The organism is Halobacillus sp. A1 (assembly GCF_024189295.1).
In the GTDB taxonomy this organism is placed as follows: domain Bacteria; phylum Bacillota; class Bacilli; order Bacillales; family Halobacillaceae; genus Halobacillus_A.
The window spans coordinates 1-57,671 of record NZ_JAIZEN010000015.1 but is presented as its reverse complement, the minus strand read 5'-3'; the positions used below and the strand labels follow the sequence as shown (position 1 = coordinate 57,671).

Here is a 57,671-nt window from a genome sequence, read left to right as displayed (position 1 = left end):
GAATTTCCAGAGATACTAAGATATCAGAAGCAGATAGCACTAAAGATCCTGAAAAAATTAAGTTAAATAAAGAACGTTTCGGGGACGATTTTCTTAAAGCGATGGGACAAGTGTCTAACAATATTGGATCAAATCTTTTAGATTTATTTGATCTTGGAAATCATAGTACATTGACTGAAGTATTGTTTATGGAAAGATGTTTAAAATTACTTAAGCCTGGTGGCAGAATGGGCATTGTTTTACCTGAGGGTGTATTAAACATATCCCAACTTCAAGTTGTTAGGGAATATTTTGAAGGAAAAGCTCGCATTTTATTGATTACTTCTATCCCACAAGATGTGTTTATTGCTGCTGGAGCGAACGTAAAACCAAGCATAGTATTTCTTAAAAAATTTACTGAAAAAGAAGCAGATGAGTATAATACACTAAAAGAAAAATCTAGACAGGAAGTAAGAGAAAGATATGAGAAGGAAATAGAAGAAATTCTAGATCCTGTAAATAAAATGGAAGCAGAAATAAAGGATACAACCGATAAAAGAAAAAAAAGTCAGTTACGTATTCAATTAAGAGAGTTAAGGAAAATAGTAAAGAAGGATCTAATTAAAATTGAAAATTTAATTAGTGAAGAATCAAAAAAATTATTAAAAGAATACTTTGATTATGATGTTCCTGTTGTACAAGTTGAAAAAGCTGGAATTACTAGTACAGGAGCGGTAACTGATAATGAACTTGAAGACGTATCCTCCGAATACAATGACTATCGAATTGAAAATCAATTATGGGAAACTAAAAAGAATAAAACAACAAACTTTATTGAAGAAACAGGTATAGTACAAAATGGATTAGGAAAGAGCATGAAAATTTATGAATAAGACCTCTCATAAACAAATACCTAAAACATATAAATTTATAAATACTGTGAAATACAAGGATGTAAACAATTGGAGTACGTACTCCCTTCTTGGTAACCAATTGAAGTTTTCAAATAAGTATCCTCTAGTTAAATTGGGTGACATTCTTACACGTAATAAGACTGCAATAAGGATTGAAGATAAAAAAATCTATAAAAGACCAACAATTAGCTTAAACAACAAAGGTATTAAGCTGCGAAATGAGGTAGAAGGTAAAAAAATCGGTACTAAAATGCAATTTTTAATAAAAGCCGGGCAATTTCTACTTTCTAAAATCGATGCTCGCAATGGTGCTTTTGGGGTAGTTCCAACAGAGTGTGATAATGGGATTATCACTGGAAACTTTTGGGCTTTTGATGTGAATTATAAGGCTATTGATCCGTATTTTTTAAATTTACTCACATCTTCAAAGGAATTCCACCTATATTGCCAAAGTGCGAGCGTAGGAACGACAGGACGACATTATCTACAAGAAAAGTTTTTTCTGGATATTGAAATTCCACTCCCTCCTTTGCCAATACAAAAATCAATAGTTCGAAAGTATAATCGAAAAATGGAAAAAACGCAGGTTCTTCAAAATAATATCACTACGATACAACAAGATGTGGAACAGTTTATACTTAAGATCTTGGGTATTAAAACTCCAGAAAGTAAGATAAAAAAAGGGTTACAATTTATTAATTACAAAGATATGAATTTATGGTCATTAGAATACTTATTAGGGGGCAAGCATTCAGGATCTGTATTTAGTTCAATTTATCCAACCCAATCTCTTGGAGAGCTATGTATTGGAAGGAGCGGAGGGACCCCATCCAAAAAAAGTCCTGACTATTGGAACGGAAATATTCCATGGGTATCACCTAAAGATATGAAAACTGATTTAGTCTCTGATTCAATTGATAAAGTTACTAATAAGGCAATTGATGAAAAAGCAGCAAAAATAATACCAGAGAATTCAATCTTAGCAGTTGTAAGAAGTGGAATTCTACAACATACTGTTCCAATAGCAGTGAACACGGTTCCAGTTACAATAAATCAAGATCTAAGGGCTTTTGAACTTAAAAGTACAGTAGGCATTCTTAAAGAGTACCTACATTATTTTTTGAAATACGCTCAAAAGTTACTGTTAAAGTTGGTAAAAAGTAGTACCACAGTTCAAAGCATTGATTCTAAAAAATTAAATAATTTCCCTATTCCGAAACCACCTTTAGAAATTCAAAGGGAAATAATTAAATATGTCGAAGTACACCATAAAAAAATTGAAAAGAGCGAACAATTAATTGATAAGCTAAAACAAAAAGCCCTCAATCAATTTGAGCAAGAAGTATTTGAAATTAATACGGCTGCACATAATTAGTCTAAATCTATATCAATTAAGTTATATATTAGACCCTTGATTAAAAAGCCTTCAATTTTAAATAAGGTTGATTTATCAAGGGCCTATAATATTGGCTCTAAAATATATGTTGGGTTTTAGAGAATTCGGCATAAAAAATACATGCAAACTCTCCTATTACCTTTAAACTTGAATTGTCGAGAAACAAGCAGTAAAGGAGTTGCGTGTACATATAGTTTAACAGACTTTGCCCGGATTAGAAGAAGTGAATATCACGAAATCTGAGGAAGATGAAGATTCTCTTCTCCCTCATATTAAAGTTCCAAAGAGGACCCAACGATGTCCTGTTTGTGGTGAACGTACCCGTCGCGTATTGATACCGGTGGTCGGGGTCGAACCGACACTCCGTGAAGAACACGATTTTGAGTCGTGAATTCCACCATTTATTTTTCATTTTGTTGCACACCCAACCTTTCTACGACTAACCTCTTTTGATTCTTAATCTCTATATTCCAGTCTTTATTGATAGGTAAATCAACTTTAGATAGTTCTTCACTCATTAGTCGGTTATACTTATTTGCAAACTCCCTCCCAGCCTTATCATTATCCGTACAAAACGTTATTTGATTCACTTTATGACCTTCCTTCCCCATCCGTTTTATTTCATCAATCATAGTCTGCCTCTTAAGCCCGGACATAGAAACTAAGCGAGTATTTTGTAACTTCCCTTTCTTAATACTCCAGTAAGACAGTGCATCAATCGGGCTTTCAAATAGGTAAATGGATTTAGGATTACCTATATCAACTGAGAATCCAGCCGATCCATGGCTGTTTCTATCAATGCCTTTAAACATTCGACCATCCTTCATTGGAGATGTTCCTTGGCGATCAGCTCCTACCACCGCTCCTTGTTGCTTCCACTTAAACACCACATTCCCTAGCTTATCCTGAGCAATTAAACCTTTATTTTCAAGCCAATGAACAATCTTGGGATGAATTTTCCGTTCATTCGTAAGGTAATTCTTAGCCTTTGTCCTATCGTTCACTTCATAAAGGGAAGGATATTGATAAGGCTCCTTAGGCTTTTGCTCTTGGAGATTGTCTCTCACTTTATAACCTTGTTCATTTAAATCCAGAACAGCTTCCGGAAAGCTCATACCGTAAAACATTTTCGCAAAGTTAATGACTCCAGCTCCTTTTTCGTCTCTAGAGTTCCAGGCATACATTTGATCTTTAATCACCAAGCTGTCGTGCACTTGGTGTCGGTAATATCTTCCCTCTTTCTTCAATGGCTCCCCTTTACGCTCCAGATAGTCTATGAGATCCACGTTACGAGCAACCTCCACTTGGTCCGCGCTCACATGTTTAGCCATGCAGCACTTCCTCCTCTCTAAATTTAGATATAAAAAAAGACAGGGAGATAACTCCCTGTCTAGCGTTCAACCTCTACTTTTTCTTTTTGTTTTTCTTTCTGCTGAAAATCCTCCTTGTTCCCCATCCCATGCCTCATTTTCGAAGTGGTGCTTTCTTTTTCTTTCTCTTCATGGAACTCTCGGTCCAACTTACTTTCAATTTGAGATAGTCGCTGCTCTCCACGATCAGTTAATGGTAGCTCTTTTAATTCTTGAAGAGATTCCTTTTTGAGTTGGTACACCTCTTTTTTACTGTGAGCCTCTTGAAAAGCACGCATCTGATTTAAACGTTCTTGTCGGTCATTATTTTCTTCTTTATCTAATTCTTTTCCGACGGTTGGTTCAATAAAGTTCATAAGCTCCTTCTTATAAGCATCTTTGAATTCTTGATGTGAATATTCTGCTTCGGCCTTTTCTTCCTTGCCAAAAGGTCCGCTATCCTTCTCAGCCTTGCTCACTTGGCTTTTGTACATATCTCTAAATTTTTCTGAAGGTAACATCTCCCCTTCTTGTTTCTCTTCTTCCATTTCACGTTTTGGTGGTTTAACACTCATAATTTTCTCCCCTTCCTTTTCGTAGCTCTTGGTTTCTTCAATGGTTGTAATAAATTCTTTAGCTGTTGACTGAACCTCTTGTAATAAGCTTTCATGGTCTTTAAATTCATGATCCTTGGTCCAGTGATGCAGATAATCTAATGAGTAGTCACTGGTATCAATATTGAAATAAGAAGCAACGGTATAAGCTGTCATTTCCGCTTGAAATTCTTTCTCTGGTTTGGTGTAATCATTTATGTTTTCCTTGGTGTGAAGTTTGGCATGAGTCAGTTCATGCAACAGTGTCTTTGTATCTTGTCGCTCCGAGTTGCGTGGATTAAGAGCCACTTCCCCTCTTCCTGTGTAACTTACGCCTTTGGCTGATCCTAACTCTTCATAAGGCTCCACAATTTGAATATTATTATTATCGGCTATAGCCTCCATACCAAGTCGAAGCTGACTGTAGTTTCCAACCTCCCCATCGATCCATTTGTTAGGAAAAATTTGAGGCAGATCTTTTTGAGTCGTAGACGTTTGAGCTATATCAAACACACTCCCGGTAGAATAAACAAGACGGCCATCTCGTTTATCGAGTTGGCCGTCTTTGACTTGTTGCTTTTCGGTTTTCGTTGCATATTTCAAAGGTTTCCATTCGCCCTCTTGATCTTGAAACTGCTGGCCTAATCGGTTAGGTACAAGAACCTTTAGACTTTTTTCTCCTTTGTTTACAGTGAACCCTTTGTCTTTCCAGAAGGCATAAGACCCTACAGCTTCAGCACCTGGAAACTGTGAGTCAATCAGTGCCGTATTACGTGGAGAATACCTATGGAACTTTCCCATAAAGTCTAGGTACTCTTTCATTTGCTCAGGAGAATGAAAGTGTTTAGAAATACTTTCTTCCATCCCCTCTGTCAGTCGATTGATCTCCTCTTTAACCTTTTCCGGTGATTTCTGTTTATAGGATCGTTTAGTCTTCGCCATAATCCTCAGCTCCCTCACTAATGTTCATGAGCTCTTCCATTTCTTCCTCATCGTAATTGGGTTCAGTATTTAATATCAGTTCCTTTGTTTTCTTGTTAAATAGAATGAGTAGGTTCTCTTGATTCACTAAATGCTGCTCCAGATCATCCATTTCCTCATCACTTAACGTTAAGGTATATTCCTCTTGTCCCACGTCGATTACGAGCTCACTATTTTCACTTAATCGCTTAAACACACCTACTTCGTAATTGCTATTAAACAAAAGCATACCTTCCACTCCTTTGTTGGATACTTCCTCATTCATACCATTAACTTGAAGCTGGTTGAGTCTCTCCGGCACTGATTCTCTTCTGACGCTGATGACTAATTCTTTCTTCCACCGCTTCTCTTGCATCCTTCATCGCTGGGCTCTCAAAGATCGGTGTGGTCACACAGCTTTCTAAGTTCTGATCCATCGCAAAACCGTTCATTAATTCCAGAAGGACTTGTGTATTTTTATCGCTTCGATTGGCTGCTAACCGCAACCGTTTCACTTCTTCCGAAAACAGGTCTTGGAAACGTTGTGCCATTAAACTCATGAGATATTCTTGCGAATGGTCCTTTGCCTTCTGCGCTTCCCATTCCTCAATTATACGGTCTAAAGCTTCACCAGGATAACGAATATGATGCTGTTCCTGATACTCTTTAATTAACGCTATCGTCTCTTCATGGAGTGTTACATTTTGTCGTCGTCTCATCCTTGTACCCCTACCCTTCTCTTTCGATTTTTCGTTCCAACTTCTGATGATCCAAGTCATTGATAAACTGATCATAGGTTTGTCCCATCGAACGTTGAATACTTCTCAAGGAACGTTGTAACTGAATCCCTGAGTGCTTGGATTTATAAGAAGCATTGGTGTGTGTTGTTTGTCTTGAATACTGCTGGTGGTAGTACCGTTTCATTTCTTGTAAGAACGCATTGCCCATTCGTTTATAGAGATCATCCAACTTATTTTGTTTGTAATGTTGATAGCGCTTCTTATCCTTCGGTCCATCTCCATAAGCCTGTTTTAGTTCGGTCACTTCTTGGTCCAATCTATCATGCAGCTGCTTCATATCTTTGCCATGATACTTATCTAAATACCTTGTCGTTAGTTCATCTATCTTCGGTCGAACAGGATTCAGCGTTTGATAGCCATAGTGCCACTGTCGCTTATCTTTAGGCAAGTGATTATACACGTCGAGGAACAAAGGTTTCATTTCTCTATTGCTCCATTTCATGCTGTTATTCTCTTTCTTTTCATTCACCATATGGTCACGAATCAACGAGTTTATTTGATTCCGTTCTTGCGTTCGATCTAACAATCCATTCACAACTTCACTTTTCATCGCGTCTAGAGTTTTCGGCTTTCGCTTTCCACGGTCACGAGTTGGATTTGGTTCGACTGTGGCCACATGAATATGAATGTTATCAGTATTATAGTGAATGGCTGCCGACCAAACAGCACTCTCTTGTAATCCCTCTTTTTTCATCATCGACTGCATGGATTTTCTTGTCACTTGCTTCAAAGCATCTTCATCTAAGCTGTGTGTCTTTGAATCATAAACACCTCGATTTTTAAGCCAATCATTATCAAATGTAATGACGTCTTGCCACATGATACTGTTATTCGTTTGAGCTTGTTCAAACAAAGATTTAATACCCTGTTTTCCTTCTACAGATAAGTGATCTGACTGTTGAGTAAACAAAGCCGATGTTTTATCCGGATCGTCCATATAGTGATTATATAAACTAAACATGGACCGATGAGCTTTCCCTTTTCCTTTCGCTTCTTCACGGTCCACATACTGTATATAATCTTGGAACCCTTTGTTATTCGCTGTTACGAATTTTGTTTTTAAAACCACCCCAGGCGTTATAGTTTCACTCATGCTTCTTCACCTGGTTCTTCTATCTGTAAGAGATCGTTCATTTCTCGAATGGCTGTATAACAATGAGCCATCGTTTGAATGTTTCGATCAACTAATTGCTGAAGTCTTTGTTCACGATTGTTCTCCTCACGAAAGACAGCCAACTGTTGCAGCTGAGCATGTAAAAACTCCTGCCTGCTTAACCCTTTTTCTTCCGCAAGTTCGTCAATTCGTTGAACAGTTTTTGGATCCATATAACGAATTCTTACTTCCATTACCATCACTCCTTTTGATGAAGTCCCTAAAACTAGTGAATAAAGAGAAGAGCATAAGGGGTTTTTGTTCCCACTTGGCGTGTGAATCCCGGCAGAGCCGGGCAAAACGAGGGAACAAGAAAATCTCCAGATGTGCGGTCGCTGTGTGGCTAAAATAGGAACAATCATTCGTGTTTTCACCGTGATGTGTGGTCCCTGCACAGGAGATGTGTGGCCCTTGTGTTGATGCTTTCTCTTTTTATTACTGACTTTAACTTTCCATCATCTCTCGTTTTTCTTTCAGCATCTTAATCTTTTCTTGTAACGTTTGTATCGTCGTTTCGTGCTCTGTGGTTTCTCTCTGAAGGCGATCAACTTCATTTTCTAATTGATCAATACGCGCCGTTGTTTGCTCCTTCTCTTCTTCTGTTTCATACATTTGTTGAGACTCTAGCTCGACCATTTCCTGATCCATTTCTTTTAATTGCTCATCGTTTTTTTGAATTTGATTTTCCTTATCGACAACCTCTTGCTCCGCTTGTTTAATGTCTTGAGATATAGCATCTACTTCATATTCTTGCTCCGTTTGTAGACTCAATGTTTGGTCATGTTGTACCTCTCGTTGATCAGTATAGATCCGTGCTAACTCCTCTTTTTCCTCACCTCCTTTCAGTGAAGCTTGTCCTTCTGTCTCCAGAGCAAAGTGTTCGTTTTTTTCCTTCGTAATATCTAATGCCATGACATCAAAGGAAGGACTTACCTGTTGAATACTAACCACATACCGTTGTTCATCGTGATACTCGACTTGGGTTGGAAGTTCACGATTTGGATGTTCTTTTTCTTGAGCCCCAAAGCTCAACGTATCGTTTAAGATGGACGTCGATTTGTTCACATTCAATATAACGATCATAAGATTCTTCTCAGAATTATAGGTCCATTCCTCAACCACTAAGTCTCCTGCACCTCGTAAATGCAGTGGCTCATCCAGAGGCGTTTGTTGGATTTCAGATTGACCTTCATCTCCAAATAAAAATCCGGAAAATAAGAAAAAAAGAAGCGCCACAGCCATGGCGCTTAATCCAATTAAATATTTTTTTGTGGATCCTTCTGCTAAGACATTGGTTGTTTTTTTCATTCATTTCTCTCCTCCCTGACGTCTTTAAAGTCTGTTATGATCCAATGATCTTTCTGCCGTTGAACGTTCACTTCTATAAAGACAGGAGACACTTGGTTTTGATCATTTTTTAAAGAGTGGAGGGTGTGCTCCAGCCTTACAATGACTTGGGCATGATTACTGGCAAGGTTGCCGGTTTTAATAAATACTTCGACGTCATCTACACTCGTTTCCGTTTCCCCTTTATACACATCGGTAGGAAAGAAAGTGTTTACTAACTCGTCACTCATAATATTTTCAGCTTTCTTTTTTCGGTCCTGATACGTGTCTTTGTTTTGCACAAAAGCTGTTTCTATAAAAGCAGAAACTTGCTCTTCTAAAGCTTTATGGTGCTTCTGAATCTCAGCTGGATCTTCTTCCTTTAGCGTGTGTTTTAATTCATTTTTCTCTTCCAAAGCTTGTTGTTTTTCTACTTCAAGACTTCTTATTTCAGCCTGCATGTCTTCCTTGGAAGAAGCACCTGCAACGTACACATTAAATACGGTCGTTGCTACCAAAGAGAACAAAAGCAAACCGAAAAGGAACCGATTATTCATTGAGCATCCCCCTTCTTATAGATCTAGATAAGGTGCTGGATCTACGTCCGTTCCGTATTGGTTTTTCGTCCTTACTTCAAAGTGTAAGTGGGGACCTGTGGAATCTCCCGTTGATCCACATTTACCGATTTCTGCTCCTTTTTGAAGAACGTCCCCGTCCTGTACACTTATCGCATACAAATGAGCGTAGTGACTAAAAACTCCCTCTTCATGTTTCACGAGAACGTTATTTCCGTACCCTGAGTTTTTTCTTTCCACCTCTACCACTTGGCCATGATCCACGCTTTGAATGGGAGTAACTGCGTTGGTACAAGCAAAATCTATGCCTCGATGCATAGTGGACGTTCCATCGAATGGATCCGAGCGCATCCCGTAATCTGATGTCTGGGTAAGAGCTTCTGAAATAGGCATAACCCACTCTCCCGTTGGCTCAATATCCGATTCAACGACACCGCCTTTAAGGTAACCCAAAACAGCTTCTACATAACCAATATCTCCATAGCAAGCCCCCGTTTCTGCGGACTCCGGTCGGATACATGAGTACATGCCCGTATGCTTCAATTCCTGATACTTCGTCTGTGAAAATTCAATCGCTAACTTTTTGCTGTATTCTCCATCATTGTGATTGTCGGCATAGTCAATAAACCCTCCTCCAAAGTTGTACGCTTGAAGGGTAAGCTTCACATCTCCTCCAGCTTTCTCTAACATGTCTGCAAAATAGCGAATACCTACCTTAATACTTCGTTCGGGATCTTCAATAGTATTCGGTGGTAGACCGAGAGATTCACTGGCCTGCATGACGTCGTCAAGACGTCCCCCTGATTCCTGCATGGTTTTGGCTAACAAGAGTTCAACATAATCGGAAACGCCGTACTCGGCTGCATACTCTTCAAATAGAGGGCGATAATTTTCAAGTTGAGCAGAGACTTGAGCTGTTCCATTTACGGCATCAATCGATTGAACATCTTCACTAGAATCGCTCTTCTCAAATCCAATTAAGGTCGTAATGGCTGAAGCAAACAAGACCATTTGAAGCACAAAAAGCACACCAACTATCCCTATTAACCACAGCCACACTTTCCGAGGTACTAGCCCTAGGAGAAGGGACCAAGGCATCCTTATGCACCTCCTCCAAACAAAGCTAATTCCTCATCAGAAACTTCCACCTTAAAACGAATGTTCTCCACCGCACGGATACTTAGCATGGTCTCCCCTGTTTGAAGATACGGGATATCCTGAAGCTCACTTTGGCTTAACTGCCCCGTAAATATCTGCTGCATCATCTCTAGATTGTTGCTATCCTGCTGCATGATGATTTTGTACTGCGTCAATTCAAATAGCTTCTTAATTTCTTCCACCATACTTTGGTCCGAACCTTCCGGCACAAAGTCGCGAATGGTATGACTTGCGTAAAGCAATGCCCCAAAATATTTCCGTGCCTCTCGACTAAATTTGGTTAAGAAGTCTAACGCACTTTCGCTTTTCTTTTTTGTGTTGATGATGTGATGAGCTTCGTCCATTAAGATGAGATAGCGAACCGCCTCTTCAAACGCGAGCTCGCCTCGATCATACGCATCGAACTGTGGAGCTCCATTTGTCAGCATCGAATCCCAAAGGAGATTCAGTACGTTAAACAGTTGGGCTTGAAAAACCTCCGCACGCATTTGGGATAGCCCTCGCAACGTAAAGGTAACTACTTGTTGAGCATCAAAGTGTTCAATCGTTGAAGCTCCATTGAACAAGTGAGCATAAGTTTCCACAATGTTACGAATGTTCAATTCAATACTTTCCAACCGCCGTTTTCTCTCCTGGCTCACCTTCTCCCATTGCTTTCCTTCCTCGATATTTTCATAGAGGTGATCTTCAATGAACGCCAGGAAATCTGTAAATATAGGATAATCATTCACCGAGCGTTTCGTAATGTTCGAGTCTTCCTCATCTCTCCAAAGCCCTGTCTTTTCATAAAGCTTCCTTAATAGATTCTCGTACTCTTTTAGTTCACTATCTGTAGCTTCTGGAGCTAAGAATTTATAAAACGTGGTCAACTTCGATAAATGCTGGGTAAAGGACGTGTACTCATCTTCAGCTGTCCGATAGACCTGTAAGGGATTAATGACTCCATCCGATCCATCTAGGGCAATTTGCTTTCCTCCTAGAGCTTCCGTTAATTCGGCGAATTCCCCGGTCACGTCAAACGTTCGGACCTTATATCCTTTGATCGCATTGTCCAGCATGATTTTCTTGAGTGTAGTAGATTTTCCAGCTCCCATCGCTCCGACCATGACCCCGTTATAACTTTTTCGCTGCTTATCACGATGAAATAAATCAAAAACCACATTCCCTCCAGTTAACGTGGTTCCGTAAAAAGTGCCGTAGGGATCATTAAGACTCGTAAAATGAAAAGGAAAACCACCAGCTAAGCCTAATGCAGGAATCGGCTGCCCTTCCCGTTTATTCCGATAAGTGGATTGTTCTGTATAATTCGATAGAAGGGATTGCCATTCATATTCCTGTTCATTTAAGAAGATGGACCCTCTAAAATTTTCATCTTGTAAGTTGGACAATACAGCTTTCACTTTATCCTCTAATTCAGATTTTGTAGGGGCACTGACGTAATGGCGAAGATGGACACGCTTTACGATCTCGCCCTCTTCGGATACTTGGTTATAAAGCTCTCGTAAATCATCGTAATTATTTTGTGCCTCGATAATCCCTGCATTATCTTTCTCGTTGATGATACGGGAACTTTGTTCGGCCATCCCTTTATTTAATCCATCACGTACTTTGTAACGATCGTCTGATACGACATCCATGGTGGTAATCACATTTTCCATATTAAAAATCGGTTCTAACCAGAAATCAGACACGTTCTTCGGGAAGGAATAGACATGGACACAAGCTTCAAAACCATCTCCTTTGCGAATATAAGATTCTTGAAAGTGAATGCCACCCTGTGGTTGTACATGAGCTAATAAGTAGGGGTTGTATCCCCTAGCCTTGGTTTCTTCTTCATCGTTTTTCGTTTTTAGGAAAGAAAACAATTCTTCTACCCCCTTTTTTCCAATTTGGTATTAAGATTGTTGAGCTTATAAATTAAATCAAGCTTCTTTTCATCGGTTAATTCAATGATGGGAGTCACTCGTCCAAGGTACCGACGACAGTTATTACGATATTCAGCTAGCTGCTTAAGGCTTGAGGCGTAAATATATAAATAAAACTCACGGTTGGTTCGATGAGTTTCTAAAAACTGCAATTCATCCCTTTTCTTAAGTAAGAATCTCTCATATAAAGGGGCTGTGTTTTGGGCGATTTTACGATGGATCGCGTCTAATTGCTTTTGCATATCCACGGGAAAATTCATAGAAACAACCTTAATGTCGTGAGCATAGGATTGAAAGAATTTAGCCATCATCATAATGTCGTACTCCGTTTCTTGCGTAGATGGTGAGTAAATATCTTTGCTTTGCAGCTGCATCACGTCCATGTACCCTTTCTTTTCTTGAAGTTCAAAGGATCCATCAGAGGTCATATCTTGAATCGGGAGGATATCTGCCATAGAAGCTTTGACCGCCTCTCTTTTTTTCTTTCGATTTTTAGTTGTTTTATATTTTCTTCGTCGCTTGGCTCGTTCATCGAAGAGCGCTTGTTGCTCCTCGCTATCTTCGAAGAACAAAGTCTTTCCTTTTTCTCTTCCAGGCATTTAGAATTCTCCTTTCCCTTTCGCTTCTGTATCTACGGCACAATAAGTCACTCGATCACGGCTGACAGCTAAAAGCAACACTTTCGCCATCCGCAGCTTAGGATTGGTTTTCGGACGTATTAACCAAGCAACCATTAACACAATCCAAAAGATCACGTAGTACCAAACCAATGAAGGATGCACTACATACCGAAAAGTAAAGCCGATACCTCCTAAAATTAACACCACAAGTAAATCAGTAAGGTAAAACAGCCTGTTGATTTTAAGTTCACTTCCAATTTCAGAAGGAATTTTGTACTGCAAGGTCATCTCTCCTTTCTCAAAACAAAAACGCGAACAAAGTTAAGATCCCTGTCCGCGTTTCTTGATTTTATTTTTCCAGTTTTCCGTTGAATTTCTTGATAAATTGTACGTTCGCTTAGCCCCCTGTACCTTTCTGTTAGTTTGAATGCGCTCCTTAGCTTGATCCCTAACGTATTGACTAATGGTTCGCTGTTCCGTTCTGTGCTGATTAGGCATCGGTATGTCATCTGTAGTTGTTGGAGTTTCTTGATGTGATGTTGGGGTTCCTTGATCTTTCTGAACATCATGATTAGTGTTCTGTTCTGTTTGTTCTAAAGGCTTTTCATGGGACCCAGAGTTTTTATTTTCTCTCTTTTCGATAGAAGCACTTGCTTGTTGTTTCCCTTGACTTCCTTCATCATGTGACCGTTGATGGTTATTCGAGTAAGAGGAAGGTTGCTGCTTTTCTTCGCTCATTTCTGGAGGAGTAGAATTCATGGAAGTCCCAGATAAAGTGGATCCTTTATGAGAAGGTGAACGGCCTCTATGGGAGGATTCCATGGGGCTTGGTTCTTGCTTTTGTGGCTGTTTCTCCTCCTGAGTTCTGTTACTCTTTGTTGGACTATCCGTCTGCTGATTTTGTTCAGACCCCTGTGACTTCCCTTTTGTTTTACTCCCTGCCATTCCTGCAACGGCACCAGCTGCCCCAGCTCCCGTATTCATAACGGCACTAGTTCCTCCACTAGCAATAGCTCCCGTAGCTTTCTTTACAGGTGGTCCTAACGTTTTCGATGCTAGATAACCGCCCATAGCTACATGCCAAGCGTTTTTCAGTCCAGCATCTATGCCGAATAGCTTCTGAACGATATTCGGTCCATCAATCACTGCTAAACTCCCAGCTATCAGAGCCACTAAATAGCTTATCCCTTCAAGGTTTTCACCGATAAAGGTGGTGTAATACATATACACCCGCAAACTTAGGAAAATCATAATAAGCGAAGCAAAGATACTACCAATATTCTTGATGATCGCTTTTAATCGTTGCCCTGTTGAGATATCGGCATAAGCCATAATAAGAGCCACGACATGATTAAACCCAAGTTCAAAACATAGCTTAGCGATTTTAATTGATATGAGAATCATCGTAAAAGCCATAACTCCAAGAGTCACAATGGCTGTAAACCAATCGACATGCCACCGGTAATAATTTTCAGGCAAGAAGTCAAATAAACCACTTTTGCCTAGCTCTACTAGTCCTTCTTCCCCGTTTGATTCTAAGCCAACTTTATTCATTATGATCTCTTTTCCTTCAGAGGATAGTTGATCTCCATTTGCCTTTTCGAACTCCCTAGTAATGGTCTCATTAATAGAGATTTTATCTATAGAGTCAGGACTTACATGATGCTGGTTATCAACATCTGAGCTTTCCCATCCTGTTTCATCGTATACGGCAATATCCGTAACGTAGTCGGTCATCACTCTGTCAGAAGTCGTGAAGGAGTCGGTGTTCACTTGGGCCACATTCACTGCATCCCCAGTAAAATCATTGACTTGTCCCATCCCAAACGTCAAAAGACTAATGGTCATCACCGATAGGAAAAGGTTCATTGGTAAATCGGCACGATTTTTCTCTTTATTGAAAATCAAACGAAAACCGATCATCGCTAATGAAATGGCTAATAATACGTAAAGCACAGGTTGAATGGTATCTAGAAAACTTTGTACGGGCTCACTTAAGAAGAAATCTGTTAATGATAAGACACTGTCGACCATGCCTTCTAGGCTATCTACAATCATTTTCAGAAATAATATAATCCCCCAGCCCATAATTCGTAAGCCCGAGATGAAAATATTATTGGTTGACAACACCTCGGAAAACTCTAGCAATTTTTCTAATAGTTCTTCATCTGACATCGTTTCACCCCCTGTTTAGTCCCCCTCACATGGGAGTCTTTTCTTTTTCATTCTTAAGCAAGTGCTCTTGTTCTTCTTTTAATTTGTCCGTCTGCTTTCGTATGTGATCGTATACCTGCCGGTTGATCTCCTGTCCATCTCCTAACAGTTTTATATGTTCAAGGAAGACCTCCATGGGCTCCTGGTCCATCTCTTCCTTACTGTGATGTAAAAGGGGTGCAACCTGCTGGTGGACCATATGCAGGGTGCTCTTGTCGAGAAATTCTCCTACCTTTTGTTCTTTCCATGGTTCGCTTCTCTCACTATCTTCTTCAAACGGACCATTTTCAGCTTCACCAGATGACTTCTCCACGTTGTTTTCCTTCTCCGTTTTGAGAAGAGAAGGGTTATAAAAATCAATAACCAGTTCTTTAGGATTGATATAACGGTGTGGGGTGTGTATTTCTTCTTCAGTGATGGATCGACTCGTATCAAAATACTGACTTAAATACGTGTGAGCATACTTCATACTGTGTTTGCCTGTATTGTAGATGGGAAATGCTCGTATTTTTCTCCCCTTCTTATCTCGCCTCATTAAAACACGACGAACTACCGTGTCCCCTTCCTCTAGTTCTTGAAGTTCGTTCGCCGTTAGAAGATCTCTGCCTTCCGTACTTTCTGTTTTCGACTTATCTAAAGAGAACGTGGAGCCAGAGCGTGTTTGCGTATTCAATGTCCTTTTACCTAATTTAGATGAGAAGGAAGAAGCTGAATCATAATCAGCACTGAGGATATAAATCTCATTTCCACAATTGCCCCTTATCGTTGCCTGTCCATCTTCCCCATACAGATCCTTTAATTGAGCATAGGATTGGACAACTAAGTGGAAACGTATATTTCTTCCCAGACAAACGGTTATTTTATTGTCCATATCTGCAATAGCCGGCATATTACCGAATTCATCCAGCATAAAAACCACTTCCCGCAAACACTTCTGCCCTTTTGCGATGGCGGCATTTTTGGATAACACATAATACAACTGACTCACAAAAATAGAAGGTATTGCGTGCGTCGATGTATCGTAATCCGGCGTTACCATGAAGATAGCTATCGGTTTTGTGAAATAAGTGATTCGTTCCACTCGAATTTCACTATCGGATAGAAAGGAAGAGGAAAAGTGAACCTCTCCCGTATCCTCATGAATCTCCTTCACCTTAATGTTCACTTCACACCTTTGCTTTTCTTCATAACGTTCCTTTTTATCTTTCGTTTGGTTCCGCTTTTGCTTAGAGGAAACGGGTTCTTTATCTTGCTCAACAGTTAAGATGTCCCCTGGTTTCAACTTCGATGAAAAGTTAATCGTCCAGGTACCACTCTCTCCTGATTGATTGGTTTCCTTCACCCCATCAGGGAATGTGACAAATACTTTTGAAAAAGGAGCACCTTGGCCTTTAACAAATTGACCAAAGCCTACCTTCTTCAAATCTAACGAGTTCTTCGCTGTCATCTTAGCGGTTTCACTCATCGTAAACTTTGTTAACCCATTCATAGCTGTGGTAAAAATGCTTGACCGCGTATTTCCTTTAGAGAAATTACTCGTCGCATACTGTTCTTTCGCTACATGCGATTGGGGTAAGCTTTGAAAATATTGATCCAGCGCGTTAAATTCTTGACCATTTTCATCGATATCATTTTTCGTTCCTAATTCTGATAACATGTTAGCTACGGTGTACATCGTGATTTTTTCTTCTGTTCCTTCTGAAATGCTTTTCTCCGTAATCGCTAGGATCATCGCATTGACAAGAGATTTAGCCGAATCATCCCACATCGGCTCTTTCGCTTGCGGATTGTGATAGAGCATGTGAGTGATCGTTTCGCATAGCGTTTGAGCTGTAGAATAATCACCATCTTGATAGGATTGTTTGACTAGCTCCAGCAGGTTAAAGCTCATGCTTTGCATCGGATTCATTAAGTTAAGAACTTCCACTTCATACCCTCGACTTTCAAGGGTTTCACGGCTAGAAGCGAACAGTTCGCCCTTAGGATCATTCATCACTAAAGATGGTTGGTTCTCCGCCCGAGAATAGGCATCAATTGTGGGAATCACATACGTTTGCCCTTTCCCACTTCGTGTTGTCCCAATAATCAAGTTATTGACGGGAGATGGATCGATATAAGCGTTCTCCCCTTTGCGAGCTAATACAGGGCCACCTTGACCAGAATAGGAACTCCTGCGATCAGGAATAGCTTTGTATTGTTGATGAATTTCTTTCCTTGTAGCAAATCGCTGGGACCCTTTTTCATCCGTTCCCACTGGACTAAAGTTGCTGCGAAGTTTATAAATCATATGAGCGATACCGAGGAGGCCTAGTAAAGCCGCCAATCCGTAGAAATACGGCAGTTCCTTCATATGAAAATCTGTGAAATACGATGCTTTAATCACTAATGGCTGGTTAAATTCCGGAAATGTTTGTAAGGTCGACCACATGGCGAACCCTAGATTCCAAATAAATGTGGCCACAAGCATCGTCACCATAAAAAAACAGATGCTTAATGGAATAAGCACCTGCTTTTTAGCGATGATCGATTTCAAAATAATCGACCTCCTATATATTATTTTGTTGGGTTTTGAACTCGTCTTTTTCTCCTTCTAAAGCATCGATTTTATCTTGATCTTCATTATCCGATTGTTTCTCTGTTTCTATTTGACCGTTCAACTTCTTCATTTGTTCTTCCAACTCTTCATATTCATTGATTTTTTCATTCAAATCATCATTTTTAGCCTCACTAGCCATTTTCTTTGCTTCTTCTAGTTGATCCAGTCTCAGGTAGGCCAGCCCTTTTTCCTTATAAAGTTCAGTTGACATAGGCAGCTTCTCTACGGTAATCGCTTTTTCATACTCCTCCGTATGGAAAGCTACCTCAAAAGCGCCGACTGGACTTGGGTGAGATTCTTGAAATTCCTTGGTCTCATCCATTCCGTGGATGTCCATCACTTGACTAGCTAGGAATGAAGCTGTTTTCTTGTCTGCATACTTGAGAGCTTCTTTATAATTTTTTTCTACAACGAGAATATGAACCAACGCTTTTTGTTCAGAGTCACTCAGCTCTTCTTTATCTTTCAAATGGTTCACAGCTGCATCCTGATCCCCCCTCAACGCTGTTTCGTATGCTTCTTTCATTGTTCTTACCTCTGTCAATTCTTGATTCGCATGATTTAATGATTTTGCATGGCCATTTACCATTACGGCTAACGCAATTGAAATCGTAATGGCTAGGACAAGCAAACTTACCAAAGAAATAGCAAGAACCTTTCCATGTTTACTGGTTAAGTTCCATGTAGAGGATTTCTCGGTATTCTTTTTCACTAATTCCGTAACATCCATTTGATAATTTGTCGGTGTATGGGATGTTAATTGTTGGAGGAGAATATCCCTTTCCGTTTCATGTTGATGATTTCTCATGGAAAGCTGCACAAGCTTCTGACAGATATGGTCGTAAATGTTTGTGGTATCTTCTTCCCCCACAACATAAGTGCCAGTATACAGTTTATCTCCCTCTTCATTTGAGAGCATAAAATCGAGATGTATCGGTTGCGCATTCTTTTTCTTCCATTTCTTATCAAGATCGTCTGTCATTTCTACGACTTCTTCAAAAGAATAAGGGTGAAAACTAGTAATCTCTCCCTCTAACTTCGAAGTGAATAATACTCGCATTCGTATATCTCTCCTTTAAAAGACTACCTGGCTATCAATGTATTGGGCAATAGCTGTAGCTCCCATCAAAATCACAAGTCCGATGGCACCGCCAATAAACCAAACAATAGAACTCTGACGACCTCGAACACCTCCCCAAATAAGGTGATAAGCTCCAATTCCAAAAGCAATGGCTGCAGAAATAATACCGAGTAATTGCATGGCTGTCAGTATTGAAGCACCTGTAGATTGAAGATTACTAATGGCAGATAGCATGGAATAATCAGTTAGAAATTTCATGATCAATACACTCCTTTAAAATTTTTCGTTTTTCTCTTCATTCATTCCTTTGTAATGCAGCAAAGATTTCATAACAACATCCTGATTCTCTTGAATATACTCTTGGTGTTTTTCATGCAGCCAATCATTGTAGGATAGATCTTGAATGGTTAATAGGGTTTGAACCAAGTCCTTCGATTGTTTTAGCTCACGATTTGTCGCTCCCATTGTTATCACCTCCTTTAAAGGTTTTTTGGCATAAAAAAAGAAGCGATCTATTAAAGATCACTTCCGTTATGATGCGTTATTGTCAATAAATTCTTGCAAAGTTTTTTCCTTACTATCTTCTGAAGGAAAATCAACACTTCTTAAGGAAACATAGTCTTTTAATTTTCCATCCTCATAAATGCCCAAAGTCCCAAACTGGATGTCCTTTAATCCTAAGTCGTCTGGCTTTAAATTATTATCTAGCATCGCTGAAGACTTAGCGTTTATTTCTTTCACATCAATTGAACTAATCTTTTCTTCAACTAATTCAATATTTTCTGTTCGATCTTCCTTGTCCTCCGTATTATTAAGCAATATAAAGGCTGTATCATTTTCTTCAATATGACTTCTCATTTCGTCTGGTGATAAAGACTCGACTTGACCTGTGGCTCCCTGAGCTCCGCAACCTACAAGGATAAAGGCAATAACTAGTCCAGCCAAACCACCAATCCAATGTCTTTTCATCAGATGATTCCCCTCTCAAGTGATTTGTATAACGATTCTAACACCTACTCAAATATAAATCCACATCTTGGAAAGGAAACCATTCTCTATATGATTGTTTATGGCTAGATACAATCAACCCTATGCAGACCCACTATGTTAATCATAGTGTTCTGCAATGCACAACGTTTCTAGCATATACGTAGAACTTTATGCATCTAGGTTTTACTATTAAAAGTTTCATTGGCAATATCCTCACTTCAAACAGAAGAACCATTATTGATACATCGCTTACCTGGTCACTAGATGCGTTTCACGTGACACGCACCGAACGATTATCGACAGCCAGGAAAGTTCTGTGACCTTTCTTTTCCTAACTTAGATATGTAGTTTTCAATGTTCAATAAGTGCTATTATTTAAGCACGTATTAAAATCGTTACATTTACTTAACGGCCATGAGCTCACTCTTAGGGTTTTTGCGTTTTGCAATGGTTTTAAATCGGTCATTCTTTACAGTTCGAATTCGATAATAGATACTGGCAAGCTTTTCAGCAGTTCCATGACGATCTACCGCCCAAATACCGTGCACATCATACCTTTTTCCTTCAAAGGTTTTAACATTGGCAGCTTGTGAAGCAATATCATAATAAGCAAAGTGCTCTTTATATAGTTTCACCATAGTACTACCTCCTCAGTTTATGGATTCCCAACCACTCTAAGCTTCAAGTGTTCTAATAAAACATCGATAGCTGAACATTTCCCTTCTCGAATAGAAGCAATATCTTCTTCAGAAAGATTATACTGATAGTCGATAGATTCCAGAATCTTCTCTCTCGATCTATTTAACCTAACCGATAAGTCAATGGTTCGCGCAATATCATCGACGCTAGGTTCCTTGTTTGCACCCTGTTTTTCTTGATCTTTACGGCTTTTAAACCATTCCGGAATCACTTCCTGATTGGACACCCTTTTAGAGAATGTGCCGTTGTTACTCTTTTTATTTTTATATTCAACCTCCTCAGCTTCTGCTTGTTCTATTGTTTCAATTCCTTTATTTCTCCAAGCCTTAAGGATACTCTTCACGTATCCCCATGTTGGTTTATTACGATCCAAGGAGCGCTTCATAGCTTCCACCACCAATGGATCTCCAAGATCCTCGCTCCAGGTCGTTATTTCTTCTGAGATTTGAGGACGTATAGAACCAAAGTTGTTTTGATAAAATTCAATGGCCTCGCATTCCATTCGTTCAGAAGTAGTTGTAGTAATAAATTCTTTTACATTCTTAACTTCTTTAAGTTCTCTACCATTCTTGTATGTGTCTTTTTGCTGTCTTTCTGATGGCGGGGTGTTGTTCTTTTGCTGATTATCTGCTGATGGTTTGTTGTCGTTTTCTTCATCGTTAGATTGATAATCTGCCCAGTTATCAACGGTTATGACACTATATTTGTTGGTGGAATGAATCGTAATTACCTCATCTTCCTCTAATATTTTTAAGTAATCACGAACCGTTGATTCTTTCATGTTCAATTCAGATGCAGCCTTTTTACGCCCAAATATAAATTGTCCTGGTTCAAGTTGAACCTTCTGCCTACCCACTCTAGATTCAGTATTTTTATGACTTGATTTCGTTAGGCAATAGATAAAAATCTTTAACATTTTTTCATTTTCAAAAATTTCACTATGAAGGATTTTACGATGAAGCTTTATCCAGCCTTGCATCTTATCACCTCTTTCTTTATGCAAAAATCTACTATAAATTAGATTAGATAACCTTTTGATTTTAAATTGGCATGATGATCTTCCCATACTTTCAACCAACTGATATTGTAGGCTTCACATAAAGTCGCTAAATAAAGCGTTGAAAAATGCACGACCCTAACTATTGCATCAGCGGACTTATGGACGTCTTGAATTTCCATAGAGTGAATACTATATAAATCGTTTGTCAGTTTCAGCTGAGAAATGTTTTTAATAGCTTCCTTTAATTCTTTCTCTAATTCTATTTGCAAGAAATATTTATCGTTTTTAGCTGAGGGACCATCTAAAGGCGTAAGTCCCCAGCCAATATATTCATTAACAGCTTCAAGTGCTAACCAAGGATTATTATATTTTTCAATAAAATATTTAGTGGATACAGGGGGGAGCTTTCGCTCTCCTCCTTCTTGCTTTGAGATATACTCCCTGGATTGAAACATGTCTATTGCCAATTGTTGCTGGGTTATATTCTTATTTTTCCTTGTTCTCTTCATGAGTTGCGAAGACTTACTATTTCTCATGAGCCACACCTCTTTTTCGCTTGTTTGTACCAACAATCCACCTATAATAATTTATGATAGATTCATAGAATTAAACCACTCCAAACTTTCTTTTAGGGGCAACATTATCGGTTACTTCAACGTGATCTCTAATCCAGCTAAATACAAGATCTTTAGGATAAAGCGTACGTCCTCCTACATGCACTTTAGGAAAGTCTTCACGTCTCAAAATATGAGCATCTAATGATTGAACACTAACATTAAAAACACATTCAGCTAACTTGGTTCGATCTAACAAATAAGGCAACTCAGTCTCTTTTTGTACATCTTCTTGTACCTTTTTGGCAATATCATAAAAGATATCGTATACTTTATTATTAAAATCAGCCTCGGGTTGTAATTTTGCTTCAAACACTTAAATCAATCCCTTCTTTGAATGGAGTTTCATATCTCTAAACTGTTGTATGAGTATCTTGTACTTTGTGACCAAACAAAAAATGGACATCTTTCCCCAAAACCTCTGCTAAGCAAATAGCCACTTTAAGTGTTGGTGTTGAGTATCCATTTTCCCAGTTAGCCACACTTTGTTTCCCTTTATATCCTAAGCATTCCGAAAGTTGAGTTTGACTCATGTTAGCTTGAATTCTTGCCTCTTTTAATCGTTTATTCTTCATTTTTTTCACCCCCCTTAGTATGAATAACTTGTACTTAAAGTATATGTACAAGTTTCTTGTATGTCAACAATTAAAAACAAGTTTCTTGTACATTGGTTAAAATTATCTATAAATAAGCAGAAAGATGGTACAATAATCTTGTACATGAAAAAGTGAAAGGATCCTAAAAATGCTCTCACAAAGACTTAAATATTCCAGAAAAACAAAAGGGCTTACTCAGAGCGAGTTAGCAAATAAGATTAAAACTACAAAGAGTACAGTCAGCAACTACGAGAATGGTTATAGTACACCATCAAATGAGATGCTTATTAGTCTTGCTAATGCGTTAGATGTAAGCGTCGATTATTTATTAGGTAGAACTGATAGTAATGCAATAGAACCAGAAGAAAATGAATACGACACAACTGAAGAAATAAATAAGCTCATGGATAAGTACGGAATAGAAGACGCTGCTTTCTTCGATTTGGAAAAATGGAAAGCAATGGGGCCAGAGCAAATTCGTGAATTGGAAAGTTACTTTCAATACTTGCTTAGGAAATCCAAGGAGCTAGAAGATAAGAAGAAAGAATAGAATACGCCATTCTAAAATATTGTAAATACACAAATAAAAAGCAGGCAACCTTTCTGTTAAAGTTACCTGCTTTTTTTGTAAGATTTAGTTTTACAATTTTTTCACACATCTCCCCATATTCTTTACCCAGAAAAAACACACCGTTTCCGGATTACTTGAGAACAGACTTACTTATGAAAACAGAATTGAACTGGGGTGTTGGGCCTTTCCCCTTAACTTATCACACCATCTCAACCAGTTCCTGGATCTTTCTTTCATCTAGTGGACTAATCTCCAGGTTAGAATTGTTCCTTCTAAAATATGAGCCAATGATTGCACCATCTGCGTATTCTACGATGCTAGTAATGTTGCTAGCGTTAACACCTCCGCCTACTATAAGTGGTAAAGCTGTGACTCTCCTTACCCTTTTTAACATCTCAATAGTCTCTACGTCGGTTTTGCCGGTAATTATTAATCCTTCTGCTTTTCCAAAGTTTATAGAATTCTTTGCTTGTTCTTCAATGGTTAAACTAATCATAGACTGTGGGTTATTGTCTTTATAAATGTCAGCCCATATTTTTATATCATTCCCATGAAGTTTTGTTCGATAATCTAGTACTGTAGCTGGGTCTCCTTCTAAAATACCTTCTGCAGTTACAAATGCTCCAGTAAGATATTTAATTCTGACGAAGCTGCCGTTGATTGCTTTTGCAACCGCTATTGAACCGTTCGAGTCATTCCTTGAAATATTTACTCCAACCTCTAAATTCGTATTATCCTTAATACTTTTTCCGATTACAGAGAGAGAGGCAATTGTTTCGATCTTAGTAGTTACACTATATGGTATGTCACTACTATTTTGTATCATGACACTTGTAACTCCATATCTTTCAAAAGTTTGTGCTTCTTCTAGTGCTACCTTAGAGATCTCTTCGACTGAATTCCCGGTGTTTTGGTAGCTTCCTGGTAGAGGTGGTAAGTGAATCATTGGAATTATCTTAAACTGGTGCACCTAAATCCTCTCCCCTTTTATATTGTTGGATAGTTTGTAGATTTCTTGTAAAGAAACGTTGAGCAATTTGGAAACCCCCACCCCTTGTATACACATTCCTGCAACAACTGTAGCTATTTTACATGCTTCTATGGTTGATTTTCCTTCCAGAAGATTTGCAATGAATGCACCGTTATAGCTATCACCAGCACCTGTAGGATCTATAACTTTTATGGGGTTCGCTTTTATAAAGAAATTTTCTTCTTCATCTGTTTGAACTGCAAGACTTCCTTTTTCTCCAAGTTTTACGATGACTTTCGGCACATTGAGTTTTCTAACCTCTAACAATATATCCTTTGTAGTGTATAATTTCTTTTTAAGTAGTAGTTCTAATTCAACATCGGAGGGCAAAAAGATATCAATATATGGTAGTAAACTTAACAATTCCTCCTTATATTTTTCAGCAAAAAATTCAGAGGTGTCCATTGACACTATCATTCCTTTGTCTTTTGCCTGAATAGCGAGCTTTTTTTGTATTTCTGGTATAGTTGGGCTCAAATGAATTAAGCTACTACCATTGTTAGACAAATGGGAATTGGGGGCTTGCTCTATCGTCTTCTCGTACCATTCTATCTCTCCATGGCTTAGTGTATTTCTTGTATTATCCTTGTAAAACATCTTGCTACGTCTTTGATTCCCTTTTATCTTTTCAATATTACATTTAACACCTATTAACTCAAGATATTCCATCGGGTAATCTTCACATAGCTTTGCATTTATGGAAACAGCATCATTAAAAACACTAGCAGAGGTAGCAACGTAAAGAGCTGACCCTCCTGCTAGCTCACTAGATTCCAAGTTATTATTGACGACAGTATCTATATTTAAGTGTCCTGCTACACAAAGACGCATTTATATTCTGACCTCACTATGTCTTGTGAGCTGTCTACTTATTTTCTTACGAAATGGGTCTACGTGTGATCTTCTGTTGGGATCTAATCCTTTTAATTGTGAGTAATAGTAGGCGATTAATTGAACAGGAAGTGCAGTTATTAAAGGTGAAAATAATTCATCCGTTTCTTCTGGAATTTCCACAGTAAACTTAGATACTTCTTCAAATTGGTTATCATTTGTGATGGTGACCACATCGTTCCCAAACTCTCTTAAACAGCTTCCTACTTCAAAGGAACGATACGCCCCCGTCCCTTTAGGGGCGAGTAAAAATACAGGATTGTTTTTATTAAGGATCCAAAATTCCTGGTGAGCTAATTCTTCAGTTTCTTGCCCAATAGCCGTTTCATGACATACTTCTAAAAACTTTGCTGCACCATACTTTGCAATCCCGTAGTTAGGCCCACCACCTATAAAATACACCGGTGCTTTTGCATAATTAGTGTGCATGTTTTCAGCAATCTTGTAAGAGATCTCTTCCATATTTTCATATTTCTCAGAGATATAGTTAAGATGCTTATATAATTTATCTTTGTAAAAAGATTTCTCTTTATCACTACAATCTGAAAGCTCTATTCCTAGTAAGTAAAGAGAACTTAATGTACTTAAAAATGTTAACGTACTTGGGGTCCATCCTGGTTCTTCTTCAATATTTAAAAATAAATTATAATCTGCTTCACCAAATAATTTCCCCTCCACATTATTGGTTATCCCAAGCACTGTATTACCTAATTCTTTTGTGCGATATACAGCTTCTATTGTTCTAGCAACGTTACCAGACATAGATATACCAACTAGGGTGGTATTCTTTAGTTGTTGTGAAAAATAGTTTGAAAATTGATATGCCGTTGTTACTTCAAACGTATGACCACAAATCTTTTTTAAAAATGGAAGTACAGCTAGCCCTGCAAAATAGGAATCGCCGCACCCTATGATAAAGACTTTCTCATTTTGCTTATTTTCTTTCAAATATTGTCCAATTTCCATTACCTTCGTTTCTAGCTTTTTCAAATTCTCCATTAAGTTTACTTGCTTCTTAATTTCCCTTTCCATATCTAAATAAGTCATAATTTCACATCTCCTTTTTTATAGTACACTTCTAGTAATTAACCCTAAACCACTGATACGTAAATAAATGGACACTATTAGTAATAAACAAAGGCTAATAAGCATGATATAATCTTTCCTCGTCAATTGTGTGTCAGAGTAGTATGATCTCATTTTGGATGATCCAAACCCTCGTGATTCTAATGCGATTGACATAGGCTGTAACATACCTACTAATCTGGAAGATAGCGGTATGAGGATCGCTACATTTTTCTTCAAACGTTGATATACAGAACCTTTTTCTAACTCCAATCCTCTTGATTTCTGTGCGTTTGCGATTGTGGTAATATCTGAGATGGCCATCGGTACAAGTCTAAATGCCATCGTGAAGGTAAAAGCAATTTTATAAGGTACTTTCATGGATACAAACCCTCTTGTTATTTCTGAAAGACTAGTAAACATAAACCAAAAGATAGACATTAATACAATAGAGCTAAATCGAAGAGACATGGAAACCCCCAGCCAAATACCATTACTGTATACGTCAAAACCTCCTAAATTCCCAACTACTTGCCCTTCTCTTAAAGTAAATGGCCAGACTATTAACGAAAAGATGATGATGACTAGAGCAATCCCGCTCAAAGTAACTAATGCTTTACGCACGGGAAGTAATGCGGCGTAACCTATGCTGATGATTCCTAAAAAAATGAAGAATAGAACAAGCGGATGGTTGTTAAGTAAACAAATGATAAATATGGTGAAAAACAATAAATTTTTTGTCAGAGGATGTAAGTGATGGATTGTTGAGTCTTTTGATATGTAGTTCCCGATTGTATTCATCAACTACTCCCCTTCCATGACAAGTGATTCACAAATTCTCTTACAGTTAACACTGGTTCAGTAAAGCCAAACTCTTCTAACTGTGCGGCAACTTGCGTAACCTGAGGTGGGTATAAATGTGCCTTTTCTAACCTTTCAATGTTCGTAAACACTTTACGAGTCATATCGTCTACTTCTACTTTCCCGTTGTTGACTACAATCGTTCTCTCTGCATATTTGGCCATGAAATTCATATCATGTGTGATTAAAACCACTGTTTTTCCTTGTTTCTGTATGTTAGTCAAAACCTGCCCAACTAGTTGAGAATTACTAAAATCTAAGCCAGTTGTTGGCTCATCTACTATTAAGACATCTACATCCATAGCAATAACTGATGCTATTATGAGTAGTTGCTTTTGTGCTCGATTTAACATAGTTGGATGTTGATCTTTTACTTTTTCCAGTCCGCAGAGGTTTAAGGCAAATTGTGTTTTCTGTTCAATTTGTTCCTCTGTCCAACCTAAATTTTTCGGTCCAAACATAATCTCTTTCTCTACCGAATCCTCAAAAATCTGATGATTAGGGTTTTGAAACACATAACCTACATTTCTTGATAATTGAGCTACCGTTTTTTTATTCGTTGGCATTCCGTTGACAAACACTTTGCCTTTAGTTGGTTTTAACAAGCCGTTAAAATGCTTTACTAATGTTGTCTTTCCTGTTCCATTCTTTCCTAAGACAGCTACGAATTCACCTTTTCTAATGGAGAGGTTTATATCATGTAGAATTTGATTACTAGAATCATAGGAAAAGGACATTTGTTCCACTTTAATTATCTCTTCAGTTTCAATCATAGGAGTAATTTCAGCAGAACTTTTAACCACTAACTCTCCCTTGTTTTTCGAGAAGTAATTTCTTAAGACGGAGATTGCTTCTTCTACTGTTACAAATATAGGAATATCTAGCCCTAGTTTGTTTAGTTCATTCCATAGAACTACTACTTCTGGAACGTTAATATGCATATCCAACAGCTTATCTGTATCTTTTAATACTTCTCTTGTATGATTAAAGGCAATTAGTTCTCCTTTATTTAATACGAGTAATTTATCCGCAAACCGAACTAAATGTTCTAAGTCTTGTTCAATTAATAGAATTGTTTTCGTTGAGCTTTTCTTTAATTTTTCAACTATTTTAATTACTTCGTACTTTCCAACTGGATCAATTTCTGCTGTTGGTTCATCAAGTATTATAACTTCGGGGTCACAAATAATAGCTGAAGCTATAGCTAGTCTTTGTTTTTCCCCACCTGAGAGACGATGGGGATGTTTCTTTAAGAATTCTTTCGATAGCCCAACAGCATCCATTGCCCACTTTATCTTTTCTCTAATTACTTGTGGAGGAATATTATAATTTTCAGGGCCAAAAACTAAATCTTCTTCCACAGAGGAGCCTATAATTTGTGATTCTGGATCTTGAAAAGTCATAGATACTAGCCTGGAAATCGTACTAACATCACTTTTTAAGATATCTTTACCACAAACGTCAAGTGACCCCCCCCAGGCCCCATCTAACTTATGGGGCACTATTGCTTTAATAGAGAGACCTAGCGTCGTTTTTCCAGCTTCCGCAGCTCCAATAATACCTATTAATTCTCCACTACAAAACTCATAATTTAAATTCTTTAAAGCTAGCTTGTCACTATCTTTATATTTAAAGGATTGATTATTAGCTATTACCCTAGTTTCCGAATTTTCTACCTCCTTCGCATGGTTATAATCTATCTTTAATTTTGCAGCTTGCTGATTCATCTTAATCCCCTCCTTCTGTAGGTGCATTAATGGTTACATCCCTATGTTTTCTTTATCAGGTAGCTTATTTATTTTCTTTTTCCCTTGGAAGGACTGCCAATCTAGGTTCTGTCTTTTCACTATCGGATAAAGTAATTTAAGGAATATTGGTCCAAGAATTAAAACCGCTACAATTCTGTTCATTAATAATGCAGTTGGCTCTGTTGTCCATGCTACCTCTGTAGGAAGAGTCCCTGTAATGGAAATAACGAAAGGCATAACTAGCATTCCTAATAAGGCACCTCCAACCACTCCCACTACAAATTGAGACCAACTCCTAAATGTTTTTAATGTAAAGTCCTTCATAATTTTGTAAGGAATGTATGCAAACAAAAAGTTTCCAAGCACGCCACCTAAACTTGCCGGAGTTACAAACCCTTTAAATATATCGGATATTAAATTACCTAAAGCTGCACCAAATGCTCCAGGAATTCCGAAGACAATTCCTAGTACAGGTGTAATAGCAGCACCCGGTCTAAAGCTAATCCAACCAAAACGTATTGGTCCAGTTAAGATAGCTGCCCCTGCATTTAATGCAGCAGCAATTGCCACTACTGTTAAAGCTGTTGAGCCCCATATAATATGATGCTTTTTTAACCGTCCTTTGGTTATGTCATATTTAAATGCCAAGATGAAGAGAATCAAGACAGCTGCAAAAGTAATGCCTCCAACAATATTTAATACAGTGAAAACCGCCATATAAAAGCCCTCCCTTTCATAATGTAAGCACTTACATTTATGTACAAATTGAACTACTTGTTAAATAGTTCAATAAAGAATCTAGTTGTGTCTCCTTTAAATACGGAAGTCGTGTATTCGATTGGCGTTATATTGTTACTAAAACTAGTTCTTGTCACCTTAAAAACTGGCATGCCTTCGCTTATACTTAACCTTTCTTGAGCTTCTAGATTAGGAAAATCAATCTCTATTGCCTCGGATGCCTTATAAATATTTAGGTTTAACTTAGCTTTGAGAACGCTATACAATGATCCATTTAAATCAAAATTTCTTAATTGTTGTCCAAGATCCATTGAAACAGTAGTTGTTGTAAAAACTGATTCAACTCCGTCAATATACCTGATCCTTTTAATGCGGAGAATCGTCTCTCCTTCGTTTACTTTTAGTACATCTGAATCTACTTGATTTGCATTATCTTCAAAAATAGATATTACCTTTGTAGAGACAGAGCGTCCTTCTAACTCCATTTCTTCTGTAAAACTCTTAAATTGTACAAACCCAATTGTTTCCTTATTTTTTTTAATAAATGTACCTTTTCCTCTTATGTTGTCAATGTAACCCATCTGGTTCAGTTCTGTTAAAGCTTGTCTCACAGTAATTAAGCTTACATTATACTTATCTGCTAACTCCTTCTGTGTTGGTAGTTGAGTCCCCACCTCCCATTTTCCACTTTTAATTTCATCCTCCAGATGATTTAAAACTTGAATGTAAAGTGGAATTTGATTAGATCTAGAAATCATTTTGCGTCACCTCTTAGAAAGTTTATAACTTTATAATATTATACTTTTTGAAATATTTCAATATTTAGAATATTTTTTTATGTTACTAAAACTTATTCTGTGCAAAGTAAAAAGTTTTTTATATTGAATTAGTCAGGTACTAACACAAAGGAATTATTTCTTAGCTTACTAATCTTTGCTCAGCAGGAAGGAGTTGAAAGTTTCCCCACTCCGAGTAATTGTCTTTGTGATGGTCAACAACAAAAAGAAACTGATATTTTTATTGCACGAAGTCTAAATAACCTTTTTCACCCTTACTTATTAGCTTCTATTAGCTGGTAGACTTTAAGACTCTGTTCCGAGATAACAATCCTATTGCTTAAATTTAAACCTTCTCCTGAATACTTCTTACATCTGATCGAAAACCCGTCATTGAATAGGCAGGCTTTTTAATTACTTATTCCAATTCTTCACCTAAAAAACAATGTTTGTAAAAATATGTTGAGATACAGAACATTTGTTCGTATAATACTTGTAAGGAAGGTGATTAGTTTGGGATTTCCTTACTACACAACCACGACTCTTGAAGATCTTATAACTAAGTGGTATAAAATTCACAATTTTACAAAACCGACAGATTTAAGTGTTCATAATATTGGAATGGAGAATCAAATTTTAGTCAAATGCAGACCAACTCAAGCTAGTTATATGAAAGTAGGGAAGTTTCGGGAAATTGTCTTAGATAGCCGCCTTCCCCGGATCCACCAAAGAGAGCAATTCTTCCATGAGCTTTGCCACGCATTGAGACATGCTGGCCGACAGTTAATAATGCCTAAGGATTTTTATGATCTTCAAGAAAGAGATGCAAGGCACTTCACTCTTTACGCCTCGCTCCCCTATCACATGATTAAAGAGTATACGTTGAGTGACCCTGAAATCATTAATGTATGGTCACGAGATTTTAATATTCCTTTAGATGTATGCCAGGCACGACTCGAAAAAATAAAGCGACGTCCTATTGTACCAATCAAAACCATTTTATAACTTACAGTTTAGATAGGAGGTAATACTATGGCATATCTAAGAAAAAGAGGTAACAAGTGGTCCTATCAAGTAGAATGGTTAGATCCAGTCACCGGAACAAGAAGAACAAAGTCTAAGGGTGGTTTCACAAGAAAAGCAGACGCAAGAGTTGAAGCAGAGGAATTAGAAAGGGAGTTAAGAGAAGGATTCTTTGTTGAAGAAAACAATATTACTCTTAACGAATTTGCCGATGAATGGCTTAATTTCTATGCTCACAATTCTAAGGTTAGTTCGCATCGTGGGCGTACTAAAGAATTGAAGCACTTCAGAAGATATTTTTCAAAAATGAAGTTATGTGATATCACAAGAAAAAATTATCAAGCATTTCTTGAGGATCTACACGAAAAAGGATACGCTCATAATACCATGGATGGGATCCATACTACTGGCCGAATGTTATTTAAGAAGGCGTTAGAATATAACCTTATTAAAGCAAACCCAAGTGAATTTGCAAAAATTCCAAAGAAAATTGAAACGGTGGAGGAAATCGAGCAGAATGATGAGATAATAAAGTTTTTAGAGAAGAATGAGCTGATAGCTTTTTTAAAAACAGCTAAGGAAAAGGGATTAGATAGGGATTTCATTATGTTTCTCACCCTTGCTTATAGTGGCTTGCGTGTAGGAGAAATGCTGGCACTTAAATGGCCCGATGTGAACTTCAATAATAACACTATCCGCATTACAAAAACCTATTACAACCCGAATAATAATACGAAGAATTATCAGCTGCTCACTCCTAAAACAAAAGGATCCATACGGACGTTAAAAATGGACAAGCAAGTAATGAATGAGTTTAAGAAGCATTTAACTTACCAAAAAGAAATTAAAATAGCTCTGGGAGATCTGTACAATGATTTTGGATTTGTATTTGCAAAAAAAATTAATAATCCGGGTTATCCTGATTTTATAAAAACTGTTGAAAACCGTATGAGACGTCTTTTAAAGCTTAGTGGAATCGAGAAGAATGTTACACCACATTCCTTTAGGCACACTCATACCTCTCTTTTAATTGAGGCAGGTGTAGGGACAAAGGAAATTCAGCAAAGATTGGGTCATGGAGATATAAATACAACTATGAACATCTATGCTCATATTACAAAAAACATGGAACAGAAAGCCTCAGAAAAGTTCAGTGAACTTATGAAAGGTGCATTAGATTAGAAACTATTAAAAGCTCGATAAATAAAATTCGGATATACAAGTAAACCTGTTAAACATATTGTATATCCGAGTTTTATTTACTTCAGCCAACAACCATCACTTTAACATTCCCACTTTATAATACCCTTATATCAAATCCTAGATGTTTTAGTAGATTTATTTTTTCCTGACTTAGACTCGAAACATTAATGTAAAGATTTTCCTTCGCTCTACTAAGGGCTACATAATAAACTCTGTTTTTTTCTTTATTCATATCGGGATCTAATAAAAATTCAATTCCCTTTTCTTCATTATTATCTGGTATAACAATGAATACGTTGTTATACTCTTCCCCTTTTGCTTTATGTATAGTTTTAAACTGGCTTCTGTCATCACTGATACTAATTGTTGCTGCAAACTTATCGTATGTTATACCTTCATAAAATTCACTAATATTACCAGATGTTATTTTTTGTTTAACTCCATGAGTATTAAAAATATATCTATTATAGAATTCTTTAAGAGTTATAGTATAGAAGTCATCATATTTATTCAGAAAATTTTTCAAATCGAACAAAGCGTCCTTATCCGAGTAATTATCCACTTTAGAAAAGGCTTTTTTCATAAACTTTATAGCTTCTTTAAGCTGCATCTGATACCCATATTCTAAAGCGTTTATAATATGATATATTCTCCTCCCTCTTTGGTTATCTTTATAAAATAGATCAAAGTCCTCTGAAACGAAATTTGTAAATCCATGTTTTATGCTATTTGTAACATTATTTTGAAACCCTAGAACAGCCCATTCTTCAGATCCAAACTTTTTCTTAAACATTTCAAGTGCCGTAAAGGGGTCACCTACTATAATAACCGGGTGATCTCCAACTTTATTATCAGGGCTTCTCTGGACAAAGTTAATTTCATTTCTTACGTGATTAAGAATCTTTATTATTTGGTCAGTACTTCTGTGGTTATTTTCCAATACATAGGAAGACATATCATCTAATATAAATCTATTAAATGTACCATAATCTGCACCTTGGAAAGAAAAAATTGATTGGGCAGGATCACCTATTGCTCCTACAACTGTTTCCTTTTTGCCTATCAACTTTGCTACTTCTACTTGAACAGGATTTGTATCTTGAAACTCATCCATTAAAAGGTAAGGAAACTTGGCACGAATTATTTCTCTAGCAGAAACATTTTGCAACAGAATTTTATAACTAAAATATAAAACATCATCGTGACTCATTAGTCCATTATTCCAACAAATTTCTTTATAAATCATATATGAACTTTTTCTAATATTTCTATTCTCTACCTTACCGTGATAAGGTTTTAAGAAATTCAGTTCAATATCTCCCTCTTCGTTAATACCCCATCTTAGTTTAGAAAGTGCACTAGCTAAAGCAAGGTTATCTTTTATCCATTGTTGCTTACTTTTCTGTTTATATTCATTTAGAAGTGTGTAGCCTGGTTTAATTTCTTCATGACCATTTAATTTTTCACTCGAAAATTCAGAACCTTCTAGAACCCATAAATACGGCTTTACAATATGTTTATATAAAAAACTATGAATGGTACTTACTTCCACATTTTCTGAAACTTCTTTAAGACGACTAACAATAGTTTCCGCCCCATTATTAGTATAGGTAATACATGCTATTTTTCTTGATTTATTTAATCTTTCAGAGTAGTTTAATATTCTATAGATATGGTTTACCAAAAACCTAGTCTTACCAGCGCCAGGACCAGCACGTAATTTAAAATGTTCATCAATTTCTATTGGTTCTTCACTACTGCTAAGTATTACACTTTTTTTATCCATAGAATCGCCTCTTTAATATATTTTGGACAAGTAACGTTATCCTTTTCCAAATCATTTGAAATCACATATGCTAATTCTTGAGCTGCTTCTCCTTTATTGATAGATTTCAAATATCTACCTGCTATGATATGCTTCTTTATCCAAGAGGGGTCGTATTTCATATTAGGCAAACAAGAAGATAATTCATCTTTAAAATTACCTTTCCTGATATTTTCAATTAATTTCTCAGTAGGATTATCTTTCTCGTACAATTCCATTAACTTTTCTAGCTCAGGTTTATTCGACATTGAATCTATAATCAAGTTACGATTGGTTATATTTTGGAGAATAACGTCATATTCGAATGTACTACTCTCACATTTTTCTTGAGAAAATATACGAATTTGATTGTTTTCTGATTCAATTGTTTCTTTATTGTGTAATATCTTATTCGAAAACGCCCTATAACTATATTTCTTTGTATCATTTTCTAAAAAAAGTGGGAGGCAGGACTTCCAAGTGCCATTTTCTTCTTTAATATTTTTTCTTACGGGATCCAAATCGGTTATACAAGCCACTCTTTTCTTTAGTGCATAATCACTACGGTTTGTGTCGAATAATTTCAGGAAGTGGTCAAAGTACCTACCGCCAATATTAATAACCGATGTATGTGTGTCAATTAAGTCTTCGCCTAGACCAATAGCGAACTCAGGAATTAAAAGTTGTTCTGCCAATCCCTCAACTAAAATTACATTTTGTGCGAAAAAAAGATCAGCTTTTGTAACATCCAAAAATCTTTGTATATATCTTTTTGATTTAATATCTTCTAAACTACCCTCATCAAATACTCTGCCAGGATAAGATACTTTCATTTCGTCATCATCATTATACAAAACTATTATGTCATCTATATCCACTGCAGCTGTTATATTTGAAGAATGAGAAGTAATAAATACTTGTCTTACCTCAGTTTCACGATTTTGTTTTAAAAATTTCAAGAACTTGTACTGCATACTCGGATGTAAATGCGCTTCTGGCTCCTCAATAGCTAAAATTGAATATACTTTTGAGTTCGAACCTAAATATTCTCCTGAAGAATCCTTCTGCATTTTTGCTAATAATAGCGAAATGTATATTAAGTTGTTGTAACCAAGACCATTATTAACTGCAGGTAATTTCATCCCCGTCTCGCTCTCAACAATTAACTTTAATGCTGAATATAATTCAGTATCTAGGATTGTTCCTTCAAATTTTGGCTGCATTTCACCCATAGACGCCCCTGTATTTTGTACATACCTCAACATTTGATCTTTTCCGCTATCCATTCTTTTTTGTAAGGATTGGATTAGTTTATCTGCTTCACGAGAAAAATCTCTTTTCCTATCTCGAATTTGAGCATTCTTTTCATCCCTTTCTAAGGAATCATCTACTTTAATTTCATAATCCATAAAAAAATCTATTACTTCCTTCAATAATGCATTCCGGCCTGTAAATAAGTCCCGCTCTACATCACGTATAGCAGTCAAGAATTGAAAATCAAATTTATTAATAGTTTCTGTCTCTACCGAGTTTTTAAATTCAGGATCACCTATGTAAATCTTATGTATATATTTTCTCAGGAAATTATTTTCTATTTCATTCCACAAATCATGGTTGCTTTTAAGCTCTAATTTTTTTAAAGCAGTAAAATATTCTTCCCATTCTTTTTCTGGAAGAAAAAATTCATACGTTATTTTTGCTTCGTATGGTGTACCTAATTTAGTTAGCCATGTAGAGACTGTTACTAAATCATCAGAGTACTCATATTCATTTGGAGACTCTTTTATAGTTGCGGAAATAGTAATACTTGGAGGTGACTGTTGAAGAGAGGAAATGGGAATATTTTTATTGAAATCATCAATCGTTAACCTTTTATTTTTTTTTGGGTTAAATAGAAGTTCTAACGCTTTAATTACTGTTGTTTTACCAGCATTATTCTGACCAATAATTACATTAGTTCCACTATTAAAAGTAATGGTAGTGTCACTTTCAAAAGATCGATAGTTATTTATTGTTAAGTCATGTATATACATATTATCCCTCTATTTCATTTTATAGATGTTCATTTCTATCCATCCTAACTTTTAGCATATATTTCCACGTTATTCAACATGTATGTCCAAAAATTTTAGCATAGGAACTATAGTTCTCGATAATATATTGAATGAATACTTCACATTTATAAAGAAAAGCCTCCCATCAGTTCAATGAACTGATGGGAGGCTTTTTCAAACCAATTTTGAAGAAACCCAGTCAAAATCCAGTCAATATTCATTTATAGGGTTTCAAATCCTTGTGTAGCAAAGGGTTTGAGGACAGCTTACATCATGCCGCCCATACCACCCATACCGCCCATGTCTGGCATACCGCCGCCAGAACCTTCTTCTTCAGGAAGGTCTGCAACTACCGCTTCAGTAGTCAGGAACATAGCGGCAACAGATGCTGCGTTTTGAAGTGCAGAACGTGTTACCTTCGTTGGGTCGACGATACCTTGCTCGACCATGTTGACCCATTCGCCAGTTGCGGCGTTGAAGCCGATGCCGACTTTTTCGCCTTTAAGGCGTTCTACAATGATGGATCCTTCTAGTCCAGCATTGTGTACGATTTGGCGTACAGGCTCTTCAAGGGCACGTAGTACGATGCTTGCGCCTGTTGCTTCGTCGTCTTGCAGGCCTAGGCTTTCTACTGCGTTGATGATGTTGACGAGGGCGGTTCCGCCTCCGGCTACGATGCCTTCTTCTACAGCTGCTCTTGTAGAGTTCAGGGCATCTTCAATGCGCAGTTTACGTTCTTTAAGTTCTGTTTCTGTTGCGGCTCCTACTTTGATCACCGCTACGCCGCCTGATAGTTTAGCCAGACGTTCTTGTAGTTTTTCTTTATCGAATTCAGAAGTAGATTCTTCTGCTTGGGCACGGATTTGAGATACGCGGGATGCGATTTGCTCAGGGTTTCCGGCACCTTCAACGATGGTTGTGTTTTCTTTAGTGATGACGGCTTTGGAAGCGCGTCCTAGTTGATCAAGTGTTGTGTTCTTCAGATCCAGTCCTAGATCTTCTGTAATGACTTGACCTCCAGTAAGTGCTGCGATATCTTCAAGCATGGCTTTACGGCGGTCGCCGAAGCCTGGTGCTTTAACGGATACAGCGTTGAATGTTCCGCGAAGTTTGTTCACAACGATGGTTGCCAGTGCTTCGCCTTCTACGTCTTCAGAGATCAATAGAAGTGGCTTGGACTGTTGTACAACCTGCTCAAGCACTGGAAGAACTTCCTGGATGTTGTTGATTTTCTTATCTGTAATTAAGATGTAAGGATCTTCAAGAACCGCTTCCATTTTATCCTGGTCAGTAACCATGTATGGAGAAGCGTATCCGCGGTCGAATTGCATACCTTCTACCACTTCTAGTTCTGTGTTGAATCCTTTAGATTCTTCAATTGTAATAACTCCGTCGTTTCCTACGCGCTCCATTGCTTCAGCGATCAGCTGTCCTACTTCATTATCTGAAGCTGAGATGGAAGCTACCTGGGAGATCGACTCGCGGCCTTCGATCGGCTTTGAGATTTTGCGCAGCTCGTCTGTAGCAAGAGCTGTCGCTTTTTCAATTCCGCGGCGGATGCCTACTGGGTTCGCGCCGGATGTTACGTTTTTCAGGCCTTCACGGATCATAGCCTGCGCTAGTACTGTTGCGGTTGTTGTACCGTCACCTGCTACGTCGTTTGTTTTAGAAGCTACTTCAGATACGAGCTGAGCTCCCATGTTTTCGAAGTGATCCTGAAGTTCGATTTCTTTAGCGATCGTTACCCCGTCATTTGTAATCAGCGGGGAACCGAATTTTTTATCCAAAACGACGTTACGTCCTTTTGGTCCTAATGTTACTTTAACGGCATCTGCCAATGTATCTACTCCGCGAAGCATTGCGCGGCGTGCGTCTTCACTGAATTTAATTTCTTTAGCCATGAAAAAATGCCCTCCTTATCAAAATTCGTATCGATTCAAAAGATTAGTGGTTCTGCGTGTTACTGCACGACGGCTAGAATATCACTCTCGCGAATGATTAAGTATTCATTTCCTTCGAACTTGACTTCTGTACCCGCGAACTTGGAATAAATGACGTGGTCGCCCTGGCTTACTTCCAGTGCTGCTCTCTCTCCATTGTCCAATACGCGGCCCGTACCGACTGCTACGACTTTACCTTCTTGAGGCTTTTCTTTTGCAGAGTCCGGAAGTACGATTCCGCTTGCAGTAGTTTGTTCTTCTTCTACTAATTCAATAACAATACGATCACCTAATGGCTTTAACAATTAGGACACCCTCCTTAGTCAGGTCAATATTCGATATTTGTCGTTTATTAGCACTCTCACATAGTGAGTGCTAACACAATTCTTATCATAAGCAATTCACTATCGATTTTCAAGTAGAAACTATCAATTTTTTCACAACTTTTTCTGACAAAATTCTCAAAAGGCGAAACCCTTATTCTTATTGGTTGCTTTTAAATTGTGATAAAATACATATCGTATAGTTACATCCGTTTTTTTATAATAAAGGAGTCATTCACATGCCTAAACGATATTGGTACATTATTATTACGTACGTGGCCACTCAGCTTTCAGCGCTTGTTGGTGTGCCTGTTTTATATGGGTTGCTTGGGTTCGGTGAGACGGATGCGATCACGATCTGGTCCGTGCTGAGCTTTACGATTGCGACGATCATCATTTTACGTCTGCTTAAACCGGAGATGATGGAAGCTCAAACACGGGAGGATAGATCCAGTTCCGGGAAAATCGTTCTCTGGTCCATTGCCGGTGTATTTCTTGCTCTGTTCGCGCAAGGGATTGCAGCTTTAATTGAAACGAATGTTTTCGGGATACCGACAGGATCTGAAAACACGATGCAGCTCATGAACATCGCACGGGAATCTCCCCTGTTCATTCTTTTACCCGTTGTGTTTGCACCTATAACGGAGGAGATCATTTTCCGTAAAGTCATTTTCGGACAGATGTATAAAAGGTTCAACTTCTTACTGGCCGTGCTCGTCTCGTCACTCGTATTCGGTGCGTTCCACTTCGACTTTACGCATATGCTCGTCTATTTCTCTATGGGTGTCGTGTTCGCTTTTCTTTATGTGAAAACGAAAAGCATCATTACTCCGATTGTCGCTCATATGGCGATGAACTCGTTTGTTGTGCTGTCGCAGTTTTTCTATTCCGAAGAGGATATCCGCCGGATGCAGGAGCAGTTGCAGTCGATCGTAACTGGAGGGTTCTTATAATATGAGAGCTTCCCCACTTACGATGGCCGCGATTTACTTTTTCATGGGCGTGGCGTTCACCTATATCGCAACGTATTCGGCGCCGGAGTCCTTATGGAACTTCCGAACGCTGCTGCCGGTCATCATCGCGACGTTTAATTTTGCCGTGACGGTACGTTTGATTTCGATTCACTTCAAAATCAAACAGTCAAAAAACAATAATAACAAAAAATGACGGACGAGGAGGCTGAGGGCTTATGGAACCGATCCTGCGTGGTCCCCGTGTCCACCTGGGGCCAGTCACCGACGAACATGTAGATACGATATCGAAATGGTTCAACAATTCTTTTTTTCTCCGTCGGCTGGACGCTTTTCCCGCCCGGCCGAGGTCGATTGATTCTTTAAAGGAATGGCGTAATGAGGCAGCCGAAAGCCATACAGAATTCATCTTCTCGATTTGTGAAGAAGATACGTTCATCGGCTATGTGTCGCTGGACGGTATTCTCTGGAACCAGCGGAACGGCTGGCTGGCCATTGCCATCGGCGACCCTTCACACCAGGGAGAAGGTTATGGAACGGAGGCGATGAAGCTGCTCATCGACTATGCGTTCTACGAGCTGAACCTGCACCGTTTGCAATTGACGGTCTTCGAGTACAATCAGCCGGCGATCTGGCTGTATGAAAAACTAGGTTTTACGTATGAAGGCGCCCAGCGTGAGTTCATCTTACGGGACGGCGGCCGCTACGATATGTTCATGTACGGGTTACTCAGTCATGAATGGGATGAAAAAAACGCGCAGGAGCCGAGATGAAGCTCCTTGCGCGTTTTTTATTTGTCATCCTGTACGCCTTTTAATATGAAAGAGAACGGGATGGCGAGAATCAAGATGCCGGCCGAAACGAGAAACGCTTCATTCAGCGTCTGCAGGGTTGCCGCCTGCATATCGATATCCGGGGCGGCAGCAATCTGTGCCCGTCGTACTTCATAGTAGATCGAAAAAAAGACGATCCCTAAAGAAGAGGAAATTTGACGGATGATATTGTTCATTGCTGAGCCTTGAGCGACGAGATGCTCAGGGATGGAGTTCATCCCGGACGTTGTCGCCGGCATATTTCCCATGCCCATGCCGATTCCACGGATAGCGTTCAAAATGAGAATCAGCCAGTACGGGGTCGACAGCTTCAGCATACCGAGGCCGATCGTTGCTCCGGCCATGATGGCAAGGCCCGGCGGCACGACGTACCGCGGTCCTTTTTTATCGAGCAGCCGGCCGCCAAGCGACATGAAAATTCCACTTGCCGCTGCGGCTGGTAGGAATAAAAGACCTGTCATGACTTCATTGAGCCCGTACACATTCTGGATGAGTAAAGGCAGCAGGAAGATTCCGGAGAACAAACCGATCGATGCCGAAGAAGTCACGAGAATCGACACGGAATATGTCGGCACTTTGAATACGGATAGATTGAGAAGCGGATCTTCCTGGCGATTTTCATAAAAGACGAAAATGACGATAGCGATGAGTCCAGAGGCGATCAGCGTAACATTGAGCGAATCTGCAAGCATGCTGATCTCACGGCCACGTCCCAGCGCAAACAGAATGGCGCCGATTCCGAGCGTAATAATTACAAAGCCTGGTAAATCGAACCGCTTGTTCGGATCGGTTTCTGTCCGCTCAAGAAACTTAGCGGATAAGGCCAGTCCAATAAAACCGAACGGGATATTGATGGCGAACAGCCAGGGCCAGTCAAGAAACTGGATGAGAAATCCTCCGATCGTCGGGCCGATGGCGGGCGCGACCATGGCGGCTACTCCGTATACTCCAACCGCCAGTCCCCGTTCATGGCGCGGAAAGGAATTAAATATAAGGGCCATCGCGATCGGCATGATCAGACCGCCCCCCATCCCCTGGATCGCCCTCGAAATAATGACCATCGACAACGTTTGAGACAGCAGGCCTGAAATTGAGCCCACAATGAACAGGCTGAGTCCAGCCAGGTAGACTTTCTTTTTCCCGAACCGGTCTCCAAAATAACCGGTCAGCGGCATCGTCATCCCCATCGCTACCATGAAGATTGTCAGTATCCAGCCGACGGAAACAGCGTTCGAATCAAACACCTCAATGAAGCGGGGCAGAATCGGATTAAGCATGCTGTTGTTCAATATGACGGTAAACGTCCCAAACAGGACGGAAATGACGACCAGCCATTTTGTAGGTATTTTGCTCATAAGCGGCCTCCTCTCTATTTATTTCGGAACTCGAACTGTTCCTTACTTTATCATTGTAAACACTGGTTCTCTATTCTTGTGCCTCGTTTGATGAGAAGCTTCTAATATTAAGCCTTTTAAAATATTCCACCAATCGCCGTTCGCAAACATGAGAAACCGATTGGAAGCGTTTTTACTTGAAATGGGTAGGTTTACCTCTGAAAAAGCATGGGTAATCAGCTATATACATCATAAGGAGGTACGATGAATATGGGTAGACTAGATCAGAAAGTAGCTGTCGTGACCGGTGCAGCTACCGGCATCGGTGAAGCGACGGTCAAGCTTTTCGCAAAAGAAGGAGCCACTGTAGTTTGTGCAGATATCAATGAAGAACAAGTGGAGGATACGGTACAGAAAATCAACGACGATGGCGGCAATGCTGAATATCATTACTTGGACGTATCCGTTGAAGAAAGCGTACAGAACTTGGCCGATCATTTAAAAGAAACGTACGGATCGATCGATATCCTGTTCAATAATGCAGGCATTGATGAAGAAGGTGGAAAAGTACACGAATATCCTGTGGAGCTGTTCGACCGGATCATTTCCGTCGATTTACGCGGCACGTTTTTATCGAGCAAGTACTTAATCCCTTTAATGTTAGAAGGCGGCAGTGGTTCGATCATCAACACTTCGTCCATGTCAGGAAGAGCCGCAGATTTGGACCGCTCAGGCTATAACGCAGCCAAAGGCGGCATTACGAATTTCACAAAAGCGATGGCGATTGATTACGCCCGGGAAGGCATCCGCGTCAATTCTATTGCCCCTGGCACGATTGAAACTCCGCTGATTGATGAACTTGCCGGCTCCAAGCAGCAAAACCAAGGAAAAGAATTCAGAGAGGCTAATAAGTGGGTGACACCTATGGGACGCTTGGGCCGTCCGGAAGAAGTGGCGGATGTCGCCTTATTTTTAGCATCCGATGAAAGCTCTTACGTTACAGGTGAAGACATAACCGTTGATGGCGGTCTCATGGCGTATACATGGCCTGGGAAAATGCTTATAGACGAAAAATGGAAAAATACAACGGAATAATACAAAATAAAGCCCCGCTCGCGATGAACGGGGCTTTGCTTTTGCTTATCATTCGTCTTCCAGTTCTCCGTCCAGCGGATAATGCTTGAGAAAATAGACGAGTGCCTGCAGCTCGACCGCCAAATCAATATGATGCACACGTACGCTCGAAGGCACAGTGATACGAGCCGGCGTGAAGTTAAGCACTCCGGAAATGTTCGATTTCACTAACCGATCGGCAATGCCCTGCGCCGCATGGGCGGGAACGGTCAGAATCGCGACCGAAATGCCATCGATGTATTCCTCTAATTCATCTATATGCTTGATCGGTACGCCGCCGACCGTATCACCGATTCGATCGTCGCTCGCATCGAAGGCAATTTGGATTTTCGTATTGTTGTTTTTCGTGAAATTGTAATTTAAAAACGCGGTCCCGAGGTTTCCGACACCGATGAGGGCGACGTTCGTCGTTTCGTCCTGATCAAGCGTTTTTCTGAAAAAGGACAGCAGGTATTCTACGTTATACCCATATCCCTTCTTACCGAGGGCTCCAAAATACGAAAAATCGCGCCGTATTGTAGCGGAATCTACCTTAACCGCTTCACTGAGCTCTTTGGAGGAGACTCTCATTTTCCCCTGGCTGTGGAGATTGTTAATAAATCTATAGTACAGCGGAAGTCGCTTCGCTGTTGCTTGTGGAATCTTTGCGTTTTCTATATCCATCCTCTAAACCTCCTCTTACCGTTCCTATCTCTGGTAATCGCCGGATTTGCCTCCTGTTTTTTCTTCCAGATAAGTAGCTCCAATAACGATTCCCTTGTCTACGGCTTTACACATGTCGTACACGGTGAGCGCCGTCGCAGACGCAGCCGTTAACGCTTCCATTTCAACCCCTGTGCTCCCCTTCGTCTTTACCGACACGCGGATGAGCAGCGTATAGCTTTCCTCTGTTTCCCAATCGAACGTGACATCGATTCCTTTAAGAGGAAGCGGATGACACATCGGGATCCAGTCGGGCGTTTTCTTAGCGGCCATGATGCCAGCTACTTGAGCGACCGATAGCACGTCGCCCTTCTCTATGTCCCCATTTGTAATTTTATGATAAATCGTTTCGTTTACTTCGACACTTGTTCGTGCAACGGCCGTTCGAACAGTATCTTTTTTCTCAGAGATATCTACCATTCGGGCCCGGCCCTGCTCATTGAAATGAGTGAATTCTGACATGCTCGGACTCCTTTAACTTTTTTACAGCTTAGTTACTCAAACATTACTCCTATTTTACCAAAAAATCAAACGGAAGTGTTACGTCATTCACAATCTAAAGGTTCCTCTTCTTGCTACTCTCATCCTATATAAGATACACTTATCACATTGAGGTGAAACGAAATGATTCTGATGCAATTGAACCAATTGACGAAGCGATTCGGGGCAGAGTTGATTTTAGAAAATATTAAATTGGAAGTCCAGATGCATGATCGTCTGGCCATTGTCGGCAGAAACGGAGCAGGGAAAAGCACCTTGCTGAAAATGATGGCCGGTGATATGAGTTATGATTCGGGTGACATTTTTAAACCAAAGGACGTGACGATGGGCTACCTCGCGCAAAATACGGGGCTGCAGTCGTCCGATACAATATGGAATGAAATGGAAAGTGTTTTCTCCCATATAAAGAAGCTTGAAAAAGAACTGCGTACGATGGAAGCCGATATGGCAGATCCTGACCTTCTTAACGACTATGAAGCGTACCAGAAACTGTTGAAAACGTATGATGACAAGCAGGATTATTTTAAAATGACGGGCGGTTATCAATACGAGGCGGACATCAAGTCGGTACTGAATGGCTTGAATTTCCACAACTTCGATTGGGGCACTCCGATCTCAAGCTTAAGCGGCGGACAGAAAACACGACTTGCGCTAGGTAAGCTGCTTTTGACGAAGCCTGACGTCTTGATTCTCGATGAGCCGACCAACCATTTGGACATCGATACACTTGCCTGGCTCGAAGGTTATCTTCAAGGCTATGAAGGCGCGGTCGTCATCGTATCCCACGACCGTTACTTCCTCGATAAAGTCGTCAATACCGTCTATGAAATCGCCCACCAGGGTTCGAAAAAGTATCACGGCAACTACAGCAGCTATTTAAAGAAAAAAGAAGAAGATTATGAGCTTGAGCTGAAGCATTACGAAAAACAGCAAAGCGAAATTAAACAGATGGAAGAGTTCGTCCAGAAAAACATCGTTCGGGCGACGACGAGTAAGCGGGCACAAAGCCGACGCAAGCAGCTTGAGAAAATGGACAAGCTCGATAAACCAAAAGCTGATCAGCAATCGGCAAAGTTCAGTTTCCAGGTGGCCAAGAAAAGCGGAAATGACGTATTGAAGCTGCGTGATCTGGCGTTCAGCTACAACCACGAAGCGCCTTATTTGTTCGAGCACCTTTCACTTGATGTCCAGCGCGGTGATTCTTTTGCTCTCGTCGGACCAAACGGCGTCGGGAAAACGACATTGTTGAAAACGATCACCAGGGAACTAGAAGCCGTAAAAGGCGACATGAAGATCGGCACAAATGTCCAGATCGGCTACTATGACCAGGAGCAGACAAAGCTGAACTCGAAGAAATCCGTCCTCAACGAATTATGGGACGATTATCCACACAAAAATGAAAAAGATATCCGTACGATCTTAGGTAACTTCCTTTTTTCCGGAGAAGATGTGCTAAAACCCGTATCGGCACTGAGCGGTGGCGAGAAAGCACGGCTGGCGTTAGCAAAGCTGATGATGCAGGAAGCGAACTTTCTCGTCCTCGATGAGCCGACCAACCACCTCGATTTAGATAGTAAAGAGGTGCTTGAGGCAGCGCTTGTAGATTACCCTGGCACCCTGCTTTTCGTGTCCCACGACCGTTATTTCATTAACAAAATCGCCTCCCAGGTCGTCGAGATGAAACCGGAACAAACCCGCGTCTTCCTCGGAGACTACGATTACTATGTACACAAACTGCAGGAAGAGGAGGAACTGAGACAGCTGGAAGAAGCCGAACGAGCCCAGTTTGAAACGAAACCTTCCGAGCAGGAAACGAAAACGAGCTTTCAGCAGGATAAAGCCCAGAAAAGCGAAGAACGTAAACGAAAGCGTCGTATCACTGAGATTGAACAGGAAATTGAACAAATCGAAGCAAAAGTGGAAGAAAATGATGCGCTGCTATGTGAGCCGGAAATTTTCCAGGATCATGAGAAATCACTGGAGCTGACAGAAATGAATGAACAGTATCAGGAGCGGATGGAAGCTCTGCTTGAAGAATGGGAAGCTTTAGATTCCTAAAGATAAATGCTCAGAGTGTTGATAGATACTCTGAGCATTTTTTTATGTAATTTTTTTCAAGCCTCAACTTACTATAAATATGGCTAATGCGATGAAGGATCCGACGATAGCGACGACATAAATCATGGAAAGAGCGGTTAAATTTTTTTGAGTGGAAGAACTATAATTCTCATCACTTTTCCCTGCGACTAATAGTGTTAATACTAGTCCGATTAAAGATACTATGGCAATGATTATGATGGCAATCTTAATGGTACTCACCTCTATTTGTTTGATGTTACTGCTTCCTCATTATATTTATCTTAGCATATATACAAACCTCCGCTGCTTACTTATAAAAAGCTCTTTTTGATTTCCGTGGTGACCTGTACTAAGCTCCCTTATATCTCATACCAAGACTTCGAGATATAAGGGAGTTTCCGTTCCTAATGAATGGAGTTTGAAGTCCGGGAAATCACTGGCTTTCGATGGGAATGGGAACATTTTATGAGGTGCTTCACTATAAAATAACCCCTTTCGAATGAGAGCCGTTTCGAGACTTTTGTATGTAGAGATGGTGGCTTTAGAAAACGGATCGCTTTCCGCGGGCATGTGGTGAGCTTCCTCAGGCTTCGCCTTCCGGGATCTCACCGTTTTCTAAAGCCACCATACGTTTGAAAGGTACTCGAAACGACCTTCAAGTAGTAAGAGTTATTAAAACTAAAATCGCTATAACCACGGCATGGGCGTGTGGTAATCCCGCAACTATTTAAGAACACTTATGTTCAAGCGGGTTCAAAATACATATATAGTGATGGGTGGCGAGAGTATGGGGACACTTCCAGCTTTAAAAGCGCAAACGCTTCTTTAAGCGTAGTGTAGACGTAACTGTGCTGCTGAAGAAAGAGGAAAAACGAAGTGATTCGATGTTGATTTATCGTACTGAAATGAAGGTATTCCCGTTAGCCACGAGTACTATAGCTGGAAGATGAAGGTTAGATGATACCCCACAGTTCTAGCTCTTTATTATTGTAAGAATTGCTTCATGGAAAGCGAGTAATTTCTCAGACCTTCAAGCTCTATTCGTTAGAAACGGAAACTGCAAAGATAGCCTAAAAAGACAAGCACCCAGTCTCCTGGAATGCTTGTCTTCCGTTTCTTTTATTTCCTTCGAATACCGATCGTCCGGCCTGCCTGATTTGGCTGTTCCTGATTCGCATGCTTCTGATAGAAGGCATCAATTTTTTCTTCCACTGCTTTTGGAAAAGGAGCAGCACGTCCCTCGTTTTGATCGATCCCCATCAGCATTTCTTCTAATGTGGCGACAAGATCTCCTTCAGCGTTATGCATAGATAAAAATAAGTGGACGCGCTTCGCATCATAATCCAGCACCTGGGCAGTAATGGTAAACGACGCTCCTTCTTTCATCTCCTGCAAGTAGCACGTATGTGTTTCTAATGTGAACATCGTGTACTGAAAATGGCTGCGGGATGGTTCATCGAGTCCGATATGATCGATAAAGGCATCGGTCGCCTGACTGAATGCTCGATTGTATTCCGCATCGTTCATGTGACCGTTGTAATCCACCCACTCTGAAGGGACGGTGTGTTTATAGTGAAACTCCACGACGACCTCTCCTTTATACGTTGGTTTTCTCTTGCTCTTTTGGCCAATACTCCTGAACTAAATCGTATAGTCGAATCAAAAATTCGTTACGATTTTGATCAAGTTCGGACATGGACATGCCGTTTGACTGTGCTTCACAGCCTGACACTACTTTATTGTAAAGGTCATCCGTAAGCTCTGGTGCTTCCAGCTTCGTCCACGGCTTTTTCAGTGCGGGGCCGAATTGTTTCAGCATATGACGCATGCCGCCCTCGCCGCCTGCTAAGTGGAAGGTTAAGAAAGGTCCATATTGCGCATAGCGAAGACCGGCGCCGTGCGTGAATGCTTTATCGACTTCTTCTGTCGTGGCAATCCCTTCGTTGACAATGTGAAGAGATTCTCTCCAGATCGCTTCAATGAGACGGTCGGCAATGTGGCCCTCAATCTCATGACGTACGAGCAGCACCCTCATATTCATACTTTCGTAAAAAGCCTTCGCTCTTTCTACATTCTCTAAAGTTGTCTGTTTTCCTGCCACGACTTCAACGAGCGGCAGAATATAAACCGGGTGGAAAGGATGCGCGACTACGAATCGTTCCGGATACTGGAGGTTCTCCTGCAGCTCTGATGGCATGATGCCAGACGTACTGGAACCGATCAATGCTTCTTGTTTTGCATGCTCGTCAATACTCTGCAGTACCTTTTGTTTCAACTCTTCTACTTCCGGAACGTTTTCTTGTATGAAATCAGCATCCTTTACGGCATCTGCTAATTCTTTTTCAAACGTCAAACGTTCCTTGGATGCTCCTTCTGCTAAACCAAGCGCTTCTGCGAAAGGCCAGCCTTGATCAACCGCCTGACGCATGCGTTCTTCCGCTCCCTCAGCTGGATCTGTTGCCACAACGTCGTATCCTTGAGCAAGCATACGAGTAATCCAGCCATTTCCGATGACTCCTGTTCCTACTATTGCGATTTTCATGATTATTTACCCCCAGACGGCTGGCGTAGATTGAAATATTCACGTGCTTCCTGCGGTGTCATCGGTTCTAGATCTAATCCGTTCAGCATCGTAACAGCTTTATCTACCAGCTGTTCATTTTTCGCAGGGACGCCTTTTGATAAATAAATATTATCCTCTAAACCAACGCGGACATTTCCTCCAAGAAGTGCCGACTGAGAAGCCATCGGCATTTGCATACGTCCGATGCCAAAAGCAGACCAGTGCGCATTCTCCGGAATTCTGTTCTGCATATAAATCATCGTCTCAGCATCTGCGGCCGCTCCCCATGGAATACCTAGACAAAACTGATACATCGGGTCTCCATCGATCAATCCTTCTTTCACTAATTGATTTGCAAAACGAATGTGCCCGGTGTCGAAACACTCAAGCTCCGGCTTTACACCGCTCTCCTGAATAAGTTTCGCCTGGTCTCTCAGCCAGTCCGTCGGGCTCATATAAATCATGTCGCCGAAGTTCGTGCTTCCGCAATCGAGTGTACACATTTCGGGAAGCAGCTCGCCCACCGGTTCATGACGCTCTGCAGGCGTTTGAATGTCTGTACCATCACCGCCGGCAGCTGGGGTATTCAAACTTGGGATGAAATCTCCCCCGCCCCCGGACGTAATATTAATGATCACATCTGTCTCTGACTCACGAATGCGATCAACGATTTCCCGATAATGTTCAACATTATGGCTGATACCGCCAGTCTTAGGATCACGGGCATGGACATGCGCAACCGTCGCTCCTGCTTTTGCTGATTCAATCGCTGATTCTGCGATTTCTTTCGGTGTCACCGGTACGTGTGGATTTTTTTCTAACGTGTCTCCTGCTCCTGTAACGGCAGAAGTCAGCAATACTTTATGTTTCATTCAAAAGATCCTCCTTTGAATTCTAATTAGTTTTGTTTGATCAATGTTATAAAGTGTACCATCTGGACTGTTTATTTTCAACTCCTTACTTAAAATCACCTATCCTTTTTCTTTAGCATAGCCGAACAAAAACTTGTTTTTGCGGACGTCTGCTTCTGTAAAAACCATATATTATGTAATTAAAGAGCAAATACATAACAAAACCAGCATTAAAACACTATTAGAAAAGACAAGCTTCTCTATAGTTACATATGCTCTGATTTATTTCGTTGTGCTGACCTTGAAAGATAACCGTCCAGATTGTATACTTTGAAATACTTATTTAGTTTAAATAATATATTGAAGATCGACTGTAGAATCAGCAGAAAATAAATAAATGCATTCTGACAAGAAAGGAGTAGACACCATGACAACACGCTACGAAAAAGGACTAGAAATGTTAAAGGAATACACCAATGAAGAAAAAGGAACCAATCATTTTGAACTGATGAAAGGATTAAACGACATTGCTCCGGATATCGGTAAATACATTATCGAATTTGCCTATGGAGATATTTACAGTCGAAACAATTTAAGCAAAAAAAATCGTGCCCTGGCCGTCCTTTCAAGCCTTGTAACTCAGGGATCCGGGAGTCTCCCGCAGCTTGAGTTACACATTAACACGGCTCTTAACGCTGGTTTAACGGAAGAAGAAATCGTAGAAGCGATGATTCAGCTGATTCCATATGTCGGTTTTCCGACCGTCATCAATGCTGTGAAGCAGGCACAACATGTTTTTCAAGAGAGATCGATGGAAGCTGCGAAAACGTAAACAAAGGCACCAGTTCCATGGAGGAGCCGGCGCCTTTTTATTTACTCGGTATTATACTCTGCCAGGGTCACAGCTATTTCATCAACAATAGACTGTACACCGCCGATATAGTGGTTTAAAACAATCGAGAAGATCAGCTCTTCCCCTTCCTCTGTTGTCACATAACCAGACAAAGAATTGACGCCGGTCAGCGACCCTGTTTTAGCCTGAACATTAGCTTCAGCAGCTGTATGATTCATTCGGTTTCTAAGTGTGCCCCCGATGAAGCGATCACTGTTACCAGCGGCAGGAAGTGAGTTTAAGTAAGCCGGGAACCATTCTTTGTCTTGCACTTGATAAAGAAGGCGGGATATTTCATTTGCGGGAATCATGTTAACGTGAGACATACCGGATCCGTCGCGCAGCCTCATCGTATCAGCATTGACGTCGTTATCGTGAAGAAAATTTTCTACCACTTCAAGTCCCTTATCCCAGCTTCCTTCATCGTGAACCACCTTACCCATTTCTTTAATTAAAACCTCCGCGTGCCCATTATTACTCAGCTTCATAAAAGGTACAAACAGCTCTTCCAGCGGCATGGATTCTTTTGAAACAAGTGAATCCGCTGCTTCTGAAATTTTTCCATCTTCCCTTTTATCTCCTGTTACTTTGATTCCCTCATTGACTAATGCTTTATGAAATACGTCTAAAGCAAGACCGGCAGGATCTGATACAGCTATCCAGGAACGCGAGCGGGTACCTTCAAGCGGGATTTCTCCTTCGACAACGATTTGATTCGTGCCATGCGTTCGCTCAATGGAAATTTCCTTTGGCTGATCGGAAGCCACCGTTTCCGTTTTATTCACAATCTCAACGTAGCCATTATCAGGAATGACTCGTACTTCTGCCTCGCCGCCTTCTGCGCCTGCTGGGTAAGCATCGACGATCACCGTGCCCGCATCGTAATCTTCATTCGGAGATAGAGTTAGTGCTGAGATCGGAGCTGCTGTGTAGTTAGATTCATCATTCCATGAGATATCCTCGGATAATCGAACATCGTCATACCGACTATCGTCAGCTAGCAGATCGCCTTTTACTTCCCGTATACCAGCCTTTTTCACAGCTCTGGCGAATGCTTCAAGATCCTCTTCCATTAACGTCGGGTCACCTTCCCCTTTTAAATACAGGTCGCCATGCAGCTTTTTCCCCTTGATGCTGCCGTCGGTTAAGACCGAGGTCGTAAATGTGTAATCGGGACCAAGGGTTTCAAGCGCGGCAGCTCCGGTAAAAAGCTTCATGTTAGAGGCTGGTTTTAATCGTACATCCCCGACATTGTCATAAATGAGCGTTCCCGTTTCAGCTGATCGCACGCTGACACCAGCTAGTGCCCCGTCTAATCTTTGATCATTTAAAATTTCATCGATTTGATGTTCTAAAGAAGAATCCTCGGATGTTGCTTTTACTTGAGCACCCTCCATCGCCTGAGTAAGAGTCAACGTTAAGAACACGGCAAGGATCAGGAAAGCCATTTGTTTACTTTTGATTGTATCCTTCATTATGTATCTTCCTCCTTTAAAGTTTTAGTTTCCTTAACTTCAGCAATCAACTTAGAAAATTTTAACAATTATATGTAAGGATATATAAATATCCCTATAACCTATAGGGTATTCCAATCCAGCGGTTCTTATTTTTAGTTATTCGGCAGCTATTGATCTGCATGTGTTTCTTTAAAAACAAAAAATCCCCCTCCAAACTTTCATTTAGAGGGGGATTATCATTATATTTTTATTTTAATTTCCCTATCCCTTTTTGGGCTTTTCCTTTTGTTTTATCTTTTTTTCCTTTCGTCTGCATCTCAGGGTCATCTTTAACTTTGCCTGTCTGCTCTTTCACTTCCCCTTTAGCTTTATTGGTTTGGCCTTTCAATTTATCATCTATTCCATTATGATCTGCCATGGATCGTCACTCTCCTTTTTAAAGGTTTGGAAAATATATACCCTGAAGAGCGCCGCTTTACTCTTCTTATCATTTAAACCAGCTTCCTATAAATAAAAAAATCACCAGGCCCGATGGAACTGGTGATTTTTTTCATATAATTTGCTAGTCGTCGGTTGGATGCGTTTGTTCCGATAACCGCTCTAGTACCTTTTTTCTAAGACTAGGGTTCAAAGGGCCAAGGCCAAAGATTTCTGATAACCATAAACCATCAACCGCCAGACGCATGATGGTGGCATCTACTTGGTCGATTCCGTCATGCTCGATATGATTCTGCCAATCTGCATATGTATCCTGCAACGGCTTAAGCAATTTAGGATTCATCCCCTGGGCTGCTAACATTCCGGCACTGATCGTTTCGTTTTCCAAGCTTTTCGCATGCATGACGTTAATAAATGATCTGGCCCATTTGCCCATCTCTTCTGTATCTTTTTCCACAAGCTCTTCCACATTGTCACGGTAGATTTCATTCATATGCTGCACAAGCCCCTGCACAAGAGCTTCTTTTGTGGAAAAGTGATACAAGAGTCCACCTTTGCTGACCTCTGCTCTTTTAGCGACAGCATCTAACGTTAAAGCATCACTTCCCCGCTCTTTAACGATTAACGCAGCGGCTTCTAAAATTTTATGCCGTTTCGATTCTCTAGGCATTCTCTTCCCTCATTTACTAAGTACGTTTTCCCATAATGTTATCAGTAGTTCGGGGGTTTTTCAATTTAATCGAAACGCCCTATGTATAGAGGTGAATGCATAAAACGACCTTATCCACATACTTTTCAACAGTTGTGTATGGATTTTATCGGTTTTCAACATTTTAATCCACATTATCCACAATCAGTTATCAACTTATCCACAAATTGTGGGAGCGTTTTCTCTCCTTTAATTTCAATACTATAATTATTTTATCCACTGCATAAATATACAAATGTGTATAACTTTTAAAGTCTCCTCATTCTTCAGCTGTACTTTAAGCCACTCCCTCATTAAAAAAACTCCCTTATTAAGGGAGTTTAGGAGCCTCTTTTACCGTACATTTCCAAGTCTAAGCCAGGGTTTGCGTTCAAATCATAACCCGAGCGGTGTCCTTGTTGATAAGCTACAGCGCCTGCTGCGGCAATCATCGCTGCGTTATCTGTGCATAAGTGCAGTGGTGGTATCAGTAATTCACAATCCTCTTCTTTAAACTTATCCTTTAATGCCGAGCGTAATCCTTTATTTGCGGCAACTCCACCAGCCACAATGACTTGCTTCACTCCATATTCTTTGGCAGCCTTGTATGTTTTTGTGGATAACACGTCCACTACACTATCTTGAAAACTTGCGGCCACATCTTGTGGAGGAATTTCTTCATTTTTCTGTTTCGCATTGTGCAGCTTGTTGATAACTGCTGACTTTAAACCACTGAAGCTGAAATCATAGGAGCCATCCTCAAGCCATGCTCTCGGAAAATCAATCGAGACTTCTCCCTCCTGAGCAAGCTTATCGATGTGCGGTCCACCTGGATAAGGAAGCTTTAACGTACGTGCTACTTTGTCGTACGCTTCACCTGCGGCATCGTCACGCGTTTCTCCGATCACTTCAAAGCTTCCATGCTCGTCCATTAAAATAAGCTCTGTATGGCCCCCGGAAACTACGAGAGAAAGCAGTGGAAATTCGAATTCTTTTTCTAACCGATTGGCGTAAATATGACCAGCGATATGATGCACGCCGACTAGCGGCTTCTGCTTGGCGAACGCCAGTGCTTTTGCAGCATTAACCCCTACAAGTAATGCTCCGACAAGCCCAGGGCCTTCTGTTACAGCAATGGCTTCAATATCATCGATCGTCATTTCTGCCTGCGTAAGCGCCTCTTCCAGCGTCAGCGTAATCTGTTCGATATGGTGACGAGAAGCAATTTCCGGAACAACTCCCCCAAACCGCTTATGGCTTTCTATTTGAGAAGCCACCACATTCGTTACGAGCTCGCGTTCATTTTTTACAATAGCCACGGCTGTTTCATCACAGCTCGTTTCAATCGCTAAAACATATTGATCTTTACTCATTTTAACCCCACCCACATGACTAATGCGTCTTCTCCATTGTCAGTATAGTAATTTTTCCTTATACCGCCAGGCACAAGTCCGAATTTACGATATAAATGCTGCGCTGCCATATTGGAGACCCGTACCTCCAGGCTAAGCTGAATGGCGCCCATCTCAATGACCTGTTCAAAAGAATAGCGGAACAGCTGCTCGCCGTACTTTTTCCCGCGGTGATCTGGATGGATTGCAATATTGGTTACGTGCGCTTCATCAATAATCAGCCAGACGCCGCAATATCCGAAAACTTCCCCTTGATCTTCAATGACATAATAGTGCGCATAAGGATTCTCGCCGTTCACTTCATTCCTGAACGTTTCTTCTGTCCAGGGTACGGGAAAGGAAGCGTGTTCTACTATCATTACTTGAGCAAGATCCTTTTCTTTCATTTCTCTCACCTGTACCATTTACCGTTTCTCCTGCTGAGCCAGCCACTTTGCTTCTGCTTCAGGAATACGCAAATAATTCGGTACAAGCTCATGAAGAGGAGCCGGCTCTTTCTCCATTGCCGCAAGCGCCAGATAGGAGGGGCTCGGGTAATGATAGCCTGCATCAGCAATGACAGCTTGATCTCCTAAGTATTCTTCGATCATATCTTTGTGTAACGCTGTGTCCTGACTTAAGAACAGTATCGGTGCGTTGAGATCTTTTAATGACGCCAGCCAATCTGACATTAGAAGGTTCGCCTCTTCTTTGATGAGATTTAGCTTCGTATCATACAAGCCCGTATAAACAAGACCTCTTCTCGCATCAAAAAAAGGACAGATATATCCTTCATAAAGGCGACCCTGGCTGGCCAAGGCCTTAAGGCTCGAGATTCCGACTACTGGAATGCCTAACGACCATGCCATCGTTTTCGCTGTCGTTAAGCCAATCCGCACCCCTGTGTAAGAGCCTGGTCCGTGAGCTACTGCTATTCGATCCAGTTCTTCAGGCTTCGTTTGTGTGTCACGCATCAATTGATCAATCGCAGGCATCAAACGAATGGAATGATTTTTTTTCACGTTAGTCATGAGTTCGCCTGCCACTATTCCGTTTTTAACTATGGAGAGACCTAACACATCATTTGACGTATCCATCGCCAGCACATTCATGTACTCATCTCCTTACACACTTGTTCAAAATGATTGGAACGAGCAGTAATAGAGATTGTTCGTGACGTATCGTCCACATACTCAATCGTTAATTCTAAACGCTCCTCAGGCAAGTAATCTTCAATGAACTGTGACCACTCCACTACAGTCACACCTTCTCCATTAAAAAATTCTTCAAACCCTAAATCCTCATCACTATCCTCTAGTCGATACACATCCATATGATAGAAAGGAAGCCGTCCCATATACTCTTTTATAATCGTAAATGTTGGACTATTCACCGTTCGTTTAACTCCAAGCCCTTTTGCCAGGCCTTTCGTAAAGGTCGTTTTCCCTGCACCTAAATCGCCCTCAAGCGTCAGCACATCGCCAGCTTGCAGCAAGCCTCCAAGCTTCTCCGCAAACTGCTTTGTATCCTCTTCTGAATGCGTTGTCCATGTTATTGTCGTCATTCTAATCACGTTCCTCTTGCAAATGGGTATACCCCGATTTATTTAGAATAGAGCGTTTTCCTTCCTTATAAAGGTAGACCGCACCATTTTGACTGCTTTCTTTCACTCTGCCAATTTCAACGACTGGCGTATTATCTTGCTTCGCAGCCTCGACGATGTGGGGCCATTCCTTTTCACTGACCGTTCCTATTAACTCAAAATCCTCTCCTCCAGAAAGCACCCAGTCTTTATAACGAGAAGGGAATAACTCAGAAATTTGAGAAGAGTAAGGGATTTGCTCAAAGTTTAAATGAAGCTCAACCTTTGAAGCTTCAGCAATCTCATTTGCTTCATTCGCAATCCCATCACTTACATCATTTAACGCAACACGAGAGAGGGACGATAATCGTTTGGCAAAATGAACACGCGGATAAGGCGTACGATGCCTTTGTATTAAATATGGGTCATTCACCCCATTAAGTATACATTCAAGTCCCGCGCGGGCGTCACCTAATGTACCCGTCGCAAAGACGATATCTCCTGATTGAGCGGCACTTCGGTAGCGCGCTTTATCTTTTAGCACGTAGCCAAAAACCGTAATGGAGACACAAAGCTGCTTGCCAGAAACCGTATCGCCCCCAATTAAATCCATATGGTAGTCGCTGGCAAGCGTGCGCATGCCCCGATATACTTCCCCCAGCTCTTCCTGTGTCCAATCGTTTGGAACGACAAGTGATACTAAGTAAAAGGCAGGCGTACTGCCCATCGCAGCTAAATCACTTAGATTCGCAGCCAGTGCACGGTAACCTATATGGTATGGCTGCATGGTCTCTCTGGAAAAATGAACATCCTCCACCATCGTATCGACCGCCGTCACAATATCCTCAGAAGGCTGACGGAACACGGCAGCATCATCACTCACTCCCTTAATCAGCGAAGGTTGTAAATAGGCGGACGGCCGGATCGAATCGATAAAAGAAAACTCGTCCATAGCTAAAACCCCTCTCGTCCTGCGTTAAAGAAAACGTACGTTTCTTCACAATAAAACCATTATACCAAGTAATATCGTGAAAATAAAAAAAGACAAAAGAAAAGCCTTAGGAAAGAATCCCTAAGGCTGTAATATTAGATGTAATGGCGGTCCGGACGGGACTCGAACCCGCGACCTCCTGCGTGACAGGCAGGCATTCTAACCAACTGAACTACCGGACCATTTAAAAACACTACTAAACTCAACACAAGTTGAGCTTTAAAAATAATTTGGTTGCGGGGGCAGGATTTGAACCTGCGACCTCCGGGTTATGAGCCCGACGAGCTACCGAACTGCTCTACCCCGCGATATTGTGGGAAAACTCTTTATAAGTTCCCATTATAATTTTTGTAAGACTGCTCCTCACGTTGCAAGCTTATTCGTTGAAGCTTACGCTCGTCGCAAGACCTACAGGGATGTCTTTGCAAGAAGTTTTACGGTCTTGCTCTACCCCGCGATATTGTGGGAAAACTTTTTACAAATCCCCATGAAATTTAATTGAAACGACGTAGCAGCGTCCTACTCTCACGGGGGTAAACCCGACTACCATCGGCGCTGAAGAGCTTAACTACTGTGTTCGGCATGGGAACAGGTGTGACCTCTTCGCTGTCGCCACTACATCGTTGATTGAGGTGAACCCTCAAAACTGGATAAGACATCGGACATCTTCACAAACGTAACCTTTTTCACGAAGGTTGA

59 protein-coding genes, 2 tRNA genes and 1 rRNA gene (1 of these 62 running past the window's edge) are annotated in these 57,671 nt (G+C 40.2%); 11 read left to right on the top strand and 51 right to left on the bottom strand.

The annotated features are described in order from the left end of the window. Both LF817_RS14920 and LF817_RS14915 read left to right on the top strand, forming a co-directional pair. Positions 1-872, top strand: the final stretch of a protein-coding gene (locus LF817_RS14920; protein WP_253936606.1) for an N-6 DNA methylase. It extends 1,423 nt beyond the left edge of the window; only the last 872 of its 2,295 coding nucleotides appear in the window; its start codon lies off the left edge, out of view; it ends in the stop codon at positions 870-872. Then, complete coding sequence (locus LF817_RS14915) at positions 865-2,268, top strand: restriction endonuclease subunit S (protein ID WP_253936605.1); 1,404 nt, start codon at positions 865-867, stop codon at positions 2,266-2,268. The genes LF817_RS14920 and LF817_RS14915 overlap by 8 nt, the downstream gene beginning before the upstream one ends. A 422-nt stretch (positions 2,269-2,690) precedes the next feature. On the opposite strand, the gene LF817_RS14910 is transcribed toward LF817_RS14915, so the two are convergent. The 23 genes from LF817_RS14910 to LF817_RS14800 form a co-directional block, all read right to left on the bottom strand. Beyond that, positions 2,691-3,620 carry a toprim domain-containing protein gene (locus LF817_RS14910; protein ID WP_253936604.1) on the bottom strand — a complete coding sequence of 310 codons (930 nt, stop codon included), beginning with the start codon at positions 3,618-3,620 and terminating at the stop codon, positions 2,691-2,693. A gap of 59 nt (positions 3,621-3,679) precedes the next feature. After that, positions 3,680-5,173: an ImmA/IrrE family metallo-endopeptidase gene (locus LF817_RS14905; RefSeq protein ID WP_253936603.1), complete on the bottom strand. Its 1,494-nt coding sequence runs from the start codon at positions 5,171-5,173 to the stop codon at positions 3,680-3,682. Then, complete coding sequence (locus LF817_RS14900; RefSeq protein WP_253936602.1) at positions 5,160-5,441, bottom strand: hypothetical protein; 282 nt, start codon at positions 5,439-5,441, stop codon at positions 5,160-5,162. Before LF817_RS14900 ends, LF817_RS14905 begins: the two co-directional genes overlap by 14 nt. A 40-nt stretch (positions 5,442-5,481) precedes the next feature. Then, positions 5,482-5,910, bottom strand: coding sequence for a hypothetical protein (locus LF817_RS14895; RefSeq protein WP_253936601.1), 429 nt, complete (start codon positions 5,908-5,910; stop codon positions 5,482-5,484). Positions 5,911-5,920: 10 nt separating this feature from the next. Then, positions 5,921-7,084 carry a MobP2 family relaxase gene (gene mobP2 / locus LF817_RS14890; protein ID WP_253936600.1) on the bottom strand — a complete coding sequence of 388 codons (1,164 nt, stop codon included), beginning with the start codon at positions 7,082-7,084 and terminating at the stop codon, positions 5,921-5,923. Next, positions 7,081-7,338, bottom strand: coding sequence for a hypothetical protein (locus LF817_RS14885; protein WP_253936599.1), 258 nt, complete (start codon positions 7,336-7,338; stop codon positions 7,081-7,083). Before LF817_RS14885 ends, mobP2 begins: the two co-directional genes overlap by 4 nt. 250 nt (positions 7,339-7,588) lie before the next feature. After that, the gene (locus tag LF817_RS14880) at positions 7,589-8,452 is read right to left on the bottom strand and encodes a hypothetical protein (protein ID WP_253936598.1); all 864 of its coding nucleotides are present in this window, start codon (positions 8,450-8,452) and stop codon (positions 7,589-7,591) included. Then, positions 8,449-9,027 carry a hypothetical protein gene (locus tag LF817_RS14875; RefSeq protein WP_253936597.1) on the bottom strand — a complete coding sequence of 193 codons (579 nt, stop codon included), beginning with the start codon at positions 9,025-9,027 and terminating at the stop codon, positions 8,449-8,451. The genes LF817_RS14880 and LF817_RS14875 overlap by 4 nt, the downstream gene beginning before the upstream one ends. 15 nt (positions 9,028-9,042) lie before the next feature. After that, entirely contained in the window at positions 9,043-10,143 is a 1,101-nt protein-coding gene (locus LF817_RS14870; protein WP_253936596.1) for a lysozyme family protein, read from the bottom strand. 2 nt (positions 10,144-10,145) lie between these two features. Then, positions 10,146-12,068: a VirB4 family type IV secretion system protein gene (locus tag LF817_RS14865; protein ID WP_253936595.1), complete on the bottom strand. Its 1,923-nt coding sequence runs from the start codon at positions 12,066-12,068 to the stop codon at positions 10,146-10,148. A 5-nt stretch (positions 12,069-12,073) separates the two neighbouring features. Further along, positions 12,074-12,727 carry a hypothetical protein gene (locus LF817_RS14860; RefSeq protein WP_253936594.1) on the bottom strand — a complete coding sequence of 218 codons (654 nt, stop codon included), beginning with the start codon at positions 12,725-12,727 and terminating at the stop codon, positions 12,074-12,076. Further along, positions 12,728-13,036: a DUF5592 family protein gene (locus LF817_RS14855; RefSeq protein ID WP_253936593.1), complete on the bottom strand. Its 309-nt coding sequence runs from the start codon at positions 13,034-13,036 to the stop codon at positions 12,728-12,730. A gap of 33 nt (positions 13,037-13,069) precedes the next feature. Further along, positions 13,070-14,923 carry a pLS20_p028 family conjugation system transmembrane protein gene (locus LF817_RS14850; protein ID WP_253936592.1) on the bottom strand — a complete coding sequence of 618 codons (1,854 nt, stop codon included), beginning with the start codon at positions 14,921-14,923 and terminating at the stop codon, positions 13,070-13,072. A 25-nt stretch (positions 14,924-14,948) separates the two neighbouring features. After that, on the bottom strand, positions 14,949-17,495 hold the full coding sequence (locus LF817_RS14845; protein WP_253936591.1) for a VirD4-like conjugal transfer protein, CD1115 family: 2,547 nt from the start codon (positions 17,493-17,495) through the stop codon (positions 14,949-14,951). Positions 17,496-17,508: 13 nt separating this feature from the next. Continuing rightward, positions 17,509-18,618 carry a hypothetical protein gene (locus tag LF817_RS14840; protein ID WP_253936590.1) on the bottom strand — a complete coding sequence of 370 codons (1,110 nt, stop codon included), beginning with the start codon at positions 18,616-18,618 and terminating at the stop codon, positions 17,509-17,511. Between the two features lie 15 nt (positions 18,619-18,633). Next, positions 18,634-18,897, bottom strand: a complete 264-nt coding sequence (locus LF817_RS14835) for a hypothetical protein (protein ID WP_041601178.1) — start codon at positions 18,895-18,897, stop codon at positions 18,634-18,636. Between the two features lie 15 nt (positions 18,898-18,912). Then, entirely contained in the window at positions 18,913-19,104 is a 192-nt protein-coding gene (locus LF817_RS14830; protein ID WP_253936589.1) for a hypothetical protein, read from the bottom strand. A gap of 66 nt (positions 19,105-19,170) precedes the next feature. Continuing rightward, a complete protein-coding gene (locus LF817_RS14825) occupies positions 19,171-19,608 on the bottom strand; it encodes a hypothetical protein (protein ID WP_253936588.1) in 438 nt (145 codons plus the stop codon). 422 nt (positions 19,609-20,030) lie between these two features. Beyond that, positions 20,031-20,267, bottom strand: coding sequence for a hypothetical protein (locus LF817_RS14820; RefSeq protein WP_253936587.1), 237 nt, complete (start codon positions 20,265-20,267; stop codon positions 20,031-20,033). A 17-nt stretch (positions 20,268-20,284) separates the two neighbouring features. Further along, the gene (locus tag LF817_RS14815) at positions 20,285-21,307 is read right to left on the bottom strand and encodes a DnaD domain-containing protein (protein WP_253936586.1); all 1,023 of its coding nucleotides are present in this window, start codon (positions 21,305-21,307) and stop codon (positions 20,285-20,287) included. A 38-nt stretch (positions 21,308-21,345) separates the two neighbouring features. Continuing rightward, on the bottom strand, positions 21,346-21,864 hold the full coding sequence (locus tag LF817_RS14810) for a helix-turn-helix domain-containing protein (RefSeq protein ID WP_253936585.1): 519 nt from the start codon (positions 21,862-21,864) through the stop codon (positions 21,346-21,348). A 70-nt stretch (positions 21,865-21,934) separates the two neighbouring features. Beyond that, positions 21,935-22,258, bottom strand: coding sequence for a DNA-binding protein (locus LF817_RS14805; protein ID WP_253936584.1), 324 nt, complete (start codon positions 22,256-22,258; stop codon positions 21,935-21,937). A 37-nt stretch (positions 22,259-22,295) separates the two neighbouring features. After that, the gene (locus LF817_RS14800) at positions 22,296-22,517 is read right to left on the bottom strand and encodes a helix-turn-helix transcriptional regulator (protein ID WP_253936583.1); all 222 of its coding nucleotides are present in this window, start codon (positions 22,515-22,517) and stop codon (positions 22,296-22,298) included. Between the two features lie 169 nt (positions 22,518-22,686). Between LF817_RS14800 and LF817_RS14795 the strand changes: the two genes are divergently transcribed. Beyond that, positions 22,687-23,088, top strand: coding sequence for a helix-turn-helix domain-containing protein (locus LF817_RS14795; protein WP_253936582.1), 402 nt, complete (start codon positions 22,687-22,689; stop codon positions 23,086-23,088). A 220-nt stretch (positions 23,089-23,308) separates the two neighbouring features. Here LF817_RS14795 and LF817_RS14790 read toward each other — a convergent pair whose 3' ends face one another. From LF817_RS14790 to LF817_RS14760, 7 genes are read right to left on the bottom strand one after another with little or no spacing between them, the layout of a single operon-like run. Continuing rightward, positions 23,309-24,079 carry a BtpA/SgcQ family protein gene (locus tag LF817_RS14790; protein ID WP_253936581.1) on the bottom strand — a complete coding sequence of 257 codons (771 nt, stop codon included), beginning with the start codon at positions 24,077-24,079 and terminating at the stop codon, positions 23,309-23,311. After that, on the bottom strand, positions 24,080-24,970 hold the full coding sequence (locus LF817_RS14785; protein ID WP_253936580.1) for a carbohydrate kinase family protein: 891 nt from the start codon (positions 24,968-24,970) through the stop codon (positions 24,080-24,082). It abuts the gene before it with no gap. After that, positions 24,971-26,077, bottom strand: coding sequence for an SIS domain-containing protein (locus tag LF817_RS14780; protein ID WP_253936579.1), 1,107 nt, complete (start codon positions 26,075-26,077; stop codon positions 24,971-24,973). It lies immediately after the preceding gene. An 18-nt stretch (positions 26,078-26,095) separates the two neighbouring features. Further along, positions 26,096-26,896 (bottom strand): energy-coupling factor transporter transmembrane component T family protein, encoded by an 801-nt coding sequence (locus tag LF817_RS14775; protein WP_253936578.1) that lies wholly within the window; start codon positions 26,894-26,896, stop codon positions 26,096-26,098. Further along, the gene (locus LF817_RS14770; RefSeq protein ID WP_253936577.1) at positions 26,896-28,683 is read right to left on the bottom strand and encodes an ABC transporter ATP-binding protein; all 1,788 of its coding nucleotides are present in this window, start codon (positions 28,681-28,683) and stop codon (positions 26,896-26,898) included. Before LF817_RS14770 ends, LF817_RS14775 begins: the two co-directional genes overlap by 1 nt. Before the next feature lie 33 nt (positions 28,684-28,716). After that, positions 28,717-29,421, bottom strand: a complete 705-nt coding sequence (locus LF817_RS14765) for a QueT transporter family protein (protein WP_253936576.1) — start codon at positions 29,419-29,421, stop codon at positions 28,717-28,719. Positions 29,422-29,474: 53 nt separating this feature from the next. Further along, the gene (locus tag LF817_RS14760; protein WP_253936575.1) at positions 29,475-30,200 is read right to left on the bottom strand and encodes a GntR family transcriptional regulator; all 726 of its coding nucleotides are present in this window, start codon (positions 30,198-30,200) and stop codon (positions 29,475-29,477) included. A gap of 531 nt (positions 30,201-30,731) precedes the next feature. Between LF817_RS14760 and LF817_RS14755 the strand changes: the two genes are divergently transcribed. Both LF817_RS14755 and LF817_RS14750 read left to right on the top strand, forming a co-directional pair. Next, complete coding sequence (locus LF817_RS14755) at positions 30,732-31,223, top strand: ImmA/IrrE family metallo-endopeptidase (RefSeq protein WP_253936574.1); 492 nt, start codon at positions 30,732-30,734, stop codon at positions 31,221-31,223. A gap of 27 nt (positions 31,224-31,250) precedes the next feature. After that, a complete protein-coding gene (locus tag LF817_RS14750) occupies positions 31,251-32,423 on the top strand; it encodes a tyrosine-type recombinase/integrase (protein ID WP_253936573.1) in 1,173 nt (390 codons plus the stop codon). Positions 32,424-32,538: 115 nt separating this feature from the next. Here the strand turns inward: LF817_RS14750 and LF817_RS14745 are convergent, their stop codons facing one another. From LF817_RS14745 to groES, 4 genes are all read right to left on the bottom strand, one after another. Further along, the gene (locus LF817_RS14745; protein WP_253936572.1) at positions 32,539-34,230 is read right to left on the bottom strand and encodes a UvrD-helicase domain-containing protein; all 1,692 of its coding nucleotides are present in this window, start codon (positions 34,228-34,230) and stop codon (positions 32,539-32,541) included. Next, positions 34,212-36,281 carry an ATP-dependent nuclease gene (locus LF817_RS14740; RefSeq protein ID WP_253936571.1) on the bottom strand — a complete coding sequence of 690 codons (2,070 nt, stop codon included), beginning with the start codon at positions 36,279-36,281 and terminating at the stop codon, positions 34,212-34,214. The genes LF817_RS14745 and LF817_RS14740 overlap by 19 nt, the downstream gene beginning before the upstream one ends. 287 nt (positions 36,282-36,568) lie before the next feature. Continuing rightward, positions 36,569-38,203 (bottom strand): chaperonin GroEL, encoded by a 1,635-nt coding sequence (groL, locus tag LF817_RS14735; RefSeq protein WP_253936570.1) that lies wholly within the window; start codon positions 38,201-38,203, stop codon positions 36,569-36,571. Between the two features lie 59 nt (positions 38,204-38,262). Further along, the gene (gene groES / locus LF817_RS14730; protein WP_253936569.1) at positions 38,263-38,547 is read right to left on the bottom strand and encodes a co-chaperone GroES; all 285 of its coding nucleotides are present in this window, start codon (positions 38,545-38,547) and stop codon (positions 38,263-38,265) included. 257 nt (positions 38,548-38,804) lie between these two features. On the opposite strand from groES, the gene LF817_RS14725 reads away from it, so the two are divergent. Genes LF817_RS14725 through LF817_RS14715 form a run of 3 tightly spaced genes read left to right on the top strand, consistent with a single transcriptional unit; the run spans position 38,805 to position 40,309 of the window. Further along, entirely contained in the window at positions 38,805-39,518 is a 714-nt protein-coding gene (locus LF817_RS14725) for a CPBP family intramembrane glutamic endopeptidase (protein ID WP_253936568.1), read from the top strand. Position 39,519: 1 nt separating this feature from the next. Next, positions 39,520-39,732 carry a DUF4305 domain-containing protein gene (locus LF817_RS14720; protein ID WP_253936567.1) on the top strand — a complete coding sequence of 71 codons (213 nt, stop codon included), beginning with the start codon at positions 39,520-39,522 and terminating at the stop codon, positions 39,730-39,732. Positions 39,733-39,754: 22 nt separating this feature from the next. Then, the gene (locus tag LF817_RS14715; protein ID WP_253936566.1) at positions 39,755-40,309 is read left to right on the top strand and encodes a GNAT family N-acetyltransferase; all 555 of its coding nucleotides are present in this window, start codon (positions 39,755-39,757) and stop codon (positions 40,307-40,309) included. Between the two features lie 17 nt (positions 40,310-40,326). Here LF817_RS14715 and LF817_RS14710 read toward each other — a convergent pair whose 3' ends face one another. After that, positions 40,327-41,724: an MDR family MFS transporter gene (locus LF817_RS14710; protein WP_253936565.1), complete on the bottom strand. Its 1,398-nt coding sequence runs from the start codon at positions 41,722-41,724 to the stop codon at positions 40,327-40,329. 249 nt (positions 41,725-41,973) lie between these two features. Between LF817_RS14710 and LF817_RS14705 the strand changes: the two genes are divergently transcribed. Continuing rightward, positions 41,974-42,798, top strand: a complete 825-nt coding sequence (locus LF817_RS14705; RefSeq protein ID WP_253936564.1) for an SDR family oxidoreductase — start codon at positions 41,974-41,976, stop codon at positions 42,796-42,798. 48 nt (positions 42,799-42,846) lie between these two features. Here LF817_RS14705 and LF817_RS14700 read toward each other — a convergent pair whose 3' ends face one another. Together LF817_RS14700 and moaC are read right to left on the bottom strand one after the other, a co-directional pair. Beyond that, complete coding sequence (locus tag LF817_RS14700; protein ID WP_253936563.1) at positions 42,847-43,500, bottom strand: redox-sensing transcriptional repressor Rex; 654 nt, start codon at positions 43,498-43,500, stop codon at positions 42,847-42,849. 24 nt (positions 43,501-43,524) lie between these two features. Further along, on the bottom strand, positions 43,525-44,001 hold the full coding sequence (gene moaC, locus LF817_RS14695; protein WP_253936562.1) for a cyclic pyranopterin monophosphate synthase MoaC: 477 nt from the start codon (positions 43,999-44,001) through the stop codon (positions 43,525-43,527). A gap of 162 nt (positions 44,002-44,163) precedes the next feature. On the opposite strand from moaC, the gene LF817_RS14690 reads away from it, so the two are divergent. After that, positions 44,164-46,098: an ABC-F family ATP-binding cassette domain-containing protein gene (locus tag LF817_RS14690; protein ID WP_253936561.1), complete on the top strand. Its 1,935-nt coding sequence runs from the start codon at positions 44,164-44,166 to the stop codon at positions 46,096-46,098. A gap of 1,140 nt (positions 46,099-47,238) precedes the next feature. On the opposite strand, the gene LF817_RS14685 is transcribed toward LF817_RS14690, so the two are convergent. Genes LF817_RS14685 through LF817_RS14675 form a run of 3 tightly spaced genes read right to left on the bottom strand, consistent with a single transcriptional unit; the run spans position 47,239 to position 49,554 of the window. Then, complete coding sequence (locus LF817_RS14685) at positions 47,239-47,703, bottom strand: thioesterase family protein (RefSeq protein WP_253936560.1); 465 nt, start codon at positions 47,701-47,703, stop codon at positions 47,239-47,241. A gap of 13 nt (positions 47,704-47,716) precedes the next feature. After that, positions 47,717-48,661, bottom strand: coding sequence for a 3-hydroxyacyl-CoA dehydrogenase NAD-binding domain-containing protein (locus tag LF817_RS14680; RefSeq protein ID WP_253936559.1), 945 nt, complete (start codon positions 48,659-48,661; stop codon positions 47,717-47,719). Between the two features lie 2 nt (positions 48,662-48,663). Further along, positions 48,664-49,554, bottom strand: a complete 891-nt coding sequence (locus LF817_RS14675; protein ID WP_253936558.1) for a beta-keto acid cleavage family enzyme — start codon at positions 49,552-49,554, stop codon at positions 48,664-48,666. Positions 49,555-49,960: 406 nt separating this feature from the next. On the opposite strand from LF817_RS14675, the gene LF817_RS14670 reads away from it, so the two are divergent. Then, positions 49,961-50,365 carry a carboxymuconolactone decarboxylase family protein gene (locus LF817_RS14670; RefSeq protein WP_253936557.1) on the top strand — a complete coding sequence of 135 codons (405 nt, stop codon included), beginning with the start codon at positions 49,961-49,963 and terminating at the stop codon, positions 50,363-50,365. A 41-nt stretch (positions 50,366-50,406) separates the two neighbouring features. On the opposite strand, the gene dacB is transcribed toward LF817_RS14670, so the two are convergent. From dacB to rrf, 11 genes are all read right to left on the bottom strand, one after another. Then, the gene (gene dacB / locus LF817_RS14665; protein ID WP_253936556.1) at positions 50,407-51,900 is read right to left on the bottom strand and encodes a D-alanyl-D-alanine carboxypeptidase/D-alanyl-D-alanine endopeptidase; all 1,494 of its coding nucleotides are present in this window, start codon (positions 51,898-51,900) and stop codon (positions 50,407-50,409) included. 229 nt (positions 51,901-52,129) lie between these two features. Continuing rightward, positions 52,130-52,300 carry a CsbD family protein gene (locus LF817_RS14660; protein WP_253936555.1) on the bottom strand — a complete coding sequence of 57 codons (171 nt, stop codon included), beginning with the start codon at positions 52,298-52,300 and terminating at the stop codon, positions 52,130-52,132. A gap of 144 nt (positions 52,301-52,444) precedes the next feature. Continuing rightward, positions 52,445-52,990 (bottom strand): TetR/AcrR family transcriptional regulator, encoded by a 546-nt coding sequence (locus LF817_RS14655; protein WP_253936554.1) that lies wholly within the window; start codon positions 52,988-52,990, stop codon positions 52,445-52,447. 359 nt (positions 52,991-53,349) lie between these two features. Beyond that, the gene (gene tsaD, locus LF817_RS14650; protein ID WP_253936553.1) at positions 53,350-54,381 is read right to left on the bottom strand and encodes a tRNA (adenosine(37)-N6)-threonylcarbamoyltransferase complex transferase subunit TsaD; all 1,032 of its coding nucleotides are present in this window, start codon (positions 54,379-54,381) and stop codon (positions 53,350-53,352) included. After that, positions 54,378-54,824 carry a ribosomal protein S18-alanine N-acetyltransferase gene (rimI, locus tag LF817_RS14645; RefSeq protein WP_253936552.1) on the bottom strand — a complete coding sequence of 149 codons (447 nt, stop codon included), beginning with the start codon at positions 54,822-54,824 and terminating at the stop codon, positions 54,378-54,380. Before rimI ends, tsaD begins: the two co-directional genes overlap by 4 nt. Then, the gene (gene tsaB, locus LF817_RS14640; protein ID WP_253936551.1) at positions 54,825-55,511 is read right to left on the bottom strand and encodes a tRNA (adenosine(37)-N6)-threonylcarbamoyltransferase complex dimerization subunit type 1 TsaB; all 687 of its coding nucleotides are present in this window, start codon (positions 55,509-55,511) and stop codon (positions 54,825-54,827) included. It lies immediately after the preceding gene. Further along, complete coding sequence (gene tsaE, locus LF817_RS14635; RefSeq protein WP_253936550.1) at positions 55,508-55,963, bottom strand: tRNA (adenosine(37)-N6)-threonylcarbamoyltransferase complex ATPase subunit type 1 TsaE; 456 nt, start codon at positions 55,961-55,963, stop codon at positions 55,508-55,510. Before tsaE ends, tsaB begins: the two co-directional genes overlap by 4 nt. Before the next feature lies 1 nt (position 55,964). Next, positions 55,965-56,933, bottom strand: coding sequence for a thiamine-phosphate kinase (gene thiL / locus LF817_RS14630; protein WP_253936549.1), 969 nt, complete (start codon positions 56,931-56,933; stop codon positions 55,965-55,967). A gap of 144 nt (positions 56,934-57,077) precedes the next feature. Then, positions 57,078-57,154: transfer RNA gene (locus LF817_RS14625), tRNA-Asp, on the bottom strand. A 49-nt stretch (positions 57,155-57,203) separates the two neighbouring features. Further along, positions 57,204-57,280: transfer RNA gene (locus LF817_RS14620), tRNA-Met, on the bottom strand. 198 nt (positions 57,281-57,478) lie between these two features. Continuing rightward, positions 57,479-57,592: ribosomal RNA gene (gene rrf / locus LF817_RS14615) — 5S ribosomal RNA — on the bottom strand. Between the last annotated feature and the right edge of the window lie 79 nt (positions 57,593-57,671).

Excerpts from the sequence above, each read along its gene's own strand:
- LF817_RS14715 (WP_253936566.1), top strand. The coding sequence starts at position 39,755 with ATGGAACCGATCCTGCGTGGTCCCCGTGTCCACCTGGGGCCAGTCACC.
- LF817_RS14780 (WP_253936579.1), bottom strand. The coding sequence starts at position 26,077 with ATGACTTATTTAGATATGGAAAGGGAAATTAAGAAGCAAGTAAACTTA.
- LF817_RS14710 (WP_253936565.1), bottom strand. The coding sequence starts at position 41,724 with ATGAGCAAAATACCTACAAAATGGCTGGTCGTCATTTCCGTCCTGTTT.
- LF817_RS14885 (WP_253936599.1), bottom strand. The coding sequence starts at position 7,338 with ATGGAAGTAAGAATTCGTTATATGGATCCAAAAACTGTTCAACGAATT.
- LF817_RS14860 (WP_253936594.1), bottom strand. The coding sequence starts at position 12,727 with ATGCCTGGAAGAGAAAAAGGAAAGACTTTGTTCTTCGAAGATAGCGAG.
- LF817_RS14800 (WP_253936583.1), bottom strand. The coding sequence starts at position 22,517 with ATGAAGAATAAACGATTAAAAGAGGCAAGAATTCAAGCTAACATGAGT.
- LF817_RS14905 (WP_253936603.1), bottom strand. The coding sequence starts at position 5,173 with ATGGCGAAGACTAAACGATCCTATAAACAGAAATCACCGGAAAAGGTT.
- LF817_RS14810 (WP_253936585.1), bottom strand. The coding sequence starts at position 21,864 with ATGAGAAATAGTAAGTCTTCGCAACTCATGAAGAGAACAAGGAAAAAT.
- LF817_RS14895 (WP_253936601.1), bottom strand. The coding sequence starts at position 5,910 with ATGAGACGACGACAAAATGTAACACTCCATGAAGAGACGATAGCGTTA.
- LF817_RS14740 (WP_253936571.1), bottom strand. The coding sequence starts at position 36,281 with ATGTATATACATGACTTAACAATAAATAACTATCGATCTTTTGAAAGT.
- LF817_RS14825 (WP_253936588.1), bottom strand. The coding sequence starts at position 19,608 with ATGAAAAGACATTGGATTGGTGGTTTGGCTGGACTAGTTATTGCCTTT.
- LF817_RS14910 (WP_253936604.1), bottom strand. The coding sequence starts at position 3,620 with ATGGCTAAACATGTGAGCGCGGACCAAGTGGAGGTTGCTCGTAACGTG.
- rimI (WP_253936552.1), bottom strand. The coding sequence starts at position 54,824 with ATGGTACAGGTGAGAGAAATGAAAGAAAAGGATCTTGCTCAAGTAATG.
- LF817_RS14765 (WP_253936576.1), bottom strand. The coding sequence starts at position 29,421 with ATGGCGGTTTTCACTGTATTAAATATTGTTGGAGGCATTACTTTTGCA.
- LF817_RS14725 (WP_253936568.1), top strand. The coding sequence starts at position 38,805 with ATGCCTAAACGATATTGGTACATTATTATTACGTACGTGGCCACTCAG.
- LF817_RS14705 (WP_253936564.1), top strand. The coding sequence starts at position 41,974 with ATGGGTAGACTAGATCAGAAAGTAGCTGTCGTGACCGGTGCAGCTACC.
- tsaE (WP_253936550.1), bottom strand. The coding sequence starts at position 55,963 with ATGACGACAATAACATGGACAACGCATTCAGAAGAGGATACAAAGCAG.
- LF817_RS14815 (WP_253936586.1), bottom strand. The coding sequence starts at position 21,307 with ATGCAAGGCTGGATAAAGCTTCATCGTAAAATCCTTCATAGTGAAATT.
- LF817_RS14750 (WP_253936573.1), top strand. The coding sequence starts at position 31,251 with ATGGCATATCTAAGAAAAAGAGGTAACAAGTGGTCCTATCAAGTAGAA.
- LF817_RS14840 (WP_253936590.1), bottom strand. The coding sequence starts at position 18,618 with ATGCGAGTATTATTCACTTCGAAGTTAGAGGGAGAGATTACTAGTTTT.
- LF817_RS14690 (WP_253936561.1), top strand. The coding sequence starts at position 44,164 with ATGATTCTGATGCAATTGAACCAATTGACGAAGCGATTCGGGGCAGAG.
- thiL (WP_253936549.1), bottom strand. The coding sequence starts at position 56,933 with ATGGACGAGTTTTCTTTTATCGATTCGATCCGGCCGTCCGCCTATTTA.
- tsaB (WP_253936551.1), bottom strand. The coding sequence starts at position 55,511 with ATGAATGTGCTGGCGATGGATACGTCAAATGATGTGTTAGGTCTCTCC.
- LF817_RS14660 (WP_253936555.1), bottom strand. The coding sequence starts at position 52,300 with ATGGCAGATCATAATGGAATAGATGATAAATTGAAAGGCCAAACCAAT.
- LF817_RS14900 (WP_253936602.1), bottom strand. The coding sequence starts at position 5,441 with ATGCTTTTGTTTAATAGCAATTACGAAGTAGGTGTGTTTAAGCGATTA.
- LF817_RS14720 (WP_253936567.1), top strand. The coding sequence starts at position 39,520 with ATGAGAGCTTCCCCACTTACGATGGCCGCGATTTACTTTTTCATGGGC.
- LF817_RS14775 (WP_253936578.1), bottom strand. The coding sequence starts at position 26,896 with ATGAATACAATCGGGAACTACATATCAAAAGACTCAACAATCCATCAC.
- LF817_RS14880 (WP_253936598.1), bottom strand. The coding sequence starts at position 8,452 with ATGAAAAAAACAACCAATGTCTTAGCAGAAGGATCCACAAAAAAATAT.
- LF817_RS14875 (WP_253936597.1), bottom strand. The coding sequence starts at position 9,027 with ATGAATAATCGGTTCCTTTTCGGTTTGCTTTTGTTCTCTTTGGTAGCA.
- LF817_RS14700 (WP_253936563.1), bottom strand. The coding sequence starts at position 43,500 with ATGGATATAGAAAACGCAAAGATTCCACAAGCAACAGCGAAGCGACTT.
- dacB (WP_253936556.1), bottom strand. The coding sequence starts at position 51,900 with ATGAAGGATACAATCAAAAGTAAACAAATGGCTTTCCTGATCCTTGCC.
- LF817_RS14850 (WP_253936592.1), bottom strand. The coding sequence starts at position 14,923 with ATGTCAGATGAAGAACTATTAGAAAAATTGCTAGAGTTTTCCGAGGTG.
- LF817_RS14675 (WP_253936558.1), bottom strand. The coding sequence starts at position 49,554 with ATGAAACATAAAGTATTGCTGACTTCTGCCGTTACAGGAGCAGGAGAC.
- LF817_RS14745 (WP_253936572.1), bottom strand. The coding sequence starts at position 34,230 with ATGGATAAAAAAAGTGTAATACTTAGCAGTAGTGAAGAACCAATAGAA.
- groL (WP_253936570.1), bottom strand. The coding sequence starts at position 38,203 with ATGGCTAAAGAAATTAAATTCAGTGAAGACGCACGCCGCGCAATGCTT.
- LF817_RS14795 (WP_253936582.1), top strand. The coding sequence starts at position 22,687 with ATGCTCTCACAAAGACTTAAATATTCCAGAAAAACAAAAGGGCTTACT.
- LF817_RS14655 (WP_253936554.1), bottom strand. The coding sequence starts at position 52,990 with ATGCCTAGAGAATCGAAACGGCATAAAATTTTAGAAGCCGCTGCGTTA.
- LF817_RS14915 (WP_253936605.1), top strand. The coding sequence starts at position 865 with ATGAATAAGACCTCTCATAAACAAATACCTAAAACATATAAATTTATA.
- LF817_RS14855 (WP_253936593.1), bottom strand. The coding sequence starts at position 13,036 with ATGACCTTGCAGTACAAAATTCCTTCTGAAATTGGAAGTGAACTTAAA.
- tsaD (WP_253936553.1), bottom strand. The coding sequence starts at position 54,381 with ATGAGTAAAGATCAATATGTTTTAGCGATTGAAACGAGCTGTGATGAA.
- LF817_RS14820 (WP_253936587.1), bottom strand. The coding sequence starts at position 20,267 with ATGGTGAAACTATATAAAGAGCACTTTGCTTATTATGATATTGCTTCA.
- LF817_RS14830 (WP_253936589.1), bottom strand. The coding sequence starts at position 19,104 with ATGGGAGCGACAAATCGTGAGCTAAAACAATCGAAGGACTTGGTTCAA.
- LF817_RS14785 (WP_253936580.1), bottom strand. The coding sequence starts at position 24,970 with ATGCGTCTTTGTGTAGCAGGACACTTAAATATAGATACTGTCGTCAAT.
- LF817_RS14870 (WP_253936596.1), bottom strand. The coding sequence starts at position 10,143 with ATGCCTTGGTCCCTTCTCCTAGGGCTAGTACCTCGGAAAGTGTGGCTG.
- LF817_RS14760 (WP_253936575.1), bottom strand. The coding sequence starts at position 30,200 with ATGATTTCTAGATCTAATCAAATTCCACTTTACATTCAAGTTTTAAAT.
- LF817_RS14680 (WP_253936559.1), bottom strand. The coding sequence starts at position 48,661 with ATGAAAATCGCAATAGTAGGAACAGGAGTCATCGGAAATGGCTGGATT.
- LF817_RS14835 (WP_041601178.1), bottom strand. The coding sequence starts at position 18,897 with ATGAAATTTCTAACTGATTATTCCATGCTATCTGCCATTAGTAATCTT.
- mobP2 (WP_253936600.1), bottom strand. The coding sequence starts at position 7,084 with ATGAGTGAAACTATAACGCCTGGGGTGGTTTTAAAAACAAAATTCGTA.
- LF817_RS14770 (WP_253936577.1), bottom strand. The coding sequence starts at position 28,683 with ATGAATCAGCAAGCTGCAAAATTAAAGATAGATTATAACCATGCGAAG.
- moaC (WP_253936562.1), bottom strand. The coding sequence starts at position 44,001 with ATGTCAGAATTCACTCATTTCAATGAGCAGGGCCGGGCCCGAATGGTA.
- LF817_RS14670 (WP_253936557.1), top strand. The coding sequence starts at position 49,961 with ATGACAACACGCTACGAAAAAGGACTAGAAATGTTAAAGGAATACACC.